Genomic DNA, 57671 nt, shown 5'->3' with positions numbered 1-57671 from the left:
AATCAAATGTATCAATAACTTGCTGTTGGACTTCGTGTTCTTTTGGTGAATATTTACTACCTCCAAAACTATAGTTGGAAATTCCCGCCAACAACAGAACCATTATCCCTAAGATGATAAACATTTTCTTTTTTTTCAAAGCAATTCGCCCTCCTTTTTTTAAACAATATAAACTACTTCAACTACTCAATATGCTTCAATAAGTACCACCTCTATACAAATATTAGAGGTCTGACTTTCCGTCCGCTACAATAATCTCAACGTCATGTAACTATTCAAGTACCATCGGCCCCCTAACCCGGCAAGCCTGGTTGCATTTTATCACCAATAACATGAGTTTTTAATCCTGCCTTGGGTCAAGGTCCCTCATTTAGCAAGCCATTTGCTCGCCAGGATTGCCAAACGTATTAGCAACAACTGGATATGCAAGTATGGACATCCCATCTTAATGCTCGAAACGTTCGTCGAACAAGACCGTTTCCAAGGTATTTGTTATCGAGCTGCGAATTGGTTACGTGTCGGTCAGACCCAAGGGCTAAGTCGTCACGATAGGAATCGCACGTTACAAGTACCGGTACCCCCTTGTTACCAATAATTATACACTAATTCTATCGGCGTTTTAGGTCTAATTATGGACATGTTGTGACATAAGTTATGGCTAAATATTATAAATTTTTACATTAAAAAGTTAGTATGACAAAAATAAAAGGCAACATTTCCGCTTTTATTTCTCCTACCATTTAATTGCTGACTTAACCATCCCCGCATATTTTCGGCTAACAAGAGCTTCCTTCTTTACACCATGCATTTTGGCCAGATATGATTTATCACCCCAGGGAATCATTTTCTCTAATTTATCTGGGTTTATAATAAAACTTTTATGAGTTCTGATAAAACCTAGGCTTTTCAGTTTATCTTCAAACTCGTTTAATGTTCCGGACACGATGTATTCATTATTTACTGTTTGAATTTTTATCTTTTTTGCAAGTGGAACCTTTTCAATAAAAATAATACTGTCTATCTCAACGGCAATTATTGAGTCCTTAGTATTGATATTTATTCTTCCCGAATATCTTGTTTTGCGAGATAATATTTTCCTAAGTCGCCTTATAGTAAGGCTTACTCTTTCCGGCTCAACTGGTTTTAGCAGGTAATCCATGGAACCGGCTTCGAAAGCATCCAGTGCATATTCATGATGAGCTGTTACTAAGACAATAATAACTCTACCGTCAAATTTCCTCACTAAGTCCATCCCTGAAATTCCCGGCATAGATATATCCAGAAAGGCTACTTCAGGTTGCAGTTTTGATATCATTTTCGTGGCTTCCCAACCATCTGAAACCTCTCCGATTATTTCTATGTCACTTTCCCGGCTTAACAGATTCTTTAAATATCTCATCTCTACCGGATTGTCTTCGGCAATAATTACTCTCATGAATGTCCCTCCGAAAAATAAGGGGACAGTGATTGTGAAAGTTACTGTCCCCTTACTAATAATTACCAATTTATTTCAGCAGTTCTTCAGGAACTTCCGGCTGATATAAGGTGCATAAACTGGTGGGATGAATTCCGATAAATGCTGTCAAACTAGCCAGGCAAACAATCATGCTAAGAATATATCTTTTCATAATAACCCTCCTTTCCCTGGATATTTTTATAACAACTTGTCCAATTTTCCAATAAATCTTTGTCCGGACCAGGTCAGTGTGAATGTGTGAAATATAACCGCCATACTGCAGGCCCACATTATATCTTGAGAAAACCTCCAGTAACTAAAAAAAATGAAATATACAACAACTATAATACAGGAGATAATTTTTAAACATCTTCTACGCTTCTCACTTTTGATGGGTTTTTCTTTTACATCTACCGGCGCCAGTTTATAGAAAACCATAAATGCAAGTCCCAGGCCAAACCACAGCACTGCTTGTACCGGCAGGGGGGATAAAGAAAGATACGTGGCAGTTACAGCAATAGTTAAATAAATGACCAGAGTATTAATCAGGCATTTATAATATGCTGAGCAGTGTGGGCCTCCCGAGGGCAGCCTTAGAAGTGCGGAACAGAGAAAAGCGGCTGCAAACTGGTTAAAAACCCCCAGGAATAAGGGTACTACAATATAAATTATTAATTTGAAAAACCCACCGATTAATACTTCCAAACCATATGAGATTATAGACACCCTACTTTTATCCAGATTCAGCTCACTGCCCAAATACCGGGCCAAGCATACCGACCAAGTATGAATCATAATTAATCCTCCCGCTTAGGAAGAATAACGGAAAAACCTTTTGCTTCCCGGTCGTAAAATACCCTGCCGTCGTATTCATTAACTGTTTTCTTAACCAGCACCAGACCGTAACCTCTCCCGGTACCTTTCGTAGAAAACCCCTCTTTAAATATATCCTGTTCAATTTCTTCGTTAATTGGCGGACCGGTATTTTGTATTAAGAAATGATAGCCGGTATTCGTTTCACTTATTTCAAAGCTTATTATTTTTCGGTACTCTGTGCCACACTCCATTACCGCATCTATGGCATTGTCTAAAAGATTTCCAAATACTGTTGTTACAGCGGTAGGGATGATATTGAGATACATTAAATTACTCTCAACTTTTAACTTAAAGGTAATGTTTTTAGCACTTGTGAGGTTTTTCTTATTTTGCAGGAGTATCCTAATGTATGGGTTTTGGATATTCAAAATTTGGCTGTTGAATTTACAATCAACGCCGATATCCTTAATGTAACCAACGGCCTCATTGTGTTCACCGGTAACAATCAATCCATAAATGGTCTGTAGATGATTAATAAAGTCATGTCGTTCACTACGCATTATCTTTAATGCTTCTTCCGTTGATTTTAGACATTCATTCTGTGTACTTACTTTCTCATGTATAATTTCCACTTTGTAGATCCATTTAGCTATGAAAAGACATATCCCGAAGTTTAATACAGCCATTATTGATATTAACACATCAGATGCGGTCATTTGATTTTCATAGAAGTTTATTACCCTAGCCGCCAATAAGGCTAAACAAGTTTCAATTAATAATAAGACTGCAAGTTGTTCCATGGTTTTTTTGGCTGTCATTTGCATAATCACAACTCCAAATTCCCTCTACAACGGACTATATGTATCTTTCTTTTATATATAATTAGAGTTATTAAAGACCAAACTAATAAATGCGGCCAACCAATTAAGGTTCTCATCAAAGGGTCTTGCCAGATTTGTTTGGGGGTAAGGTTTAACTCAATCTGGAATAGATATAAAATTGAATTCTCCAAGGCTATTAATGTACCAGAACTTATCAACGTCGCTATCAGGGCATGTTTTGCTTTTAACCTTAAAATAATCATAAAGAACAGAAAAATAATTGCTATACCAATAGCAGTATGCATTCCAAATGGGAAAGGCAACATCCTTATAATGTATGAGGACAAAACAAAAAAAACGGTTGCCAATATAACTCTTATTACGTTAATTTTTTGCCCCAAAGCTATCAATCCGAAAGAAAAAATGAGGTAGGCTTCCGGCAATGAGTAAAATATTATGCTAATTAACGGCATTTTATCCATATATGTACCTCTTTTCTTTAATGTATTATCTCTTTAACATCAATATCCTCCTTCAAATCCCCATCATGCCCTTTTTTGAACCTAAAATGCACTTTTTATTTACTATCAATAGAATTGCATTAAACATAAAAAAATAAATGTTTACAATTAGCTAATTAGGAATATTTATGAAAGTCGGTATTATGACCGACAACAACTATATATGTAGTAGAATTCCCAATATGTTATATTTATGAACTAAACAGAAAAGTATGGTTTTTTAGCTGTCTCTAAATAATTCAATGTTTTTCCAATGTCGTTTTTCTTTTTATTTTACTACCTTTTGTCGATATTTCATTAAATTACAAAAACTACCACTCTAAGTAGTAGTTTAGTATTTGTAAGTTATTTTCGCTATATATATAATATTTTCCTGCATACTAAATAAATATTTATAAGTTTTGACAAGTTAGATATAAGACCCCATTATTTCCATTAGCACGTGTTATCTTCCTGCTGGTTAATTGATAAGGTTTCTTTCAAACCTATCGACTCGACTAACACAGGCGAAAAAAATCATAAACCGCCACAATGAAGCGGTTTATGACCTATCCTTGCTGTGAAGTTAGGATAGGCTTAATAACTGACAAATTTTTCTGTATCCAACATATTCTAAATGTACTTCTGATAGTTATAAATATTATTCCCAACTTCCGCATTATAAAATTTAAGACTGCCAGATAATGGTGCATAAGCAATGTTAATTACAACCATAAAAATAAGTGATCCATAAAATGGGAGGATATTCCCCTTTTGTGTCGAATCCTTACTACTAGTAAAAAACTATTAGTGAGGGATCGTTATGGACTTACAACCTATTTTAGAACAACTGGCCAAATTACCGCCTGAAGCGTTGATGAAGATAATGCCCGAATTAAAAGTAGAAGTTCCGAAGGCAAATCCCTCAGGTGCAGTACTCATCGGTGTTTTTTTAGCTAGAAGCCTTGGCATCGGTAAAATAATTGACGATTTTATTGATGAAGAATATGTTACTTATGAACATTTACGTGAAGAAAGATCCAATGGTTCTAATTGTCGGGTAAGCACTGGTCTAGCATGTGAAATAATGATAGGCGATATGCTTGGCAGAAATAAAGACCTTACCCGTTTATATAAATTTGAAGAAGCTTGTGAAAATTGGCAAGTTGAAACAATACTCGGTATACCGGCCAAAAAATTTAATGATGACAAAATGGGCAGAGCCCTTGATACTTTAAACTCAAATGCAAAATATATGGCTAATGTATTGCAAGATGTTGTTTTATCGGCATCCAAGAGATTTGATATTCCACTTAACACTTTTTACAACGATACATCTTCCGTTCCGGTCTATGGTGATATGGAAAATAACGATAAGGTTCAATATGGATACGGGGGCATGCCGGGTTTAAAACAATTAATCCTCAATCTTACTATATCCGCTGGTGCATCTTTGCCGGTAACATCCACAATTGACCCCGGTAATGTTCAAGGTGGCAATACTTTTGAGCGTTCATTTGAGAAGGTCAAGGAAATTACCGACGGCCAAGAATTTGAGATGATTATTGATCGTGGTATTCTGACCCAAGATAACATGCATTTGATGCTCACCAATAGCAACAAAAAGGCGTTATTTATTGGCCCACTTAAGGACGAACTATCGAAAAATTGGGTTTTAGAGCAATTAGATAACACTGAGAAAGATGATTTTGTTTCTATTGAATATCGCTCAAAAAAAGAAATAGAAAGAAATCTAACCAAACACTACGTGGCATTTGAGACAGAATATACATTTAAAGTAGAAATCGATCCTCTCTCAAAAGATAAAAAGGATAAAAAGCGTCGTAAAAAAGGTGAGCGAAAATTTGTAATCCATACTATTAGGGCAATTATTTATTGTGATTTGAATAAAAAACCTAAGGAAGAAGAACGTCGTCAAAAACGTATAACCAGCACTGAAGATGCCTTAGTAGAACTCAATAGCAAGCTCAACAAACGCAACTTAATTACCAAGGAAGCCTGTGAAAAGGCGGTAGATAATATTTTCAAAGGGCAACCTGAAATGCGTAGGCTGTTCAATGTAGAAATTGGGCTAAATCAGCACGATGCTCTTGTTATGTCCTGGTCAAAAGATGAAGCAATAATTCCTGAACTAGAGAAAACTGACGGTATTTTTGTGCTTTTAACCAACCACGATAAAGAGAAAGTTGATGCTAACGAACTTCTCACCCGCTACCGGAGTAGGAACGATATTGAAATCAGTTTTAGATTTTTGAAGGGTTCCCTTGATTTACAACAGGTTTTCCTTCGTAATCCGGAAAGGGTTGATGCCTATTGCTTTTTAAAAGTATTGGCTATGCTCGTGATTAATTTAGCCGCCTGGTTATTGGCTAGAAATTACAAAAAAATGTCTACCCAAAAATTACAGAAAGAACTTGGTGACCTAACTATATCAGAGCAAAGGTTGCAACCTATTGGTGTACGTCATTGGAATGGGACGAATATTCCTAATAGCATTGATGTATTGGTTAATCTGTTTAATTTACCCCATCCACTTGAGTTAATAGAGATCATTAATTCGTCAATAAATTTTTCGTATTATATTGAGAAATGGTTTAATGATAATTTAAAAAAATAACGTTTGGTAGCAATTTCTAATTTAAAAATCTCTAAATGCGAAATCTGGGATACATAGCGAAAATAAAGAACTATATGTTAAACTACTACCTTACTGGTAGCACTTTTACAATTTACGGGTTAATCAACAAAAAACAGCAAAGTTTAAATTATAATGATACTGAAAACATCAGGAAAGTAGTTATTGTCTAATAATTTAGACTGCGGAAAACCGTAGAATAAAAGTACAGTTATCAGTACAGGATATCGTAGCTATTCAACTACCTATCCTTTTAGGGTTCAAAACTATCCTTTTGGGAAATTATGCAGGAATGGAGGAGGCGAACCAGTATTTTATGTCAATAAATGAATTAATCATAACATTGATACTCATTTCTATTCCTCAAAGCCTTGTTGTTAGAGAAGAAAAATGTTTTAGTCTATGGACTGGAGTATATTATATGTTCATTAGTTAAAATTCTTAGCTTGCTCCTTGGCTCTTGGATATTAGGCATCTTTCCCGAAGCGATAGCTTTCTTGCTAACATAGCAAGACGTATTGGCGATGCTATTCCGTTAGTATGATATAACATTTATATTTAGTTTCATGGCTAAATATTTTTCATTATGGACGATGAGTAATGGCATTTGGTTGCAATTAGCCGGGATATTTTCAGTGATTGCGATGTACCAGTTTGCTCCTAATAACACAATTATTGGATTCAATGGGAGCTCCACCCGCTTTTATATATTACGTGTGAGCTCCATCTTTTTTCCGATTATTTGGTACATAGTTGTTCAAATATTAGAAAATGAATTATCTTTAATTCAAGCATCAGCCTATGGCTTGTTGTGGCAATCAATAACTGTGACACCGGTTGGTAATAAGTTATTTCACTGTTTAGATTGTATAGTTGAGGGAGGGGACAATGGTTATTAATTTAATTTTTTTAAGGGATGTAATTATTTTATTGTCTTATACAGTAGTTATTTTTTATTTAACACCGCGCGTAGTTCTAATAACCACTGGCTTAATATTATTTATTAGAACAATATACTATCTTTCAAAAAATTATGTTAACGAAAAAAGCTTTAGAAGAGTATGTGATTCATTGCCTAACAAGCTAAAAAACTCAAATGAGAAAATAGATATTATCAAAAAATATATTCTCCATACAAAAGCATTCAAAGGAATATTTGTAGGAATTATTTCTATAATATTAGGATATTTTAATGTTCCTCTTTTCAAAAATGAGTTAGAACAGTTTTTACTAGGCAATTATTTCCCTCTGCCAACGCTGATAATAACGGTAGCATTAATTAATAATCTTAATTATAAAAATGATTTAATAATAATAAAAAGAAAGTTAAGTGGGGATTCAACAATATGGCTAGAATTAACATTAATATTATTAGCTGTGGTGATTCTAATAGCTTTAACTAGTAGAACGATTCCTAATTAACATGTCAATGCTCGAAAAAATTTGGAAAGAGAAAAAACATTCTCTCCAAATTCTTACCGGAGCCTGTCCTTAGTAAAATAATTCCACAGAATATGACCGTAGGGATCCGAAGACCAATACAATGTTGGTAAAAGACGGCAGGTATATGGACTCGTATATACTTAAAAACAACCATGGAAATACGATGATAAATTGTAAAACAGCTTAATACAATCCGGAGCCGTATACAGCTGTGGATTAGTATATATTTTCTCGAATTTACAAAGTATTCGGCGATTGGGTAGGAAGGCAAAGCGTTACTGATAGTGCTGAAGAAATTTACCTTTCCAGCGAAGATACTTGAAATGGGAGCAGATAAATTAATGTCTGTTGAAGGCAAGATAAAATATGGACTGTAAGTAAAAAACGAGCAGAAACATTCATGAAAATGGTACGTTTAAGTATGGGGGGAGAACTTTGACAAAAACACTTGCTATAACAATAGCGATTATTTTAGTTTCCGCTGATCTGTACTTTGCAATTACTCCAATTCCTAAAAGAGAAAAGATTTTAATTCTTATTATTCTTGGTGGGGTTTCTGCATTATTTTTTTTGTATAAGTGTATATTTTAGCTTTTACAAATACTTGAACTTTGCTCGTAAGAATTTGGAAAGAGAAAAAACATTCTCTCCAAATTCTTACCGAGGTCTGTCCCTAGTAAAATAATTCCAATTACGGGGGGGGTAAATGCTTGAGGGAAAAGCTCATGAGCAGTTCTTATGGGGAGGGGCTGGAAACGGGTCAGAACTGATACCGCGCCAGTCCTTTACCCGACAAGTCTTTTTTAAATGTACCAAGAGCCTCTTACGACTTCAAAAAGAATTCCAATCCATTTCTTATGATTTAATGATCAGTCATACAACAATTGTATTCACTCGGTACATTATGCTTTCATGGCAACAGCGGTGTAGTACTGACGATCGAATTTTTGGGGGGCTTTTCTATAAGCTCTGCGACAAAATTAAGGATCTGGATTGGGTTATTGCTCTCCAGCAATTATTAAAGTTGACAAATGATGTTATAAAAATACCAATAGGAAAGTCACAAACTTAATAAAAAGTCAACTTCAACAATGGATCACCGGCTTACCTAGTAGAACGATTCCTAATTAGCATATATAAATGTTCTTTAAACAATGGGGTTTGTGAGAGATTAAATTATTACATAATACTTAGGAATCGTTCTACTAGTGGTTCGCTTGCTGTGACTGGAGGCACCTCAGCTGTGGTACAATTTGAAAGCATGAGTGGCTCCGGATGGTCATTTGCTGTACAATTGTATAACGTGAATACTGGCAACTATACTGCCGTTCATATTGTGACTTCGAGCAACCCGTCTACTACTCTTACGGATTTGATTGATGGAAACTTTAGAATATACGTTGTTAATACTCAGTCTGGAACATCTTGGTCCGGCACTATCTACATGTTGTATACATATCATGGTTAAATTGGTGTGATATAACACAAGAAGCGGCCTGCTCACCTACAGTGGACGGGCCGTTTCCGTCACTCAAAAAACATTCGAGAGCATTGATCACATACATTAAACATACATTATATCGAGACAGTCCTTGTGGTCACCAATTAATCTAGATATTGTTGGACGCGTTATTTTAGGGATATTCAATTAAGTGGAACAATAACGTCAAGTTGTGGTATATTTTGAGATCTTTCTAAGCCAAGCAAAACAGGTTCAACAATAATGGACTTTACATCATCTGACGGGGTAATACATTGCATTGTTACGTCGTCCCAAACTTCTTCATTTCCAAATTTTTTGGAAGGTTGTAGCGCGCCAATGTACTCTCCGGCAAGATCCTGGCGGCTTGGTGTTAAAACGATCAGAACCATGCCGTTTAAAGGCATATAAAACGGAAGTCTGCTATTCATCTGTAGTGGCTGGCGTACTTGCATTGAGATAGTTGTGTATACCGGTCCTTTAGATACCTTGTTGACAGTGATTGTGATTCCCTCATAGGTACTGCTTGCATCCTTTGGAAACACTGTTTCAATGGCATTATCTATCGCTACACTAGAAACTGGAACATATAGTGTCCAATTTCCTTTTATTGTACCCACCTGACGAATAGGAATCGTCAGCATGCCGCTTCGCGACACCTGATCAGATGACAGGTACCAACCAACATCACCACGATACATATTTGGTGATACCAAAGAATCCCCCCCCTCGGCACTATCAATAGGAAGCGGTTTACCGTTCAATAGAATCTTTGTCACAGTAAGGTTAATTTGTGTAACATCAATCGGTTCGTACCCTTCCGGTACCTGAATAGCATAGATTAATTTCACCTGCTTGCCATCATAATAGGCTTTTGGCGCAGACACGGTAATTCCCTGGTCAGTTGCCGACGGATTTGCATCCGACGCATACTGGTTGAGTTTCGAAATATAAGTAAACGAGTATAACTCACCAATGATTGGTATTTTTTGCAATGCCTTGGCCATTACAGGTGAAACGAATCCTGAAACGCCAATCGCCACGATTACTAATATTGCGGCACTGACTGCGTAGACGGGCAGCCAACGTTTCCAGTCAGCCTTTCCGTGTGCGCGACTATGGCCTCGTTTTACTTGTGCCCATGTCATTTTGGATACGTTAATGCGTGCAGCATCTTCCATTAATGCCTTGTGAAATATGTCAGACATACTGAACGCCTCCTTTGGTGTTAACCATATCTTTTACTTCCTCATTAATCTCCTGAGCGAGAACACGTCGTGCACGATTCAGGCGATATTTGAGCTTGCCCAGTTTCCATCCGGCGGCCTCGGCAGCCTCGGCCTCCGTGCAACCAATGAAATGTACGAGGACGACGGCGGTTCTCTCACCATATGATAGATGTCTCATAGCCCCGTCGATGAGCATGCGGCGTTCAGCCTGCAGGATATCGTTACTTGGGCTAGAAAGGTGAATTTCGTCAATGTTTATAACAGCCTTCCGCTTGCGCACTTTGTCCAATGCTGTGTTTACTAAAATTCGGTAGAACCAACTACGGAATGCACGCACATCTTGTAGGTGTTGTCGGTGTACATAGAGTTTAAGAAACGCATCTTGAGCGACCTCCTCAGCATCTTGTTGGTGCCTTAGAATCAGCCAGCAGATTCGAACAGCTTGATCCCAGCTAAGCCGGAATAATTCCTCGTACGCTCGCTCATCTTTAAGGTATACACGTTCAATAATTTCCTCCGGTATATCCACCTGATTCACTCCTTTCTATAAGTATAGACGTTAGAAATGAAGAAATCGTAGGATTGAATTTATTTTTTTTCAGAGAAAAGCATTAGAATCGGTTTATACGGAATTTCTAAGTCAGAATGTGCCGGTCTGGAATGAGAATTGATCTAATGAACTGGCTGCAAGCCTTCTGCCGATGATGATTATGGAAAGACTTTTGAATATCCAATAAGCAGCAGCGTTGTTTCCTTGGAAAGCCGGGTACGGTGCCAGGACGGATTATTTTCATTTAATCTTTAGTTTGACGCAAGAATTTTCCAAATGCAGGCGTAGCAAGGGAGCTGAGGTACTCTTAAGAAAATGCATTCGCTACTACAGCCAATTCTCGGCCTTTTGTAAAATGTTTTTAACATACTTTACGTCTACAATAGATTCACATCCAAGCGCTTTCAATATTTGTTCTTGCTGATCGGAGCAGCGCGTTGTCAAAAGGGTATTTGTAAAGCCGCGACGCAAAGCGCAGGCATTCCGCCCATGCATCCGGCGTCCTTGTTACCATGGACACGACGGCTTCGTGGATAATCTGCAATCTTGCCGATTCTTCCAAATCAGGACGCCTCCTTTCCCATCATTGTTCTGCTGCACCTGTTAAGGCTCTAAATCATAAACTTCCCCGTCCTCATCCGCAGGAAAATTAGTCGCCGGCGCTTCCGCTTGTTTTTCCTGGCTTTGCTTGAAAAAGTTTGGAAAGAGAAAAAACGTTTTTTCTAAATTCTTACCGGTGTCTGTCCCTGGTAAAATAATTCCAATTACTCACTCTCATTCATGAGAGCAAGACACTTATTAAATACTGACAGTTGATTAGGCAAAGAGGTAGAACCAGCATGATACAAAATGTTATGGCTAGATTTCTTTCTTAGATCTTTTGCTGGGGTCTGCTCCGAAAGAATTCATCCTACACTTCTTTCCTGAATAAATCAGCAAGCCTGCTAACAGTTTTTCCTGCCTCTTATCACATACTATTTACTCTGGCCGTGGGTTGAATCAGTGCTGGGTTCGTCGGCAATCAAAACTCCAGGAGACAAAGACAGCGCTTGCGCAATCATTACTCTTTACTTCATCCCTCCACTCAGTTGAAAAGAGTACCTTTTCATTATTTTTTCCAGGTTGGGCAGGGCCACCCTCCCAAACAAACTGATTGAGTTGTCTCCGGCTTCCTTTTTAGAGCAATCTTCATGGGCAAGAATTGTCTCAATAAGCTGACAACCTATTTTTAGCACCGGATTCAATGAGGTCATGGGATCCTGAAAGATCAAAGAAATTTCCTTGCCTCTGATTTTGCGCAGTTCTTGGGATGGCAATTTTAATACATCCCGACCATTTACATAGACTTCCCCGCTGACTATCTTTATCGGAGCTTCAATCAAACCCAACAGGGATAATGAAGTGACGCTTTTTTCGCAAACCATTTCCTAAGAGATTAACGGCAAGTAACGGCAACATTATCACTATACCGGGAAACAACATTAAATCTTAGCCTAGCATCGGGGCTTCACGGTTAAATTTCCAATCAGTCCCCTCGGCAAAGTGGACTAGCGTTAAAATTTATTTTACAGATTTAGAAATACACAGAGGATATTAAAACATTGTGAAGTATTATAGAATTACTAAATTAATACAGCACCGCAAGGGAGTGTTGTATCCTTTATATTTAAAAGAAACGGAGGGTTCTTATGTTTACAGTCGAGAAGATAAAAAGCTTCGGTACCTCAGGCGGGGGTGAATTTTCCGACCCTACTGATATTATGAATAATTATATACTCAGGGAAATTAAGATCACGGATGATGATAATAATGTTCATGGAATAGAGTGTACATGGAAAGATATCCAAGGTAAGCAGCATAGTGAACCAAGGCGTGGAGGGCAATGGGGAGGCTTAAATGAAGAGATAGTAATATTAGATCCTGATGAATACATTTGTAAAATCGAAGGCACGATTGGTACAGGGTGGCGGCCACTTCTTAATAGAATAAGATTTACAACAAATAAAGGAAATTTATTCCCGAAAAAAAAGAAATATTATGGAGGGGCCACGGATGGCAATAATTTTACAATTGATGGGCTAAGACTAGCTGGCTTTTATGGAAGATGTGGTTATGGAATTGATAATATAGGTTTCTACTCTCGGGTTGACAAAAGTGAATATTTGTATTTTACTGATTTTGTAAAAAGTCATGAATATGGTGGAGATGGAGGTAATCCGTTTACAGATAACCCCCCCACTGATGTTCCTACACACCTTAAAGAAATAGAATTTAAATATGGAAATGATTTAAATGATATCAGATGTAAATGCAGAAATCAAAATGGTAAGATGTATGTTGGTGAAGAACATTCCGGTCGGTGGGGCGATAATTACTATATATTTCTCCTGGATAATGATGAGGTAGTTACAACTGTCAAAGGATCATTATCTAAAGATAAAAAGGGTGTACGCAGCCTCCAATTACAAACAAATAAAAATAGGGTCAGCGATATAATTGGTAGTAATGACGGAATTGACCCTTTTGAAATAAAGGCTAACACAGTCGGTTTCTTTGGCCGTGCTGGGTGTTCGATAGACAAAATAGGCGTTCTCTCGGGTGTACCCGTGAAGCTTGAGTATTACAGGATGTCGGTTTGGATCGCGCCTACGACCATTCCCGGACCAATTCCTATCAAAGGAGACCATACCTGGGTAACAGGGTCTGACAAGAGTTGCTGGCGCGGTTTAGGTGGCAATGATCCTAATTATTATTGTAATCCAAATCGTTGGACATACAATCCAAATACAAATGACTATGATTATCTACCGCCGCCGGGTTGTAAAGGCAAACTTCTTGAAAAAGGTAAAGGGGATATGTCTAAAGCAGCACTTATGGCTGGTCGAGAGCATAACTTAGTTCTTATTATTAACGGTAAACCAACCAATACTGGTATAACTATGTTTCATGCCGGTATCACCTACGGATTAATTGGAGTATGTCACCAAATAGCCAACCGTGTCTTACTGCCTTCAGGAATAACAGTGGATGGTGCAGCTGGTTATAATTTAAGTTGGTGGTTTTTTGATGTTTATGGGACGTATTGGAGATATGCCAATTATTATGCATTCATCGGAGTTTTATATAAAATGGTTAAAGACAAGTACCCTAACGAAAATTTATTCCTAATAATTGCACAAATTATTTTGATAGCAGATAATGTTACGAAAGATCCGAGAGGGGAATTCATCCAGCGCTGTAAGGATAGCGGAATAACACCACCAATTTTTGCGGAAAATAAATTGTTAAGTCAGTTATTTCAACTTAATGATAAATATTCTCCGCCAACTTCCGCCAGAGATTCAGTAATTATGCATCATAGTTTTCATTTAGAAGAAGTAGAAATAATGTTGAATTATCGCAATTCCAAAATGTTAAAACCCGTAAGTGAATCTGTTATTCGTGATATTAGAGATGTTATAGATCAGCTTTTACGACCAACTGATGAGGAAATGGCATTTTCAGCTGCTCTTTCTCATGCAGCTAACACCAATGATTTGCAAAGTATTGGCGATTTAGTTTCAAGTAACGAATATATCTCGAACGGAGTAAAAGCATTATCACAAATAAACTCTTTTGCTCTTGCACTTCAGGATAAGATAGAAAAAATTTTAAGTCCGAAAGATTATGAAGCTTTGTTTGGCTATCCTTCCGGGGAAAGATATTATCTTATAAACCCATTTTTCTTTGAAAAAAATTATAATACACACATTAGAAATTAAATTATGCAGTAAGCCCAACCACACAGGAGGGGCTTACTGCATTACCTGAAAATTCTGAATAGCAGCCTTATCGGCAGTGTATTGTTTAGCTGCAAATGTCAATATCCTGTTAAAAGTAATCCAAGAAATGGCTAGGGTTGTCTATCTCAATAATTAGCCTCAACGTTCAAAATTAAATAGGCTAAGGTACTCGTCATATCCCTCCTTTAGCAGATTTTCCTTCGGAATAAACCGCAAGGCGGCGGAATTGATGCAATAACGTAAACCGGTTGGAGTTGGTCCGTCCTGGAAAACATGGCCTAGATGTGAGTCTACCGCCTGGCTGCGAACCTCCGTGCGCTTCATGCCATGACTTAGGTCTATTTCCTCCTTAATATTTTTAGCGTTAAGCGGTTTGGCAAAGCTTGGCCAGCCGCAACCGGAATTAAATTTGTCAATGGAACTGAAAAGCGGCTCGCCTGATACAATATCCACATAAATGCCTTCGCGTTGATTATCCCAATATTCATTTCTAAATGGAGGCTCCGTGGCATTATTTTGGGTGACTTCATACTGTAGCTTAGTGAGCCTCTGCTTAAGCGGCTCTTTATCCTTACTCCTTTTATCCTCCCAGTATTTCTCAATAAACGCATCACGGCCCGAACTCCGGCGATACTGGTTGTAGTGAAGAGGGTTCTTCTGATGGTAATCCTGGTGGTATTCCTCAGCCGGGAAAAAGGTTGCCGCCGGAAGTATAAGCGTTACTACAGGTTTGTCGAACCGATTACTTTCAATAAGAGCCTTTTTAGATGATTCTGCTTGTTGTTTTTGCTCTTCGTTATGATAAAAAATCGCCGTTTGATATGGAGACCCACGGTCAAAAAACTGACCGCCTGGATCAGTTGGATCAATTTGTCTCCAGAATACCTCAAGCAGTTTCTCATAGCTCACGACAACCGGATTGAAACGAACCTGCACCGCCTCGTAGTGACCGGTAGTATGGGTACAAACCTCTTCATAGGTGGGATTTTCCTTACAACCACCGGTATAACCGGATATCACATCAGCAACACCTGCTGTCTCTTGAAACGCTCGCACCATGCACCAGAAGCACCCTCCTGCAAAGGTAGCGAATTCATCACGTCCAAGATCGATACTGTCTTTCATTCCATCACTCTCCAGAATTTGTCATTAGATTAATAAAGATTAAGAAGAACATTGGAGGATCTAAAAACAATTACCGTGCCACATAATCACCCCTTCAATAATTTAATATAATTTTTCTACCTGTTCCCGTATAAATGACAGGCAACCATGTGTTCATTTTCAATTAGCCGCAAGGTAGGTTTCTCCTGCCGGCATACTTGCCAGGCCAACCTGCACCGGGGATGAAAACGACAACCGGCGGGCGGGTTAAGAGGATTTGGAGGTTCGCCCATTAGAGTTTTCCGCCTGTCTTTCCTTTGCCGGGGGTCCGGCACAGGAACAGAAGCCAGAAGATCTGTCGTATAGGGATGAACGGCTTCTGCTAACAAATCCTCACAACGGATTATCTCTATAATACTGCCCAAATACATTATAGCTATCCGATCACTAATTTGACTGATCACTGCCAAATCATGAGAGATAAACAAATAAGTCAAATTATATTCTTTTTTTAAGTTTTCTAATAAATTTAATATTTGAGCCTGAATAGAAACATCCAGACTGGAAACAGGTTCATCAAGCACCAATAACCGTGGCGTAATAGCCAGGGCCCTGGCCAGGCTGACTCTCTGGCGTTGTCCGCCGCTTAGTTGATGTGGGTACTTGTTGATATACCCACGATCAATACCTACCATTTCCATTAACTCTTCTACTCTTTGTTTACGATCTTTGGGGGTCCTGATTTGGAAATTATTCAGAGGTTCTTCAATACTTGCCCCAACAGTTTGCAACTGATTCAGAGATGAACTGGAATCTTGGAAAACAATCTGCATATTTTTTCTTATATGCCGCAGCTTTTTCCCTGAAAGATTTGTAATATCCTCACCTGCAAATATTATTTTCCCCCCGGTCGGTTCCTCCAGTCTCAAAATCAACCGGGCCAGGGTACTTTTCCCACACCCGCTCTCCCCGGCTAAAGCCAGAGTTTCCCCCTGCCGCAGGGAAAACGATATATCCTCTACAGCATACACAATTTCCTTTGCCGCGGAAAAATGTCCGAAACTTGTATTGTATTTCTTTTTCAAATTAGCAACTTTCAAAAGAATCATGCTACAGAACCTTCCTTGAAAGGTTTTTTCAGCTTATGACAAGCCGCTTTGTGTCCCGGATTAATTGTCGTTAAGCCGGGTTTATGACCCAGACAAACATTATCAACATACGAGCAGCGCGGTGCAAAGGCACATTGTTCCGGCAGATTAAGCAAATTTGGCGGTTGTCCCTGAATCGGCACCGGCAAATCATGATAATAACCAAATTTAGGCATTGAATTCAGCAAAGCTTGTGTATAGGGATGCAGCGGGGTTTCAAATATATTCAGTACAGGCCCGTATTCTACAATTGAACCGGCATACATTACCGCCACTTCATCAGCCAGTTCCGCTACAACCCCCAAATTATGGGTTACAAGAATCAAAGCCGTATTAAATTCTTTCTGTATTTTTTTAAGCTCCCATAAGATTTGCGCCTGTACCGTTACATCTAAAGCGGTGGTGGGTTCATCGGCAATCAAAACTTCAGGAAACAAAGACAGTGCTTGTGCAATCATAACTCTCTGCCTCATTCCCCCGCTCAGTTGAAAAGAGAATCTTTTCATGATTTTTTCCGGGTCAGGCAGCCCAACCTTTTTAAGCATACTTACTGATCTGTCTCTGGCTTCCTTTTTAGAACAGTTCTCATGGGCAAGAATTGTTTCAGTAAGCTGACAACCTATTTTTAGCACCGGGTTCAATGAAGTCATGGGATCCTGAAAAATTAAAGAAATCTCTTTGCCCCTGATTTTACGCAGTTCTTGCGAAGAAAGTTTTAATATGTCCCGATCATTTAAATAGACTTCCCCGCTGATAATCTTTCCCGGAACTTCAATCAAACCCAACAGAGATAATAAAGTGATGCTTTTTCCGCAACCGCTTTCCCCAACAATACAGAGTGTTTTACCTGCCTGAACCTGAAAACTGACCCCGTTAACAGCCTTTACCACTCCTGAGCCGGTATAAAAATATGTTTTCAAATCATTAACTTGAAAAACAGCATTGTTTAACATAAATTTACTCCCCAATACAGTATAATAAACTAAAAAATAAACTGCATAAAATGCTGGACTAAAATAATTAAGCAGATTTCTACCTTTCAGTCGAACTTCTGGGATCAAAAGCGTCTCGCAGACCATCTCCCAAGAGATTGAAAGCCAGTACCAACACCATTATTGCTATCCCGGGAAAAAGCATTAAATTCGGTGCCACCTGCATATAATTCTTTCCGTCATTAAGCATAGCCCCCCACTCAGGCGTGGGCGGTTGAGCCCCTAAACCCAGAAAAGACAGACTGGAAATGGCTAAAATCAGCTTCCCCATATCCAAAGTGGCCATTACTATCACAGGAGATAATACATTGGGTATAATGTGACGGACTAAAATATTTATATTTGATGTACCGGCTGCTCTGGCACCCAAAACATATTCTTTTTCTTTTATCGACAAAACCATACCTCTGACAACCCGTGCATAACCTACCCACCATACCGCAGATAAAGCAATCATCACATTGATAAGGTTTGGCCCCAACATACCGGCAATAACCAGAGTCAAAATAAGGCCGGGAAAAGCCAGCAGCACATCAATAATACGCATGATAAAATTATCTATTCTTCCCCCGTAGTATCCTGAAAGCGTTCCTATAGGAATACCGATTAGCATAATTGTTATTAAAACCAGCAGTGACGTGCTGACTGACACTCTGGTTCCAAATATTAAGCGGGAAAGTACGCAGCGGCCCAAATGATCGGTACCTAAAGGATAATCGGCAGTAACAGGCAATAATATTTGTTCGAGTTTAACTTCATCCGGATCATGTGGCGTTATAAAAGGCGCAAATACCCCTGTAAAAAAAACGAGCATGATTATGCCTAACCCAATTAAAGCAAGCCTATCTTTAAGAAGCCTTGCCAGAGTCGCTCCCAACAAACCTTTACCGCTCATACCGGTCTCCCTTTCCCAAACGAATCCGTGGATCCAGAAAAACATAAGATATATCTACTATTAGGTTAACCAAAACAAACACTAAGGCCATCAACAGCACATAGGCCTGAATCACCGGATAGTCACGATTAAAAATAGAGTCTACACATAATCTTCCGACTCCCGGCCAGGCGAAAATTGTTTCCACAATGGCCGTGCCTCCCAACAGATGCCCAAAACTCATGCCAAAAACAGTTACCACAGGTAAGAGGGCATTTCTCATGGCATGCCGTGAAATGATCAGCTTCTCTTGCAGCCCCTTGGCTCGAGCCACCTTAATAAAATCCTGCCCCAGAACATCCAACATACTGCTCCTCAACAGACGGGTATAAGTGGCCGCCAGACCAAACCCAAGAGTTGCAGACGGCAGCACCAGATGACTCCACCCACCCCGCCCCATTACAGGAAAAAGGTGCAGTTTAACCGCCAGAATATAGATCAACAACAAACCCAGCCAAAACGCAGGCATAGATGCACCGAATAAGGCTACCAAGCGACTAAAATGATCTATCCAGGCGTTTTTATATAAAGCAGCACAGATCCCGCTAGGTACCGCCAATAAAAGCATGAAAAACAAAGCGGCCAGAGTTAACTCAAGAGTTGCCGGAAAACGGCTTAACACTTCCAGCGCCACAGGTTGACCCGTACGAAAGGAATTGCCCAAATCAAGCTGCAGCACTTTAACCAACCAATGAAAATACTGCATATAAACACTATTATTCAGGCCAAATTCTTCTCTCATTGCCTCAACCGCTTCGAGTGTCGGTTCCACTCCGCTGCTCCGCAAAAGGATTTCTGCAGGATCTCCCGGTGCAAGATTAATCAAAGCAAAAGTTATAATAGAGACACCAAACATTACCGGTATAAGGTAAAATAAACGTTTTAATAAATATAGTATCATTTCAAACCTCTAGCAAGAACCACAGCAAATTTTCAACCTCTACTTTCCCATTTATTTCAGATATTCCTCTACATTGGTCGATTAAGAGGATCGTATAATATAAGAATTGGAAAGATTTTTGGTGTAACCATAAAACTAATGCTCTCTCCGTTTTTATCTTCATATGCAACAAAATAATCTCCAAATTGAGGTACATATTCAATATATTGATATTGAATATCTCTATCACTATACTTGATACATACGTAAAGTGTTGTAGATAATCTCGCTACCGCTTTTTGTATAACAGAAAACTGTAATAGAATGATTACTATGATGATAAACAAAAAGATAATTTTTTTATTAATTAATTTCCACATTATAACCTACCTTTAAATCTATGGGATTTCAAAAAATTCCACACAAGAATAATTAGTAATAGCCATGAACGGTACATAAATTTCTCCAATAATCATTAAATGTAACGATACTTATCCAAGGGCTTGGCTCAGATATACCAGCTACTTTAACATCTTCCTCATAATAATAACGTAACACTTCCAAACTAATTTTTTCTTCTACTTGTGGGCCGACTAAGGTATTTTCTTTTATATATTACCGATGAAAATAGACACTGAACTACTCATGTGACTGTTTGTTTTCAAAGTGTCAAAGACTCAAATATTTTATAACAAATTAGTTGACAGATTGAGTTGGATAAATTAAAATGATAATGAAAATCATTCTATTTCTTGAAAACTTATTGACAATATTACCATTGTACCTGACCATCCCAACAATTTTTTTTGCCATACATATGATAATGAATATCATTATCATATGTAATCTTTCATTATTTACGTTGTCAGGATATCCAAAATCTAAGTGATAAGGCTTGCTGTAATTAAAATTGTTGTGGGCAGTCGAGATATTATGTGTTGTAGTTATATTTGCTAATACAGGAGGTGAAGAGAAACCAACTTGCTAAACCAATTTAAATCGTAAATTTATTATTTAAAAGGAGGTTTTATTGTGGAAGGTAAAGTAGCTATTTCGGCATTTGGAAACGATGCTGAAGCCATGTATTCTCCTCATTTCGGTGCCGCAAGTCATTTCGTAATTTATAATCTTTCTACAGGAGAGACTGAGGTGGTCGAAAATGTTGCTCACAATCTTTCTGCCGGTCGTGGGGAAATGGCGGCCAGACTGCTTCTGGAACATGGCATCAAGGCGGTAGTAACCCAGCTCATTGGCCCAAGACCCTTTAGAACTTTTCAGGAAAATGGCGTAAACATTTACCCTGGGTTGCGACTAATGGTAGAAGACATTACAAGGGCAGTCCAAGAAGAGCGCTTAAGTCCGCCTTTGAGTGGTCCAACCGAAGAGTCGCATTCCGGAGGAGAATGTAATTCTAAAAATTGCAGCAAATGCAGCGAGGCTGCATCCACATCCGCTCAGATAACTGAAAATATCAAAGAAGAAGTAAAAGAATCCGAACAAGGATAGCGGATCTTTGGTTAATTAGTGCGGAGTAGTACCGATCTGTTTTTAATTTATCATGTCAATTATATGACCGGAAAGTAATCTTCTTTTTGTTGCTTTCCGGTCAGGTCTGTTTAAGCAGAATTTGTAAGCAACCAACCTCGCTTCTGAAGAAACTCCGTAAATTAGCTTTTACTGCACCATAATATTCTCTAACCACGCGTTGGCAGCTAGTTTTATGTGTACCGATAACCTTAATTGCCGACCACAGCCAGGTACGTTAAGAATACACCTTCCGGTATTGGGTATTTCGTATTTGTACACCCCATCAGGCAATAGCTAGTCTAAACCAGTTTACCAAGTTACAAGACAATATCTTAATCCACATAAATGCATTATTACTGAACATTTCAAGCTGATATTTAGGCTCTATTTTTCCACCTTAATTCCGGCCAAGTTAAGCCAAGGATCTTCAGCGGTAATCTGATAATTTTTCACCCAGTCACGAGTAGCTACTACTTTCTCCTCATGAATAGTGTATACAGCCGGGACTTGTTCCACAATCATTTTCTGCAGCTTATTATACAAATCTTTCTTGAGGTTTTCATCCTGTTCCGCTTCAGCCTGTGCTACCAGTTGGTCATATTCTTGATTATTATAGTGACTCGACAAATCTTTAGAAGTGTGCAATCTCAAATGATGCGGGTAATCGCCCCAAGTATAGTAACCGCTACGCAATAATATATCAAAATTACCGGCCTTTTCTGCTGCAGTAATGGCACCTGATTCCATGATTTGTATTTTCAAATCAATCCCTGCCTCTTTCAATTGCCCCTGAACTGCCTCTGCTTCTATTTTTTGCCTGGGACTCCAGGGAGCCAGCAGCATACTAACCTGCAAGGGTTTCCCGTTTTTCTCAACAACCCCGTCTCCGTTACCGTCTTTCCAGCCTGCTTCAGCCAATAACTTCTTGGCTTTTTCAAGATCGGGAACTATTTTCAGATCAGAATTACTGTACTGCATTACCGGAGAGAGAGGTCTGCCTTTAGCTGCTACGCCAATACCGCCGAGCAATTCCTGAACGATTTTTTCACTGTTCACAGATAGTGCAACAGCACGGCGAACATTAACATCTTCAAAAGGACCTTTGATGGTATTGAACTGCATAAAATCAGTAAAAGTTGACAGCCTTTTGTGAATTTTCACTCCCGGCTCAGCGGATAAGCGTTTTGCATCTATTTCATTTAATTTAAGAGCCATATCAACCTGCCCTGACTGCAGTGCCATTAACCGTGTGGCGACATCAGGTATAACTTTGAACACCACCCTGTCCAATGTACCAGGTGTACCCCAATAATTTGCGTTGCGCACCATAACAATTTCCTGATCCTTTACGTGCTTATCCAACTTATATGGACCGCTTCCTACCGGACCTTTAAAAGTTCCTTTATCATCCAAACTACTGGGACTCATAACAGGCCAGGCCACATGTGTCAAATATGACGGTAACGGAGTAGGTTTTGTGCAAATAAATTTAACGGTATAATCATCAATGACTTCAATACTTTTTAGCGGAAGCAACTTGCGCTTCATAACGTCCGCCCGCTGGCTGTAGGAATATACTACAGCCTGAGCATTAAACGGAGACCCATCGCTGAACTTCACATTTTTTCGCAGGTGAAATATCCATTCCGAACCACCTGCAGCAGGCTCCCAAGATACAGCCAAACCAGGCTGTTCTTTTAAATCAGTGCTCAGACGCACTAAAGTCTCATAAATTTGAGACCAGACAAACCTGGCATCACCGTCGGGAAACTTTTCCAAATCCCAATTCATTACATCACTGGAGACAGCCACCACCAATTCCTGATTCGCAGAACCGGTTTTACTGACTTTTTGACTTTCAGTCTGCCCACAGCCGGCTAAAACAAATAGCATAGTAATACAACTTAGTATGACACACATAACTTTTTTTCCTAACACTTACCTCACTCCTTCTTAAGCAACTTATTACCGGCAATCATCTTCTAAAAAAATAAAGTTAGCCACATTTCTTTGTCGCCGAGCATAATGAAAGTGAACTGCTCTGATTTCACCTCTCCTTTCGTAACGGTAGCCTTTATATTAGTTAAGCACAGAAATTAAAAACCACGAAAGAAACCCTTTTTACAGGTCATACCTTCGTGGTAAAAAATATACTTATTAAGCTTTGACAAATCATATTTTCCTTCAAATACCTTGCTCACGACTTCTTGTCGTTGTTAAAAAATATATTCTCCATAATTTGCGAAATTCCTTCCTTGTCTTCAACAGTATTTCATTTAATTTCTCACTCATCCTTAACTTCAATCACCGGTTTTTCAAGAACGAGGAACTGTTTCAAAACGCTGTTACAGTAATCAAACAATATCGGTATATCATCAGTAATAGTTTCCTATAACGTCGTAATACTCATATCTCCATATTTATATGCCATTATATTCCTCATACCTTTAATATTTCTCCATGGTACTCCACTATAGGTTTCTTTGAAATCTTCGGACAAGTGGGCTGATAGCTCACCAATTTGCAGGATGCACATGGCTACCGCATTTCTGTAAATAGAATTAACTTTGAAGGCTTCAGATGAATTGCCAAAGTATGAATGTGTTTCATATATCTCGTTACAATATTTGATAATATGCTCCAGTATATCAATATTTCTTTCATTACTGTCCATAGAGTACAATTTCCTCCTCACTAATCCGTTTCAATAATTTTTCATTAAGGCTTTCGGTTATCAGCACATCGACATGAGTATTAAGCTTTTCTTCAAGATCTAAGTTAAAGCCGGAAAGCTGAAAAAGTCCCTTTATAAGCCCCTTGTCAATATGCAGATCAATATCACTGTCCGACCTTGCATCTCCCCTTGCATAGGACCCAAAAAGAGAAACCCGCTTAACCCCATACTGTTGAGCTATATCTATGACAATATTTGTATTTCTTCAATTGTATAAATATGTTCTGCCATATCTAAATGCCCCTTTCAAATAACAATTACCCTATTGTAATATTTTTACAGTAGGGTAATTTCGACTACAATTCGACAATTACAACTATATTTTAGAGCTATAAATGGTTAACCCGCATGTAAGCCTAGTTATCTCATAATCACTAAATATTGGATACTTTTTATATTACCATACTAATAAATTTTTAGCTATACTTTTTACAAATTGATAACGGCAACTTTATTCTTCTGAAATTCACTATACTACCTCATTTGTTCGCAATGGCGGAGATTGTTATTTCTCGCTTTGAAAGCGGCTTCCTATTCGTGAGGTCAGCATATTTCTTCGCATGGCATTTTGGAGCAATAAAATTATTATTCCCAAAAATTATTAACATCTACTGGCAATAATAATTTTTGAATCCAGTGTATCCCCAATCTTTGACAGAGGGTAACCTGTAAAATCCGGACTATCGACAATATTAATTATTGAAAAATATTTTTCCAATAGTTCTATATATTCATCGTAAAAAAGATCGCCATTAAATGTATACACCTTATTCCCTTTTTGCACACCTTCAAAAGTCGTCAGATTCCACTCTATATCCAATAAAATGTTTTTCGATCCCTCACCCTTACTATAAAAACAGTGCTTATTGATAAACAGCCCATTCTTTTTCAAGCTCTCATATATTCTGGGTACAATTCGAGGGTTTTTCCCGCCAGGATTAGAGGAAAAAAAGATCACATCATATTCTTCGCCGATATCATCAGCAAAAAAATTTCCCGAAATTACTTTCACTCTCTCTGCTTCATATTTCTCAATATATTTTCTTGTATCATCAATAACACCGGGAAAATCATATACGTGCGCCACAAGATCAGGATTTATTTTAGTAAATGCTATGGCATATAATCCGTGACCTCCGCCAAGATCAAGCAGTCTCTTAGCTTTCTTAAATTCCGGCAACTCTGCAATAATACTGACTGTTCTCTGCAATTCACCGCATAATGCTTCATCCGCCAGTGAATGTATAAGATTGTTCGCAAAGAACTTTTCCTCACTCAGAGTAATCGGACCTTCCTTTAATATTTTAGGTAAGTTTTCCCACAATCTAAGACCTGACTGCAAATTCTTTAACACATTATGCTGCGCTAAAGGCGAATCAGTACGCAAAAATAGATTGCTTATTTCAGTATTTTCATAAAGTCCCGATCTCTCAAAAACTAAGCCCATTATTTTCAGAGCTTCACAAACATTACTAATAATATTCAAATCAGTCTTCAACTCATGGGAAATATCTCTTATTGTTTGCGGAACAACTAACCGGTCAAATATACCGATTTCTACTGCCGTCAGGAGAATACAGTACTTTTTGAAGCCCTCAGCACAATTATTTAACATATCATATACTGGTTTAATATCAGCATAATCTCCTATATCAAGTGGAATTTTTGTCACTATCATTCGCTCCTTTAAAATAATATTTTATCAGTATAATAACAACACTAATCAAACTAGCCACACCTCAAGAGACAGGCAGCTCCTGTTTGATTAGGTTAATACAGGAGTTTCGTCTTTCTTGCCCAAAAACATTTCCGCATAATCAGCATATCTGCCGGCATAAAAGGAGGAGGTAAACCACATTCCTTTATCGCCAAGTATAATAGACAGTGGCTTCGCCTGTTCAAAATCCATATCTCCGTTTTCATTAAAGAAACGGTCATCTACCTCTAAATGAACAACTTTGCCAATTACCAGAGAATAATTCTTCCTGCTAATCTCCTCTACCAGGGTACACTCCATCCAGGCCAGACAACCCTCAATCCCGGGAGGTTTTATTATCTGAGAAGATCGCGCTGCAAGATTAGCAACCTCAAACTCATCAACCTCCGGGGGGTAATTCTTTGAGCAGAGAATTACTTGCTCTACCATTTCCTCATGTGGGATATTAATAACAAATTCTTTTGTCTGCCGGATATTATTCAGCGTATCGCGCTTAATCCATGAAGCCATAACAATTTCGTCGAAAGGGCGCAATATCGGTGTGATGTTAGACCATGGAGCAATATTTCTGATACCTTCCTGTGACACGGTAGAAATAAGAGCTACCGGCAGCGGTAAAACCTGTTCCCTTTGGCGCGGCTTTAAAATCATATTAATCCCCCTCTTTGTTGATTTGTATTTGCTCTTTATTTATCTAACAATCATAGCTGTTTCCAGGCTCGGCTTAAAGAAAGGATCAATTTCTAAATCAACCACCTTCTTATTGCTAGAGAACAGACATACATCGTGGTAGAGTGGACTGAGCGGCACATCCTGTGCTGCTAGCTGCTGCAATTCACGATAATACTGTTGCCTTTTGGCAATATCCAGCTCAGCACCGGCTGCCTCCACCAGCCTGTCGGCTGCCAAATTGCTGTAACCGATACCTCGCTGCAGGTTCATCTGCCCCTTGGAGTAGAGCCATTGACTGAAAAAGAAGTCCGGGTCACCTGTCATCAAGGTATAGGGCGATAAAGTAAGATCATATTGGCCTTTCTTAACTGCTTCTTTCCATGCAGCATTCTCCATCATTTTTAATTCTGTATCAAAACCGAGAGTTTTCAGATTGGCCTGAATTATTTCCGCAATTGACTTATAAGGCCAGCGATTTGCCAAAGATGAATTAACGATAAATACTAATTTTTGTGATCTACCAACGGTTATCTGCTTGGACATTTCCTTAGCCTTGTTTTCATCTGTAGTCCACAACCCCTTAACCACCCATGTTTTGGCCAGCGGGCTAAACATTGTATCCGCAGATTCTCCGTATCCGTTAAGCAGCTTTTCAACCAGTTGCGGACGATCTAAAGACAGGCTTACTGCCTGGCGCAACTTCCGGTCGTCAAAGGGTTGTTTTTTATTGTTGAAAAGCAGGTAATGAGTGGTTGTTACCGGTCTGGACCGCAAAGACAAATTGGTGTCTTTTTCTATTGCCGGTGCTTGCTCCGGCAATAGACCGCCTACATCTACCACTGACTGGATTTCCCCGTTCTGCAAAGCAGCCAGACGTGTGGCCGGATCTGGAATAACTTTAAAAGTTACTTTTGTCAATTTAGCTTTACCGCCCCAGTAATCATCGTTACGGATCAGTACCAGTGACTCTCCCTTTTTATACTCACTAAACTTAAAAGGCCCGCTCCCGTAAGGATTGGTGATTTTTCCGCTCTCATCAAAACTTTTCGGGCTAAAAATCGGGCAACCATGATAAGCTGCCTTGGCCGGAAATGCAGGTTCAGGTTTCTTGAAAGTAAACTTAACTTCTTTGTCACTGACGGCCTCCACTTTTTCCAGACTTAGAAATGTGCCATACTCATCTAATTTGACGGACCTTTGCAAACGATTTACGCTCTTTATCACTGCTTCAGAATTTAGCGGTGTACCGTCATGAAACCTGATCCCTTGTCGCAGGGAAACTATCCATACTTTGCCCGTATCATCAGGGACAAACTTTTCCGCCAATTGCGGCTTAGGCTCCAGGTTTTCATCCAAATAAGTAAGGCTTTCCCATACACCGGTGCTGCCATGCAGAAAACTGCCGCTGTCCGGCCCGTTATAAAAATCACGGCCAACGCCTATTACTATTTCCCGTGCTTTCGTTTCTGCCTGCTCCTTTCCGTTACATCCCGCCAGCAGAACAATTATTAAAACTAGCGGGAGTTTACGAATTAGCATGTCGTTATGAACAAATGAACAGAAATTATCATCTAAAAAACTAGTGGAGGCCTTGATTTTAAAGGACTTTTTTGCAATTAAAAAGTGGTATTGATGAAGAAAAAGTGTATTACCCTACCGCATAACTCATATTTAACATTTTAGACATGTTTTTTGGTTATGAAATGCTTAATTTCAAAGACTTTATTGATGTATGCAGGAATTTTATGCATAAGTGTCGAAGTTATGTATTACCCTACCATAATAAAGGGAGGTTTCCATGGCTTCGATCATTAAAAAGAAGAAAAAAAATCAATTTTATTACTATCTGGTAGAGTCTGCCCGAGTTAACGGTAAGCCAAGAATTGTCCGGCAAAAATATCTTGGACGTGCCGAGGATATTGCCAAGGCTGTTGAAGGCAAATCTGATTTGGAAAATCCCAAGTACAGTATTGTTTTAGAGTTTGGCACCGTGTGTGCTTTGTATGATATTGCCAAGCAGCTCGGTGTTATTGAAATAATTGATAAGTATGCTCCCAAACGCGAACAAGGGTTAAGTGTCGGAGAATATATGCTGCTGGCTGCTATAAACAGGGTCGTTAAACCTGTTAGCAAGTTCCAAATTGGTGAATGGTATGATAAAACAATGCTTTATAGAATGCTGCCTGCTCCAAAACAATCATTAACAAGTCAAAGATTCTGGGATAATATGAGTTTATTATCTGACTCAGCTATTGAGAGTTTTGAAAATGAATTTACGCAACTTATCGTTGATAAATATAATCTTTCTACCGATTTGCTTATTTACGATGCAACCAACTTTTTTACATATATTGATACGTTATCAGCCGATAAGTTACCACAACGGGGCCACAGCAAGGAAAAGAGGTCTGATTTGAAGATTGTCGGTTTAGCAATGATGGTTACTCCCGATTTCAATGTCCCTCTTTTTTATGATGTTTATCCGGGCAATGACAACGACTCTGTTGAGTTTAAGGCAGTTATTGAGAAACTTAAGAACCGCTATATTAATATTTGCGGTAAACCGGGAAATGCAACCCTTGTTTTTGATAAGGGAAACAATTCTCTAAATAATATGGATCTTGTTATGAGCGGTGAATTTGCTTTTAATGTTGTAGGTTCTCTTAGGCTTTCTCAAAATAAATCCTTGCTTGATATTCCAATTCAAGAATACGAGTCGGTTAACAGTGATAATTTTAGAAATGTTAAGGCATACCGGACTACGCTTTCCGTTTATAACCGGGAAATGACAGTTTTAGTGGTTTGCAATCCTGAGTTATTTGCCGGACAGATGCAGAGCATTGCAATTAATATTGAAAAATGTACTCTTAAGTTACGAGTACTGCAGAAATCATTACTTGATCGTGTTGCCGGTGTAACTACAAAAGGGCGTAAGCCCACGGTTACATCTGTACAAAAAAATGTTGCCACTATTCTTCACGGCGAGTTTATGAGTGATATTTTCGATGTTCAGATATATGAACAAGATGGTCTTGCTCATCTTGATTTTTCTATTAATATCAAACAATTTAACTATGTTAAAGAACATTTTCTTGGCAAGACAGTCTTATTTACGGATAATCATGATTGGCCAAATGATAAGATAATCTCCACATACAGATCACAATATCATATAGAAGACGATTTTAGGCAAATGAAAGACACTACATTTTTAGGTTTTCGTCCAATACATCATTGGACTGATCAAAAAATTAAAGTTCATGCTTTCTATTGCGTGCTGGCCTTAAGACTTTGTTGTTTGTTAAACCGCGTTCTGCATGAAAATGGCCTTAAAATGAGTATAAACAAAATGCTGTCAAGATTATCTGATATTAAACAGGTTATTACCGTTTATCCAAAGAAGGGTAATTCAAAAAAGGACAGGGAGTGTTTTTCATTAACGAAAATATCTGCTGAAGAAAAGAGATTATTAGAGGTTTTAGATATAGGGAAGTATGCACTTGGTGGGTAATACACTTTTATCCCTCCGATGCCTTGTGATTGCTGGCATAGAAGGGATCTGTTTCTAATAATTCGTAAACTCCCGCTAGCGCCAAGATAGGTAAGCAATTTCTAAAATATCGCACTTTAAGATCACTCCTTACAAAAACTTTTAAATACATAAAACACCATCCACAACAGCGATTCGGGGAACTAATCTTGCTTCACTCCTTTCAAGCGGCTTTCTGCTTATTTGATCAAAAAACAAAAAACCACGAAATGTACCCTTTTTACAGGCATACCTTCGTGGTAAGAAATATCCCTATTAAACTCTAATAAATCATCATACATTTCCCTCGAATGCGCGGCAAACGACTTCTCGTCGTTGTTATAAACATATTCTCTATAATTTATAGAATTCCTTCCCTGTTTAACAATAATTTTTAAATTATTATCTTACATTAAGTAATAGATTTGGCTCCATATTATTTATTATTTGATTCAATACTCTAAATTTTGCTTTATCATAAACTCTAAAAGTAGTTAAAGCTTTATTGGGATTATTATATACTTTCCAATATCTACAAAATAGATAATCTTTTCCCTTGCACTCAATAAAACTGACTACATCTTCTACCGGCATACCAAGGAAAATACCAACTTCATGGGCACATGATCTTTCAAAACGATTTTTTAATGTTTCCAAATATTGATTTAATATTTTTTCCTTTCCATAACCAAATTGTTGAAGGAAATCTATGTTATTTTTTTGAAACAACACTTTAGTTAAATTATTGTAATCATAGAACAATACTAAAGTACTATTTTCTGTTCTACGAATTTCATAGCATTCCAAACTCGTACTATCCATAAAGTCCTGTTTATATTTTTCCCATAACTCATGAAGATCACGAATACCTTTGGTGAAATTAAGAAGAGAAGCCGGCTTTTGTTTAGATATCGTTGGAGCGATATGATAAGCTATTGTAGCAAACAAGTATTTTTTGTCATCCCATGTTTTTCTTTTTTTTAAAAATTTACTAACAAGTAAATTATTCATTAGTTTATTTTTTTCCTCCCTAAGAAAAATAATTTTAGAAACATTTGTTCCCTGGTACCTCTCCCGGGCAGCAATTATTCTTAAGTTAAGATTTTAAGCCAACTTACAATTATTGATAATGATTATCGTTATCATAATACATTATATGCATTTATGTCAAGACATAGTATTTCATACACGTAAAAATTTAATTCAAAAAACACTATCATGATTTATAGTTTCAAAATAATTATTTTTTCAATTTTACTCCCCTTCTAGCTTCATATGTTTTTGATTGATATAGTAACTTTTTAAAAACACTAATTATTTAGGCTTAAAACACTTGAATCATACATCAAATTCGATGTATGATTATTTAAGTCAAACATTGATAAAATACTAAAAGAAAAATCTAAAAGTGATCCGGAGTTTGAAAAGGACTTTAGGGAGATGGAAACAGAATTAGAGGTAATAGCCCAAATAGTTAAGGCTAGAAAACAAAGAGGCCTTTCCCAACAAGAGGTAGCGGATAGAGCAGGAGTAACCCAACAAGTAGTATCGAGATTAGAAAACAGAAGTCACTCTCCAAATTTAAAAAACCTAGTAAAAATAACAAATGCTTTGGAATTAAAAATTCAGGTAGTAGACAACATAGGCAGCCAGTTAACCGAGCATAATGGTATGAGCGCTAAGTAGCCGGTACCATAGTGGGGTGATCATAACAATAAATCAGCATTTTGTACCTGAATAGTTACTATATTTTATCACCTATCGAAGAGTAAGAATTTCTTACTGACAGTTTTGACCTAAGAGTAAAGTAAAACCGGGGTTTTTATACCCGGTTTTACTTTTAGTATCATAAGATCTCTATTGAGATCTATTTATTCTACTTTTCCTTCCTAAAACACATGAACCAGTCAAGACAATATTTACCTTCTTCCTGTGATTCCATTCTTTCCTTAGCTGACCCACATGAACCAGGCGGCGGAATAATAACATCGTCTCCGGGCACCCAGTTAGCTGGAGTTGCCACGCCGTCACTGTCAGATTTTTGCATGGCAATAATCATTCGCTTAATTTCCTCCATATTTCTGCCGGTTGTCAGAGGATAGTATAAAATTGCCCTTACTTTTGAATTAGGATCAATTATAAAAACAGCTCTTACAGCCTGTGTTGTTGAGGCATTTGGTTGCACCATACCGAACTTCTTGGCAACATCCATTTTCAAATCTTCAATAAGAGGGAAAAGAACCTCAACATTTTTCATGCCTTTATACTCTATCTTATCTTTGATTGTCCTAAGCCAAGCTATATGCGCGTAAATACTGTCAATTGAGAGACCGATAAGCTCAGTATTTAGTTTTTTTAATTCTTCTTGCATCGTTGCAAAGGTCATAAATTCAGTTGTACATACAGGAGTAAAATCGGCAGGGTGACTAAAAAAAATAACCCATTTACCCTTGTAATCAGCAGGGAAGTTAATATCCCCCATTGTAGTTTTTGCCGTAAACACAGGTGCATCGTCACCAATTAAGGGCATTCTAAAGCTCTCGGACATACTATCCATTTTTATACCTCCTATAATTAATTTTATCAATTTATTATTTAAAATATTATATCAGGCATTGTTTTTATTTGCAATCATTTCAATATAAAAATGTTTATTAGTTTTATTTTTGCATTCCGGTTACTCTGTCAGCCAGATATCCCAATATATTTTGTAGAATATATAATACAGATAACAGACGATTTCCAACACTTATAAACGGACCAAAAATCAAGTATAAATAAAACCAATATAAAATCAGATTAACAGTAATGACTACATTATTAAAAACATTATCTACTATAGAAAACTATGCCTCTGGGGAGCCGACCCTGCTGTTATATAAAAAGAATACCTCCCCTGGAAATAGCTTTCAAGTCTTATCCGGAAACAGCAACTTGAGAAGAGACAAATTCACCATAGTATCCTCTTTTTTCCATAAGCTCCGCGTGACTGCCGATTTCAATTACTTTACCATTTTTTAAAACCACTAACTTGTCAGCGTCACGAAAGGTGGAAAGCCTGTGGGCTACGATAAGGGTGGTTCGTCCCCGGCGCAAATTTTTGATTGATTCCTGTAATAATCTTTCGTTTTCCGTGTCCAGGCTTGAAAGTGCTTCGTCCAAAATCAATATAGGAGAATTCTTCAGCATTGCTCTGGCAATAGCGATTCTCTGCTTCTGGCCCCCGGACATCTTTACTCCCCTCTCCCCGGCAATTGTATCGTAACCCTCCGGCAAACCGGCTATAAAATCATGTATGTAAGCAGCCTTGGCAGCCGCCTTGACTTCTTCCCTGGAAGCCCCCTGCTTGCCCAACTTTATATTTTCCAGAATAGAGGTGTTGAAAAGATAAATATCTTGAGGCACCATAGTAATCAAACTGCGCAGGTAATCCAAAGGCAATTCCTTTATTGCCATACTTCCAAATGCAATCTGCCCCCTGTTCACATCCCAGAACCTTTGCAGCAAATTGATACATGTAGTCTTGCCTACCCCTGAATGGCCCACCAGAGCTACCGTTTCCCCTTCTCCCACAGAAAAACTTATATCATTAAGCACGTTAGGCAGGTCTTCCCTGTAGCGAAACGACACATTGTTGAAACATATTTGAGGCTTTATGGTGCCTTCGGGCAAACTAACTGCTCCGTCCTGCACTGTTTCTTTGGCCTCAAGCACCGTATATACCCTCTCCGCTGCCGCCAGTATAATCCCGAAATTTCTGGCCATGGACGATATCTCCAGGACAGGGGTGAGCATATTGGCAGACAGTATTACGGTCACAGGGAGCCAGCTAAAATCCATCTGACCGCTGACAATCAGATAAGCGGAAACCCCCAAAACACAAATAATTGTAAGGGAGGAAAAAATATTTAGCAACGCCCCCTCAAAACCCAGTCTCCTGCCGTAGAAGTACAGACTTTGCCCCAACCGATCCGAGTAGAGCCTTAATCTGTCTAAAAAACCCCGCTCATAGTTGAAAGAGATAATCTCCCGCAGCCCCTGCACTCCGTCCACTGCCTCGCAATTAATATCGGCCAGCTTTTCTCTGGTGTCCTTACCCTGCCGGTCAGCTTTCCGGCTGAACCAAAAAGGTACGCTGAACAATAGAATAATCCAGGGAGTGACTACTAGAGGAAGCAACCAATTGATGCACCCCAGTAAGCCTAAGGTGATCAGGGAAACCAACAGCGCCACCAGAAAAGTCCCCGCAGTGTGGGCGAAAAACCACTCCAATACTTCAATATCAGCCATGAGTGTGGACGCCAGCTCGCCGGAACGCCGGTTCAACAGATAGGCCGGGGACACCCGCTCCACCGACTGATATATCTTAATCCTGAACTCCACCAAAATCCGAAAAGCAACCTCATGGGCAAACCACATATCTGAAAAATACATTACCACTCGCAGGCTAATGAGTAAAACCAGCGCGGGCAAAAGTGACAAAATCTGCTCCTTCCCCCCTCCCATGGCAGTTAGCCCCACCAGATAGGCAGCTAGGGTAGCGCCGGCTATGGCAAATAAATGATGCAGGGTGCCGCTGCTTATGGCTATAGCCATCCCTTTCCAATAAGGACGGAGATATAGAAGCAGCCTTGCAAAACCTGTGAGATTTAGTTTTGCCAGTATAGTATTCAATGTCATCCCCCGTCTCAGCCTTGCTGCAACCTAACCAGTTGCGCATAAATTCCCCCGAAACCAAGCAGTTCACTGTGGGTACCGGTCTCTTTCACCCTATGGTCATCCAATACAATGATGCGGTCAGCTCCCTTAATAGTGGACAACCTGTGAGCAATAATAATTGTAGTTCTGTTACGAACCAGTTTGTCTAAAGCTTCCTGAATCATTTTTTCACTTGCCCCGTCTACATTAGAAGTTGCCTCATCCAGGATCAAGAGTGGGGCATTTTTTAATACAGCCCTGGCAATTGACAATCTTTGCTTCTGCCCCCCGGACAAACGAACCCCTCGCTCCCCTATATGTGTTCGGTAACCATCTTTTAGATTCATTATGAAATCATGGGCATTTGCCAGCTTAGCCGCTTGCTCCAATTCCTCCCTGGTTGCGCCTGGTTTAGCTATTTTTAAGTTATCCTCAACAGTACCGTAAAAAAGATAGGTATCCTGAAAAACCACGGCTATCTGACTGCGCAAAAAAGACAATGGGTAATCCTTGATATCCCGACCATTAAGCAGTATACTGCCTTCCTGCTGCTCAAAAAATCGCAATAGCAGGTTCACCATGGTAGACTTGCCGGAACCGGATTTACCCACTATGGCAACTGTTTCACCTGGATTAACCCGCAGTGACACATTTTTCACCGCCGGCCTTTTCCCTGCTGCATATGAAAAGGTGACATTTTTGAAGTCTATCTCCGGGTAAGGGCAAACATTATTATCCCCGTTAAAATCCTCTTGATCCTGAATGCTTATATTGGTATCAAAAATAGCAAATATACCCCTGACCGCAGCAATACCCAGAAAACTCCTGTGCCAGTACATGACTAATTCATTTAAAGGTCTGAAACACTCAACTGACAGAAAAAGTATGATGAATAGATCAGCCAGAGGCAGCTCGCCATTACTCACCCTCAGTGCCCCAACACCGGCAGCCAGCGTTGAACCGGCGGCGGCGGCCCATTTGACCACAGCTGAATCCAGCAAAGAAATACCAAGGCCCTGCATGGAATGACGATAGTGTCCCCAGGCCTCCTCGCTCAGTTCCTGGCCCTTTTTCTTCCCTGCATTAAACATCTTCAAGGCAGCCATACCCTGCATGGCATCAATATATTGGGAATTCAGCCGGGCGTGCGACTGCCAGTATTCCAATATGATTTTCCCGACATATTTGCTCATCAACTGGGGAAATAACACCGTTATGATAATGCCGGTTAACGCGATAATTCCTACCACTCGATCCAGACTGAAAATATATAACGATATAAGACCGGAACCGAAAAAAGCCACCAAAAGTTGGGGGATATAGCCAGTCAGCAACGGTTCCAGAGACTCCACCCCGTCTGTGAGCAACGCCTGAATGCTGCCGCTGCGGCAGTTTTCCTGATAACCTGGTCCCAGGTTCATAACGTGCTGGAACAACCGCTCCCTGAGTCTGCTTTTCACCCAAAAGGCTATCCTTTTGGCATAAATCTCGTCCAACCAGTGAAGCAACGCCCGCAAAAGCACCAACAAACCGATACATAAAAGAACAAATCCCAGGTCCTCCAGGCTTTTTTTATAAAACACGCCTTTTAGACCGGCGGCTATGGCAAACGCCTGCCCCACATAGGTAGCGGTAATAAGCACCCCCATGGCAATTTTGCAGGCAATGTGAAGATAGGAGCCCTTGAGCAGAGAAAAAATTCTCAAATAGAAATTCATTATTCGTTCATCTCCACTTTTTATCTGACGATATGACAGATCACTTTTCCAGCCTTACTTTTCGGCCACAAGCATGAACATAGGTGTTGACCTGTACAGCACCCTGTCGTGCGCATCCCATACTTTGCCGCTGATATCCTCGTCAATAATAAGTTTGCAAAAGCCTGCTTCCAGCAATGCTGACTCGTCCCAATCGGGGCGCCGGCGGCTGCTGAGATAGAGTTGACGGGCTATTTTATCACTTTCCTCCATGTTGCTCTGATCATGGCTATCCGGTATACCCATTTGCCTGGCTCTTTCCTTATCCTCCCGGTAAAGTCTGTCCATTTCCGGATCAAACAGTCTCAAATGCCAATTGGCATCAAATACCATAAGCTTCCCACCAGGCTTTAACACCCGGTGCCACTCACGATAAGCTTGAACCGGATCCCTCAAGGTCCAGGTCAGATTCCTGCATACAATTAAATCAAAAGTACCCTCGGGAAAATCCAGTACATGAGAATCCATTTTATAAAATTGCACATGAAAACCAACCTTTTGGACATTGTATCCTGCTTCTACCAGCATATTTTCGGTACAGTCGATGGCGGTTACAGTATGGCCCATACCGGACAGTAGCATGGCAAAAAAGCCTGGTCCGGTACCGATATCCAAGACTTTTAGAGACTCACCCGCTGATCGATGTTCATCAATCAAAGCTGCCCAGGCGTCTTTTTTAAAGCTATTCATTTCCTTCCAAATGTTGTTGCTGTAACGAGAAGCAGCCCCCTGCCAGTAGTTTTCAATACGCTGCTGAATCTGCATCAATCATCTTCCTTTCAAAAATATTTTAGTCCTTGATAAGTAATAGTAAATAACTGTCACGTCATAACTGCTTCAAACTCTTGAAAAAATGCTGGAACTGCGAGCAGATGTAACCCACAGTTCCGATAAGAATTAAGGAGGTAGCTCAAAACGGCTAAGCGAAAAATAAATACCACAAGGTCAATGCCGCAAATTAACGGCAAATACCTTCGTGGTATATTTTTTGACAGCTTTAAATTTTGGAATAAAGATAGATCAGAATTTTATACGGCTTCATGCCGCCAATTTAATTTTGATGTTATTCATCTTACAGCAGGAAAGAACAATTTGTCAATATTATCAACAGCCTTATTTTAATAACACCCACAAATTTATGATGAATTGAATACTCTGGTGGGAAGATTTACGGTATAAATCCATACACTGCAATGTAAAATTTTTTTTAACTTAAAGGAATAATCAAAAAAACATCGAATATTAACACTATTATAATAAAGTGCCATGAAGGTATTTTATTCAAAGACAAGGGTATAAAAAGTTAAAATCAATTATAGACCATGAAGGTAATTTTCTTGTAGAAGCAAGATAATATCTTTCATGGTTTTTTATTTTATAGTTTCAGGGGGTGATTATAGTTTATATAAAGCAAAAGATAAATGGAAATTGATTTAAAATCCCATACACGAGGTGATAAAATGAAAAAATTAATATATTTAGCGTTATTACTAATAATAGTATATTCTGTATCCCTCACCGGTTGCGGCAACAGTACAGAAAAAACTACTGGTGTAAAAACAAAAGCTAAGGAACTCACTTTTTCCTGGAATAAAGATATCGGGGATTTGAACCCGCATAATTATTCAGCTCAGATGTTTGCTCAGGGTCTGGTCTACGAACCGCTGGTAACCTACGCTGAAGGCGGTAAAATTGAGCCTTGTCTGGCGGAAAAGTGGGATACATCTCCCGACGGCAGGGAAATAACTTTTACCCTGCGTAAAGGTGTAAATTTCTCCGATGGCACTGAGTTTAACGCTGCGGCGGCAAAACAAAACTTTGATGCAGTACTGGCTAATGCCCAAAGGCATGAATGGTTGGAATTAATTAATCAAATCGAAAAAACTGAGGTATCCGGTGACTATACCTTAAAAGTTTATTTTAAAAATGCCTATTACCCGGCGCTGCAGGAATTTGCTCTGATTAGGCCGATAAGATTCCTAGCTCCCACGGGCTTTCCTGAGAATGGACAAACCAGCGAAGCCATTAAAAAACCCATTGGTACAGGCCCGTGGGTGTTGAGTGAGTACAAAAAAGATGAATATGCTGTATTCACAAGGAATGAAAATTATTGGGGGACCAAACCCAAGCTAGAAAAAGTTATTGTTAAAATTATTCCTGATGGTGAAACCAGAGTAATTGCCTTTGAGAAGGGCGAACTGGATTTAATCTTTGGCAGCGGTGTTATAAGTCTGGATTCCTTTAAACAGCTCAAAGAATCCGGCAAATATGAGACTAAAAACTCCGGTCCTCTTTCAACGAGAGTTATAGCTATGAATTCCAACAAAGGAGCCACCAAGGATTTGCCGGTTCGCCAGGCTATTCAGCATGGCATTAATAAACAGGCTGTAATCAACGGAATATTTTACGGCACGGAAGAAAAAGCTGATACACTTTTTTCATCAAATCTGCCTTATTGCGATTTAAAATTAAAACCCTATGATTATAATCTTGAAAAGGCTGCCTCACTATTGGATAATGCCGGTTGGAAACAGGCAGACGGAAAAGAATTCAGAGAAAAAAACGGGCAAGCATTGGAACTGGAATTATGTTTTGACAGCACTGATAATATCCAAAAGTCTGCTGCAGAGGCTATGCAAGGTGATCTGAAAAAGCTCGGCATCAATCTAAAACTAATTGCCGAAGAAAGTCAAGCCTATAACCAAAGGCAAAAAGACGGCAACTTTAACCTTATTTTCAGCGAGACCTGGGGCGTTCCCTACGATCCACATTCATTGTGTTCTTCCATGAGAAAACCTTCCCATGCCGATTATCAGGCTCAGTCAGGTCTCTCCATGAAGCCTGAAATCGATAAAAAAATAGAAGAGGTTCTATTAAGCACTGATGAAAAGACGAGACAGGAGCTTTATACTTATATTCTGAAAACGTTACATGAGCAGGCTGTTTATCTTCCCATTTCTTACAGGACCAATATGGCTGTTTACCATAAGAATCTTAGCGGTTTTAAATTCTTATCAACTCAGTATGATGTACCATTAACTGATATTGACATCAAGTAAATTTATTGATTAGTCATATAATGGGGTTGGAATTATTTTCTTTCCCCATTATACTGACACTCAGGGAGAAAATCAGGTGAAAAAGTATATTTTCAGACGATTACTCAACATAATACCGGTGCTGCTGGGTATATCTGTAATAACCTTCGGCTTAATTCATATGGTACCCTGTGATCCGGCAGAAGTCTACCTGAGGCTGTCACAAATTCCTCCCACAGATGAAGCTGTTGCTCTGGTAAGATCCGAATTAGGACTGGACAGACCATTATATATTCAGTATTTTGACTGGCTGTGGAAAGTGTTTCATCTTGATTTCGGCAAATCCTTCGTGACAAGACAACCTGTTTTGCCGTCCGTATTATATTACATTCCAGCTACAATACAACTAACCGCTTGTTCTTTACTCCTCATGTTCTTAATAAGTATACCCCTCGGCATTTGGGCTGCTTTATACAAGGACAGCTTGCTTGACCAGTTTAGCAGGATATTGGCATTTATAGGCGCATCTATGCCAAGCTTCTGGCTGGGATTCCTGCTGCTGTATGTTTTTTCTTTAAAGCTTGATTTGCTGCCGGTTACAGGAAGAGGAACTTTCTTGCATCTTATTTTACCATCCTTAACTCTGGCACTGGGATATGCGGCTACATATACCAGGCTCTTGAGGACAAGTATGTTGGAGAACTTAAATAAAGATTTTGTATTGTACGCCAGAGTCAGAGGAATTAAAGAGAAGCTCATTATCGGTAAGCATGTTTTTAAAAATGCACTGCTGCCAATGATAACTGCTTTCGGAATGAGTCTGGGGCATTTACTGGCAGGCTCTGTCATAGTGGAAAATATTTTTGCCTGGCCGGGTGTTGGCAGGTACTGTGTTTTTTCCATATTCAGCAGGGATTACCCGGTTATTCAGTGCTATGTTTGTTTAATGGCTGTAATATTTGTTGTCTGCAATCTCCTGGTTGATATTGCCTACGTATATTTAGATCCGCGCATCAAAATAGGAAGGTAACTATAAAAAATGTTCATGCAAATCCACCTGCAAAAGCTGTTTCAGCATAAGCCGGCTATCCTAAGTATAATAATAATTGTCTTTTTGTTTTTTACGGGCATATTGGCGCCGCTTATAGCGCCCCACGATCCCAATCTGGTAAATTTAGAACAAAAATTAGAAGCGCCCAGCAGAGAGTTTCCCATGGGTACCGACCACCTGGGCAGGTGTTTGCTTTCCAGGCTAATCTATGCTACCGGAATATCTTTAAATACTGCGTTTATTGTCATGGCTCTGACTATTGCCGTGAGTCTGGTGATTGGCACTTATTCCGGTTATGTGGGTGGAAAGGTGGATAATCTGTTGATGCGCCTGTGTGATGTTCTGCTGGCCTTTCCCAATCTCATACTGGCACTGGCCATTGTCGGTATGTTGGGACCCAGTCTGGTTAACGTCATGCTTGCTATGATAGCAGTTCATTGGGTATGGTATGCCAGGATGATCAGAGGGATGGTATTAAGTCTTAAAGAAAGCAACTTTGTCTTAGCGGCCAAAGTGTGCGGTACAGGTGGACCCCAAATCATCATGAGACATATTTTACCCAACATTATATCTCAAATAATTGTCCTGGCCAGCTTGGATATGGGCTGGATAATTCTCAGTATTTCAGGCTTATCCTTTTTAGGCCTGGGAATACAACCTCCCACACCTGAATGGGGAGCTATGTTAAATGACGGCAGACAATTTTTGAGGAGCAATCCTTCCCTGATGGTTTACCCGGGGATGGTGATATTGATTGTAGTATTGGCCTTTAATTTATTAGGCGACGCTTTGAGAGACGTCCTTGACCCCAAGGATTTTAAACAGGGGGGTATATTATGACTTTACAGCCTGTTTTATCTGTAGAAAATTTACATGCACATATACCTACTGCTGCAGGGACGATCAGAGCAGTAAACGGTATCAGTTTCCGGATCTGGCCCGGTAAAGTGCTGGGCTTGATGGGAGAAAGCGGTTGTGGAAAAAGCATTACTTGTTTATCTGTTTTAGGCCTTTTAAACGGTGCGGGGAAAATTATCAAGGGAAAAATAAGACTTAAGGATAGGGATATTTTGAGTTTGCCAACTGAGGAATTAAGAAAATTACGGGGAAACGAAATCAGCATGATTATGCAAAATCCAATGAGCAGCTTCGATCCCATAGTATCTATTGGTCAGCAGTTTATTGAAACAATCAGAAACCATAAAAAAGTAACAAAGAGGGAAGCCATAACTACGGCGCTTGAATGTTTACGGCAGGTAGAACTGCCTTGCCCCGAAGACTTATTCAACCGTTATCCTTTTCAAATGAGCGGCGGAATGCTCCAGAGAGTAATGATTGCCATAGCCATTGCTTCAAATCCAGCAGTCTTAATTGCCGACGAACCTACCACTGCTCTGGACGTCACAGTGCAGCAGCGGATACTGGGTCAATTGGTGAAAGTTCAGGAGAAGTATAATACGGGAATATTGTTGGTTTCTCATGATTTGAAAGTGATTGCCCAAATGGCAGATGAAGTAGCAGTTATGTACTGTGGATATATTGTTGAAAAAGGACCTGCTATGAAAATATTTGATCATCCTCTGCACCCTTACACCCGTGCACTGCTGGCTTCAAGGCCGGGTTTGCAAAAAGCCAGGCTAAAACCCATTAAGGGTCAACCGCCGGCCTTAATAGATTTAAAAGACATATGCCCTTTTTTCGAAAGATGCGATGAAGCAAATAAAGCTTGTTTGGAATATAAGGTATATTTAACACGGTATGCCCCGGATCATTTTGTAAGCTGCCTTAAATATGCTTCAAATCAAGAGGTAGTGCTATATGAGCTTGCTTGAGATAAATAATATTACCAAAACCTTCAGTCTCGGCAACAAGTTCTTGAAAACCAATCAAAGCATTGCCGCGGTAAAGGATATTTCCTTAAGCCTGGAAGAAGGTTGTTGTCTTGGTATCGTGGGTGAAAGCGGTTGTGGTAAAACTACACTGGGTAAAATAATACTCGGTTTGGAAAAGCCTGAACGGGGCGAAGTTTTCTTTCTGGGCAAAGACATCTACCAAACAACCGGCCGGGAACTTAAGGAACTGCGCCGCAACTTGCAGGTGGTTTTTCAAGACAGCTTGAGTGCAGTTAATCCCAGGCTGCCAATTGGCAAAATAATCAGTGAGCCTATCAGAAACTACCGGAAACTGACCCCTTCGGAAGAAAAAAAACAGGTACTAGAGCTTTTGGAAATTGTAGGCTTAAGTCCTGCTGATATAGACAAATATCCTCACCAGTTCAGCGGTGGCCAAATACAGAGGGTAACTATAGCCAGAGCAATCGCATTAAAACCAAAATTAATTGTGCTGGATGAAGCGGTAGCCAGTTTGGATATGTCGGTTCAAGCACAGATTTTAAACCTTTTACTGGATTTAAAAGAAGAATTCAAGCTTTCCTATATATTTATTTCGCATGATATATTAGCAGTAAATTATATATCTGACAGACTGGCAGTGATGTATATGGGCAAAGTTGTCGAGTTAATCGAAGATATAAGATTAATAGATGAATTGCGGCACCCTTATAGTATCAAATTATTGTCCTCTGTGTTATCAGATCACCCACGTCACAGAAAGAAATTGAGTTCAAGTTTTGATGAGCCGGCTATTAGCGAAAACGGCAGCTATGGCTGCAGCTATTTTACCAGGTGTGAGAAAGCCAGCGTCCTTTGCCGTGAACAAACACCATTACTAAGTTCCTTAAAAGAAAAACATAAAGTAGCCTGCCCATACTGCACTCGTTAAAAAAGTTATATGCAAACGAAACAATGTGCGGATGCAAAATCTTATACAAGTTATATATAGTGGTTAATTTTTAAAATTATGATTTTTGAAACACTCTCCCGGCATAGAAATGCTCCTAAATACATTTAAATGGCAAATATTATCTGGGAAAGACAGGATATATTATTTGAATATCAAACTATTATAGCAAAAATATAGTAGGCAATTATTTTCGCCTACATTCCTAACCGGTACCGATATCCCATATTATTTCTGCCGGTCTCCTCGAAAATTAATGAATTCTCCAGGCTGGGAGCGGCGGACAGTAATTCTCTGGTATAATCATTTTGAGGTTGAGAAGTAATCCTGGATGAGAGACCCTCCTCAATAATTCTCCCGGATCTCATGACGGCTATCCTGTCACTAACTTTACGGGCCAGAGCAATATCATGGGTAATAAACAATAAAGCTAAGCCTCTCTCTTCCTGCAGGTGAAGCAGCAGCTTTAAAATCTTTGCCTGGACACTGGCATCCAAGGCAGAGGTCGGTTCATCGGCCACTATCAGCTTGGGCTGTAAAATCATGGCCCGGGCTATGGCCACCCGCTGGGCCTCACCGCCGCTTAAATGATGCGGGTATTTGCCCAGAAAGGTATCGTCTGAGGACAATTGCACCTCCTCCAAAACCCGGCGTACTTTCTCTATTCGTTCTTCACAGCTGCCGATATTTTGAATATCCAAAGGTTCTCTGACAGCTTCCAGTACGGTTGCCCGGTGACTGATTGATTCAGAGGGATTTTGGAAGATCATCTGCAATTGTTTAAAAAGTGATCTGTCTCTTTTTTTGCCGATATTTATTTCATCAAAAACAATATTTCCTCGCTTTGGTTGCAAAATGCCCATTATTGTCGCGGCCAGAGTAGTTTTACCCGAACCGCTCTGCCCTACCAGGGCCAGTGTTTCCCCTTCAAAAACCGTTAAATTTACTCCGTCTACCACCTTAACCGGACCAAAATGACAGTCTAAATTACTTATTTGCAGTAAAGGTACAATCCCGCCCCGGTGACAGGCAATCTGCCTGTCATTATAATAATTTAGATCAGGCTCCGCAGAAGCGCAAATTTCTCTGGCTTGCGTACAGCGGTTAGCAAACCGGCAGCCGCTGCCGCAGTGTTCCAGCTTGCCTTTAATCCCCTGCATATCTTTTGTGGTAGTCATATTGGGATAAGAACGCAACAAGCCTCTGGTATAGGGATGACCGGGTTGTTCCAGCAATGCACCGGTTGCTCCCGCTTCGATAATTTTGCCGTCATATAAAACTGCCGTGTGATCAGCCAATGCGGCGGCAGCAGATAAATCATGGGTAACCAAAAGCATAGCGCAATGCTCAGATGTCCTTTTCAGCAGTTCAAGAATTTCCCGGCGGGTTAAACCGTCCATGGCCGCAGTGGGTTCATCAAGGATTATTAACTCGGGACTGTTGGCTAAAGCCATGGCTATAACCGCCCGCTGTTTTTCTCCCCCGCTTAATTGAGGAGGATAGGCGTTAACCCGGTCAAGCGGCAAACCCGCCTCAGCTAAAAGCAGCCTGGCTTTGGCCCGGGCCTCCTTTTTTTTCAGCCTCGCATGAACAAGCAGCGGTTCTGCAACCTGCTCTAAAACAGTTATGACCGGGTTTAAAGCTTCACCGGCATTCTGGAAGACCATACTGATGCTGTTCCATCTTATTTGCCGCATATCTTCCTCCGGCAAGTTAACCAGTTCTATACCGTTCCAGCTAATGTTTCCTTCAATAACACCGTCATGCAGCCTTAAAATTGTCCGGCCCAGTGTTGTTTTACCGGCACCTGATTCCCCAATGAGGGCTAAAATTTGCCCGGGCGGAATTTCTAAATTAATCCCATCCAAAATATATCTTTCACCAAACCTTACCTTCAGGTTACTAATGCTTAACATGCTTTTCACCCTCCTCTTGTTTGCGCAGCCGTGGATCCAAGATTTTTTCCAAAGCAAAACCCATAAAAGTTAAGGACATTATTGTCAGTGAAAGAGCAAATCCGGGAGGCAAGAGCCACCACTGCCAGACATTCAGATAAGTAAATTTTAAGGCATGCTGGATCATTATACCCCAGCTAAGCATAGCCGGATCGGAAATACCTAAAAAAGAAAGCCCCGCTTCCATAAAAACAGCCCGGCGAGCGTCCTGGATCATAACAGCAATCAAAACCGGTCCAAAATCCGGGACAATATGACGGGACAATAAATGCAGCCATCCGGCCCCGAAAGTGCGGGCTGCTTTTACGTGCATTCTATCTTTTAAGACCAGCGTCTGGGCTCTGATTATCCTGGCTCCGCCGGGCCAAATTAACAAAGATAATAATAATATTAACAAAAAAAGGTTTGGTTTTAAATATGCTGCCGCCAGAATTACAATAATAACCGGAGGTATTACAATCAGCGCATCTACCAAACGCATCACAATACGATCATAATAACCGCCGAACAAGGCAGCCGTACCACCAATAAGCAGACTGAAAACAGCGGACAGCAAGGCCACCCCGCAGCCAACCGTCAGTGAGGTACGCGTGCCATAAAGAAGATGAGTCCAAATATCCTGCCCCACATCATTGGTTCCCAGCCAATACTGCGCTGACGGTGGTTTAAAAATAGAACCGGTGTAAGTACCAGGCCGGTAACCGGTCAGCAGAGGAGCCAGAACAGCCAGCAGCACCAGCACAATAAATATTATAATTCCTATCCGGCCAAAATTGTCCCGTTTTACTTCCCGCCAGTAGTTAATGTGCATAATTTATCCTCGGATCCAACTTTTTATATAATAAATCCATAAAGAAATTGATTAATAATACAATAACTGTAACAGTTAGTAAAATTCCCTGCAGCAACGGGTAATCACGGGTTAACAAAGAACTGTAAAGCAGTGTGCCTACTCCCGGATAAGAAAAAATAATTTCGATAAACAAAGTTCCCGTTATTAAGTGAGCTAACTGCAGGCTAGCTGCCGTTACCACCGGGAGAAGCGAATTCCGCCCGGCATGGCGGTATTTAATAACACCTGACGGGCAGCCCTTGGCCCTGGCTGTCAGTATAAAAGCCTCACCTAAAGTAGTAATTACCGTATTGCGCGTAAAAAGATAAGTAGATGTCAACCGGACCAACAGCAGAGCTGCCAGCGGCAATGCCAGGTGCCACAGAACATCCAGCACCAAAGCTAAGCCGGTTTCTCCGGCATAAGGTGTCAATGCCCCGGCCAAAGGGACTAAATTCAGCATTACGCCAAACAAAAGAAGCATTAGAATACCGATAAAAAAATCAGGAAAACCGCTGATAAACATCAGTCCCGCCAGCAGGGTTTTGTCCAAAACCCTGCCCCGCCGGTATCCCGACTCAATACCCAAAATAAGACCCAATAATGTCGAAAGCAGCAGAGCCGGGCCTGCCAGTAAAAACGTCCAGGGAAGAGAACCAAGGATAACCTTTGTTACCGGAGTGTTATAATAATAAGAATACCCTAAATCACCCCGTAAAAGCGAAGCAATATAAGCAGTGAACTGCTCATTCCAGGACTGATCCAATGAAAACCGCCTGGTTAACTCCGCCTTTAACTCCGGGGTCATAGCCGTCAAAGCTTCATCCCCGTAAATGGCCTGCAGCGGATCACCCGGCATTAACCTGGGCAAAGCAAAGTTAGCACTGATAATAATGAGAAAGGCTATCAAATAATTAATTGCAAAACTTGATTTATGCATAGCCTGGCGCTCCTCCCCGGTTCTTTTTCTTATTTCACAAAAGACATTTTGTTAGCAGGAATTGGAACGCCGATACCAATACCTTGTTTAGTATAAAAAAGTTTCACCTGATTATCATAAACCCAATAGCTGCTAGGATAATAAAGAGGTAAAGAAGGCATTTCCTGAGCATAAATTTCCTGAATTCTATTGATTAGTTTTCTACGCTCCTGCTGGTTTATTTTCTCCAATTGCTGCTGCAAAAGACTGTTGAGTTCTTCACTTTTCAGATACCTGGCACTATTAAAGCTTTTATCTGTAATCATTGTGTTTAATACTTTAGGTTCCCCGCCCATTCCGCCGTGACTGATTAAAGCCAGATCAAATTTCCATTCTCCCACCATGCTGTCGAGTGTCTTGGGATCCAGGCTGCGCAAATTTACCTTTATGCCCGCCTTTTCCAACTGCTCCTTAATCATTTCGCCCTGGCGCACTCCCGGAGTATTAGCTGAACCTGCCCCACTGATTAAAAGCTCCAGTTCCAGCGGTTTTCCGTCCTTCGCAAAATACATTCCTTTTTTAACATATCCCAGTTTGGCAAGTATTTCCCCCGTTTTGACCGGGTTATAAGAGTATTGTTCCACTTGAGGATTATACCAGCTGTTATCCGGCGGCACCAAGCCCGGATTGCCTACCAGACCATAACCCCGCAGGGTAGTATCCAACAGTTCCTGGCGGTTTACGGCATAAGCCAGCGCCTGCCGGAATTCTTTATTGGACAGGGGCTCTTTCCGGTGGTTTATTTGTATTTTGACTACCGAATCGTGAGAACCTTTTAAAATATTAAATCCTTCTTTTTCCATTTGACTGGCCAGTTCCGGCGGAACTTGCGCCGCGTCAGCCTGTTTCTGTTTTAAAGCATTCCCCACCATTTCATTGCTAATTTTAATGAACTTTAACTGCTTCACCCGGGGTTTTCCCAGGTAATAATTATCATAGGCCTCATATAGGTATGTACCTTGCTCTTTATTGTAATCCAACAGCTTATAAGGACCGGTCCCGATTAATGCCTCCTCCTTCTGGAACTGCATTGGATTTTGCACATTTTTCCAAATATGCCCGGGCAAAATGGGCATGCTGCCAACCACGGTATCCAAGAACGGAGCATAGGGTTTGTTTAAATACATCTTTACAGTATAATCGTCCAAAGCCTCGATTTTCTTAATCATGCCGACATCGGCCCATTGATAAGGGTGGGCTTTAACATAATTATACGTAAACAGCACATCTCCGGAAGTAAATTTTTCCCCGTCATGCCAGGTAACATTTTTTTGCAGGTTAAACAAATAAGCATTTTCCTGCGTCAGGTATTGCCATTTTTCGGCCAGACCAGGCAGATACTCCCGATCGTTTTTCCACACCAGTGTGTCAAAGAGAAAACTCATTCTTACGTAGCCAGGTCCCCGGTTATAGTGAGTATAAGGAGAAGGAAAACCCCAGTCACCCGTTGAATCGGCGATAGTATAAACAGCAACTTCACCTGACCCGCCGGCATTTTTCTCGACAGCCCGGTTTGTGCCACAACCTGACAGCACAACCACTGTTAGGCCCAGCATAAGTAATAGTGTAATTAACTGCCTGAGCCATTTTTGTTTTGCATCCACAAAACATTTCCCCCTTCAAAAATAATCTTGTAAGTATTCAGCTTCATAGATTCTTGTTCCGTGCTTCGCACAGGACGGCCCTAAGACGGACTGTGGACCGAACTGATAACCCCTTGATGCGCATAATGCTTTTATTGCCTTATTGCAGCATTAGTTTTTGTGCAGCTTTCATTTTGTCTTAGAATAACCATAGCACATCCTACACCCTGCTGAATAGTTACATAATCTTTAAAAAGCACATAAAAAAGGCCATGAAAAAATACCGCTAAAGCGACATAACCTTCATGGTCTAATTATTAATATTCAATTGACACTAAGGACACTAAGAAATTCTATAATAGAAGCAGCTTCATGCTGCTTCTATTATAGAATTTTACAACAATTCTTAATAAAAGACAACCCGTATCTTCAACTGCCAATTTTTTATTTATCCATGCCGATCCAGGCTCTATACAGGCTTGGTTGGAAGAAATGATCGAGTTTTAAGTCGTGAACCTGTTTTGCGGCAGCAAAACACACATCATTAAACTCAGTAAGTCAAGGGTACGGAATCTGAGTAATCATGGACCGCAAAAAAGCATTAGCAATCAATGCGAACTAGGATGAGAAATACCCATAGTTTATTTAACCAACAAAAAATTATTATTGGCTAAAGGATTATTTATAAAAATGTAGAATACTATTTATATGATAACATAATACCATGAAGGTATTTTATGTAAGATAATTGCAATTTAGTTTAAAATCTTAATTTACAAAGATTAAAGATCAATTAATGACCATGAAGGTCATTGTCTTGTTGGGATAAGACAATGTCTTTCATGGTTTTTTATTTGCATTTAGCTCTTTAAAGAACAGTTTCAACTAATAACTGGACTGATAAGATAAGATTATTTGCTCAAAAGGAGTAAATATACATTATTACAAAAAGGGAAAGGATGATTTACATGCCTAAAATTGTCGTATGCGGAAAAGGCGGTAGTGGAAAAAGTGTTTTGACAACTCTTCTGGCGAAAGTCTCTGCGGACAAAGGGTATCAGGTGCTGATAGTTGATGCTGATGAATCAAATCTAGGGCTTTCACGAATGCTTGGCATACCCATGCCGGAAAAATCCTTATTGGATTATCTTGGCGGCAAAAAGGAGGTTGGCGGCAAATTAAGAGCAGCTTTGTCCCAGCAGCAGAAAGAAGTGGAGTTTTCATTGTTGAGCAGTACAGAATCAATAGATCCTGATTGCATCAGTTCTGACGGCAAAAACATATCGATGGTGGTTGTAGGAAAAGTGCACCATGTCAAAGAAGGTTGCGCTTGCCCGATGGGTGTTGTAGCTCGCGAGTTTTTTTCTAAGATACCGGGAGAAAAACAGCTGGTACTGGTAGATACCGAAGCCGGTATTGAGCACCTGGGTCGCGGCATTGATGCAGCGGCAGACATGGTTCTGCTTAGTATAGAACCTTCTTTCGAATCCGTATTGCTGGCCGAGAAAGTATTTGCTATGACAAGTGAGGCAAATATTCCTTGCCAGGCAGTTATCAGTAAAGCTAACCCAAATGTTGTGCCGTCCATGCAGGTAGAGTTGAAAAAAAGGGGCATTATGCCGATTGGAGTTATCCCATTTGATCAAGCTGTGGCGGAAGCTTGTTTAAACGGCACTCCGGTGGAAGGTGATACAGCGATAGAAGCTGTTAAGGACATTCAGGCATATTTGGAGAGGGAAATATGGTAAACTATATTTTAAAACCAATCGGCAGAATAATCAGCGATTATAAGGAAAAAAGCCAGGCGCCTTTTCAGGGTCGTTTTAAAGAGAATATCTCTTATCTGGAAATAAATCAGGAATACATGGCCGGTTTAAAAGATATTGAAACAGTATCTCACATCATCGTATTGTATTGGGGGCACTTAAGTGACCGCGAAACACTGCTGGCTAAAACCCCTTTTGGTGAAGAACCGCGGGGTGTATTTTCTTGTCGTTCCCCAAACCGTCCTAATCCGGTAGCTGTTTGTGTGGCACAATTATTGGAAGTAAAGGACAATATATTGAAAGTTAAGGGCGTTGATGCGTTGGATCAAAGTCCTCTTTTGGACATAAAACCTTACAGCAATAAGGTAGATATGGTTCCAGACGCGTGTATAGGATGGCTGGAATCAGTACAGTCAGCCAAACAATAACAGATTAGGTATACTATTTAAATCGGAAAGGAGTATGAGTCAATGAGAAAAACAACAGCAGTATGTGTATTGCTGTGCATGCTTTTTGTTCTCCCGGGCCTTGTTTTAGCCCAGGGGACAACAGCGGATATAGAAAATTTAGTTGGTAAAGGAAAGGTAACCTCCCTGCATTTATTAGGCGTCAAAGCGACAAATATTGCAATGCAGCAGTTATCCTTTACTAAAGGCGATGCTAATGTACTGGCCATGACTGATGCCGGTTATTCGATTATTAGCGGTCAAACTACCGAAAAATGTATTGACGGTGTAATAGCCGCTTCAGGATGTACCACAGGCGGGAGCAATTTATTGATGATTCACCGCAGTAAAGAACTGCCTCTTTGGTTTGCTTTTTTCAAGGAAGACACCAGAGATTTTATCTACCTGCAAGTAAACAGCGCAGTTGTTAATAAATCCGTAGATGAACTTAATAAACTTGCCGACAACCAGATATTTAATATTATTGCCAAAGAAAATATAAAGTTAGATGACTTATATAATAATCCTGATAAATGGAATGAAAAAATAAATAACAAAGTATTCGGTGGAAATGAATCAAGCTTAATAGGCATCGCCAGTATTTGGGCACACCCCAAATGCACCTTTGATTTTTTGCAGGCCGCCCAATTTCATAATCATATCTGCCCGGGTGTGAACAGCGGGTATTTAATAAGTAAATATTTGGATAAGAATTTACCTTTACAACAAGGACAATCATATAAAATTTTTGCTGTCCCATCCTGGTGCAAAGATGACGCTCTACAGGTAATATATGATGCAACGGTCGGGAAAAAGGGTATGTTTGCAAGCGATCTGACTGAAGAACAGAAGAAAATGCTTCCTGACAATGCCAAAGGAGTTGCCGGAATATACATTCGCTGGGACGCAAAAACAAATACCGGAAGCGGGTTGGTTCTGGCTTTTGACTTTGATAAAGCCAGTGAATTGGCAGGGGTGCAAAACGCTGCGGGTCCTTTTGTGAAACTAAAAACCGCGTTAACCATGATGGATTATGTAAATCAGCCGGAAATCATGGTTTCAACATTGAAACAATTTAACGTTGCCAGTGCAGAGGAACTTACAGCACTCCAAGCAGCGGGAGTAAATCCTTTGATTAAGCTTGGCATAATGGAGGAAGTTAAATAGTAACAGTGCTGACAGATTAAAATATTTAATTCTGCAGAATTAACGAGCATCCATCTAAATTGTCAAAAACCAGCCAGTTTATAAAGCCGGAACCTGTTATAACATCGGCTCCGGCTTTATAAAAATACATCTATTAAGTTTTGACAAGCACACATTTTTCCTTCAAACTTATCGCTATATTTACTATCTATATTTATAAAACACCTTACCTGTTTATCAACAGTATTTTTTAAGCTGTTTACACACATTACTCAGTTTTTTATTAAATCTTGAGATAAAGAAATCCATAAAAAAGAAGCATTCCTACAACAATTGCCGCCGCCTTAGCTATTTTTTTAACCGGGAAATAGCGGTCAGAATCAACGGTACTGTAATACCAGGATAACCATTCGCCACCGGAAGTTTTGCACCCTTTGGGTTGAACCTGCGAAATAAAATTATAAAGATCATTGCTTCCCTCCCTTAGCCAAAACCCTTGGGAAGATAAAGCCATACGGCGAAAAAGATCCTCCATAGGCTTACCCATCACTTGCCATATAGGACCGTAAAAAACAGCCATGCGTCCGCCAATAGTAATTTCGCCCCGTCTTTGCATAACCTCCAGACTGTCAAGCAATTCTTCTACCGGAGCCATCCCGTTTACTTCAAAGATAACCCGGTTAAAACCAGGCATAAGCACCAGCTTACGCATTTCAGTCAAGGGAAACCCCTTTTCCCAATCCCAAGATACAACCTTCACGCGTGAGCCATAATCGGGGAGTTGGCATTCACCACACTCAGTTTGGATAACCAGAATGGTTTCATTGGATAATACCTCTCGAATCAAAACATCAATTAATGTAGTTTTACCGGAGTCAAGAAAACCCTGAACTATATCAACAACCCTCATAAACCGCGCCTCCAAAGAGATGTTTCAAGCGTTCCTCTTGTAAACCTTGACCAATAACAACTGCCCGTCCGATAGACTGCGGGGACCCGGTAGAAATGTTCCAATCGCCGCTGACATATTCGAAATGCAACCATCCATTCAATCCCGGCACAAATCCTTTAGCACGTATAACCGTTCCGAAGCTCGTCTCCTTTTCCAGCCTTGACAATAATTTTTCTAAGGCAGCTTCTTTGAAAACCTTTGGGCTTTCCCAGGACCAACTCTGGAAAGCTTCTTTTGTTGTGTGGGCTACACCGGAGTGTCCACTTCTGTGCTGGGTACCAAATTTTATACGAAACGTGGGTTTTGCCGAGACTGGTGAATTTACAAGATTTAAATATTTTTCTAAAGAGGTGCCCTTGGAGAGAATTTGTGTTCCGGTTAATTGGTTCCAGGGAGTAGTCACACATAAGGCCTCCGAATTTAAAATACGAAGCTCCTGTATCAGTGTCTGGACCTCTTGCCAGGCTACCTTTTGTGTTTTGCTTAAAATCAGGGTTTTGGCACGACGCACTTGGTCTTTAAAAAATTCACCGAAGTTCTTAAGAAAGCTCAGGGACTTTTGGGCATCAACTACCGTGATGATCTGGTCTATTGCTAATTTATCTTGAAATATGGATTGTTCCAAAACACTAATGATTTCTGAAAGTTTACCTACTCCGGTGGGCTCAATTAAAATTCTTTGGGGTTTTACTTTGTCCAGTGCATCAATCAATGCGTTAGTAAAATCACCCTTCAAGGAACAACATATACAACCTGAATATATTTCTCTCATCTCCACTTTATATTGAGAAAGTAAAGAACCATCTATGCCTACCCGTCCAAATTCATTTTCCAATAAAAAAATTCTTTCGCCTTGAAAACATTCCTCCAACAGTTTTTGAATCAAAGTTGTTTTACCTGCTCCCAAAAAACCTGAAATAATAGTAACAGGAATTTTCTTACCCATTAAGCTCACCCTCCTTACAATAAGTCTAAATAATTACATATTTTTACTGTAGCTATGGATAAATATACGGATCAGCAGGTTGCGTAATCCGTTGTATTTTAGTCAGCTTTAGATATGGACCGTTATCATCTATTTTTGTCAGCTTACCTCGTACCCTAACCCATGTATTATCAGGATATGGAGCTTTACTCTCAACTGCAAACCCAATAACGGAAGCATCTGCTGCACAACATGCCATTAAATAACGAGCCGCCAGAAACTGATTGGGCCCCAGTAGATCTATGTGCATGATAAACCCGTCGACCTCAATTTCTTTGCCAATATATTTGTCCTTGTTATTATACAGGTCACCTATGAATATATAGTAGTTGTTATCATTAAGTTGAAAAACTCCGTTAGTACTGGCTACCGGGCCGGTCTGGGTCGCTCGATTTTTACTGCTGCTATCGTCTAATTGTTGAACACTTTGCAGGTCGTTCTCGTTTGGCGATGTACTCGTTCTATTAATACTATTATCCTGTGCTTGATCTTGAGATCCCTGTTGATATGAAATCATACCCTTCTGGTTAGCCATGGAACTGTCCAAAACCTTTGGGGAAAAAGCTAAGGGGGTCAAAACAGCCAGCAGCAATAAAAAGGGAACACCTTTTAGGGACCAAAAACCATTCTCTTTTGATTTAAATGCACGGAGTAAATCATTTAAAGTAAACAAAGATAAAATCATTAAAAATACCAGCGCAAACTTTGTTAAGGGAATAAAGCGGGGGTTTATATAATATGTGATCTGCTCTGTTTTTAAAAGTTTTAATAAAGTATAGTTTAAGATTAACAGGGCCAGTAAACGAACAAGAGACTTCATCTGGCTATCACCCCCATTTTGTTTATCATAACCCCAAGGGTAAGCGCCAGTATTGTTACAGAGAAAACCAACCTTACCACAAATCTCACTTTAAAGGCTGATAACATCATCATAAGATTTTTCAGATCAACCATTGGACCAAAAACCATGAAAGCTACCAAAGATCCAGGTGTAAAAATATTTACAAAGGTATTGGCGACAAATGCGTCTGCGCCGGAGCAAATTGACAGGAAAAAAGCCAGTCCCATCATTACACCGACAGAGCCGACAGGGTGTGAACCTGCTGCGGTCAGCCACAATCTCGGTAAAAATACTTGAGCGGACGACGCTAAAAAAGCTCCGATGATCAGGTATTGCATAATACTGAAGAATTCTTGCTGCGCATGCTCAAAAGCACCCACTAATCGATTTCCAAGAGGTCTATTAATTTTATATGAATAACCATACTCACAACCACAGCCACAGGAATGATAATAATTGCTTTGTTTTAAAGGGTTTTTCCCTCTCCAGGTACGAAGAATTATAAAACCAACAGTGATTGCTATAATATATGCTCCTCCGAGCCGCCAGTACATAAAATCCGGCCGGTTAAAAAAAGCAAAGTGGGTTGCTGCTCCAACCACAGGGTTTATAACAGGCACCGTCAAAAGAAAAACCGTAGCCAAAGGTGCAGGAACGCCTTTTTCCATAAGCCGGCGAACTATAGGCACAAGACCACATTCACAAAACGGAAACAGAATACCCAATAATCCGGAAACAAGTATGCCTAATAACCAGGTCCGGGGTAATAATCTGCGGACTAAATCCGGGGAAACAAATGTTTCAAGAAGCATAGAACCTATAACACCTAATATTACAAAAGGCAGAGCTTCCACGATGATGCTAAAAAAAATCAAATGCAAATTGCTAAAAGTCTCTTTCTGAATTGCATTAAATATCAGTCGAGTTTGTGGACCCAACAATATTATCAGGTATACAAAAACAAAAACAAAGAAAAAGCATTTTAGGCTTCGCTTTATTGTCGCCGTTTGATACATCATAAAACTCCTTATAAAAAAAACCGGTTATTATTAAATTATGTAATCGAGACTTTAGCATTTTATTGTTTATCATAATAGCTGCTATTACCTAAACTTAAATAGCCTAAATTTTTGTAAAAACGTACCTATATAAAACATCGCTGCAAACAACACTATGGTTGCTCCTGTTGCTGTTGATAAGTAGTATGATGATATCAGTCCTGCTATTCCTGAAATAATGCTTATCAGTATGGCAATTATATGGTACTGTCGCATATTTTCTGCTATATTACGTGCTGCAGCAGCCGGTAAAATCAATAGTGAATTGATAATTAAAACACCAACCCATTGAATCGAAATAGTTATAATAACCGCAGTTGCAATACAAAATAGAATTTCTATCAAGCGGATCGGAATACCTCTGCTGAGCGCCAGGGAGTGGTTTATGCTGACCATTAAGAACTTGTTGAACATGATAAACCAAAGAAGAATGACTCCACCAAGCGTAAGCGCCAACAATAATACCTCTCTGGGGGTAATACTCAATAAATCGCCAATTAGAAAGCGTGAAAACTTGTTAAAACCACCTCCGCGAGAGAGAATAACAATTCCCAAAGATACCATGGTAGCAGAAACCACCCCTATAATTGTATCAGTGGAAACAGAAGAAACAGATTTTAATATTGAAACAACAATAGCCAGAAATATAGAAAAAAACGTCATAATCCACAACGGATCCTGGTAACCCAGAATTACACCTATAGCGATGCCAGTCAAAGCAGAATGTCCTATTGTATCAGAAAAAAAAGCCATCCTATTGCTTACAACCATTGTTCCTATAATAGCAAACATGGGACCAACCAATAATACTGCCAACAAAGCGTTCTTCATAAAGATATGATGTGCCCAGGCAAAGGGCAAAACATAATCAACCATATTATACCATATTGCCATCATACAAGATCCCCATATCTGGAAAAAATTTTTGGTTTTAGGCGGTTTTGGTTGATACTATTAATAAGAACCGGTCCACAATAACGCAATAAGTTTTCATTGGCAAAGACCTCATCCGGTTTACCACAGAACTGAACTGTCCGGTCAAGGAAAACGATACGATCTGCATATTGTGACATTAATGACCAATCATGCGATACTAATATAATAGACAAGTCATAATTTTGACGTAAATTAGAAACCAGTTCATAAAATAATTCTCTGCCCCGTACATCAATACCGGAAATCGGCTCATCGAGCAATAAAAGATCAGGATTAGGATTGAGAGCCATGGCAAGGAGAACCCTTTGCAGTTCTCCTCCCGATAACTCACCAAGGCGCCTGTCCAATAAGTGTTCCGCGTTAACACCAGTCAAGCTTGCAGCCACATCTTCCCGAAACCGGCGAGAATAGCCGAGGAAAACCGGCCAAGCTGACATACTTGCTGCAAACAAATCCAGTACACTGATTGGCGCACTGGCATCAAAATCAATCTTTTGGGGTACATAGCCTACAACGGGATTCCTGCGGCAATTATCAGCATCAAGGAATAATAATTCACCGGTATAACGAATTTCACCAAGAATGGCCTTTAATAACGTAGTTTTGCCGGCCCCATTGGGGCCAATCAATGCCGTTAATTCACCACAATGAATATGGATATCTATATCATGTATGATTTTTTTTCCGCCTACAGTTACTCCAAAGTTTTTTAACTTGGTGCAACACAAACCACAACTTTTTCTATTTAATTGCTCTATAATGCCGGTAGAAGTCATTTAATTCAACGCCTTTTGTAAGATTTCCATGTTGGATTCCATTATTTTTATATACCCATTCGGTTCCATGGGACCGGTTACCGCTGGATCTAAAGTATACATT

Annotated in this window: 54 protein-coding genes and 1 pseudogene (2 of these 55 only partly in view); 18 read left to right on the top strand and 37 right to left on the bottom strand. The window is 39.8% G+C overall.

From position 1 onward, the window contains the following. Positions 1-139, bottom strand: the 5' portion of a protein-coding gene (locus DTOX_RS01960; protein WP_015756055.1) for a hypothetical protein. The gene continues 320 nt to the left of window position 1, outside the view; 139 of the gene's 459 nt are visible here — the first part of the coding sequence; its start codon is at positions 137-139; the stop codon falls past the left edge of the window. A 204-nt stretch (positions 140-343) separates the two neighbouring features. Here DTOX_RS01960 and DTOX_RS25190 point away from each other — a divergent pair, with 204 nt between their 5' ends. Then, positions 344-595 (top strand): Druantia anti-phage system protein DruA, encoded by a 252-nt coding sequence (locus DTOX_RS25190; RefSeq protein ID WP_083773342.1) that lies wholly within the window; start codon positions 344-346, stop codon positions 593-595. A gap of 138 nt (positions 596-733) precedes the next feature. On the opposite strand, the gene DTOX_RS01955 is transcribed toward DTOX_RS25190, so the two are convergent. From DTOX_RS01955 to DTOX_RS01940, 5 genes are all read right to left on the bottom strand, one after another. After that, the gene (locus DTOX_RS01955; protein WP_015756054.1) at positions 734-1435 is read right to left on the bottom strand and encodes a LytR/AlgR family response regulator transcription factor; all 702 of its coding nucleotides are present in this window, start codon (positions 1433-1435) and stop codon (positions 734-736) included. A 70-nt stretch (positions 1436-1505) separates the two neighbouring features. Then, entirely contained in the window at positions 1506-1628 is a 123-nt protein-coding gene (locus tag DTOX_RS21905) for a cyclic lactone autoinducer peptide (RefSeq protein ID WP_015756053.1), read from the bottom strand. A 26-nt stretch (positions 1629-1654) separates the two neighbouring features. Beyond that, on the bottom strand, positions 1655-2251 hold the full coding sequence (locus tag DTOX_RS01950; RefSeq protein WP_015756052.1) for an accessory gene regulator ArgB-like protein: 597 nt from the start codon (positions 2249-2251) through the stop codon (positions 1655-1657). A gap of 2 nt (positions 2252-2253) precedes the next feature. Next, complete coding sequence (locus tag DTOX_RS21180) at positions 2254-3096, bottom strand: sensor histidine kinase (protein WP_015756051.1); 843 nt, start codon at positions 3094-3096, stop codon at positions 2254-2256. Positions 3097-3098: 2 nt separating this feature from the next. After that, a complete protein-coding gene (locus tag DTOX_RS01940; protein ID WP_015756050.1) occupies positions 3099-3575 on the bottom strand; it encodes a hypothetical protein in 477 nt (158 codons plus the stop codon). An 841-nt stretch (positions 3576-4416) separates the two neighbouring features. Here DTOX_RS01940 and DTOX_RS01935 point away from each other — a divergent pair. The 5 genes and pseudogenes from DTOX_RS01935 (at position 4417) to DTOX_RS01920 (ending at position 8764) form a co-directional block, all read left to right on the top strand. Then, complete coding sequence (locus DTOX_RS01935) at positions 4417-6231, top strand: IS1634 family transposase (protein WP_015756049.1); 1815 nt, start codon at positions 4417-4419, stop codon at positions 6229-6231. A 389-nt stretch (positions 6232-6620) separates the two neighbouring features. After that, positions 6621-7148, top strand: a pseudogene (locus DTOX_RS25535) (accessory gene regulator B family protein). Then, on the top strand, positions 7138-7671 hold the full coding sequence (locus tag DTOX_RS01925; RefSeq protein WP_015756048.1) for a hypothetical protein: 534 nt from the start codon (positions 7138-7140) through the stop codon (positions 7669-7671). Before DTOX_RS25535 ends, DTOX_RS01925 begins: the two are co-directional and overlap by 11 nt. Before the next feature lie 456 nt (positions 7672-8127). Further along, the gene (locus DTOX_RS22745; protein WP_157862820.1) at positions 8128-8283 is read left to right on the top strand and encodes a hypothetical protein; all 156 of its coding nucleotides are present in this window, start codon (positions 8128-8130) and stop codon (positions 8281-8283) included. 115 nt (positions 8284-8398) lie between these two features. Beyond that, positions 8399-8764, top strand: coding sequence for a hypothetical protein (locus DTOX_RS01920; protein WP_042315265.1), 366 nt, complete (start codon positions 8399-8401; stop codon positions 8762-8764). 572 nt (positions 8765-9336) lie between these two features. Here DTOX_RS01920 and DTOX_RS01915 read toward each other — a convergent pair. The 4 genes from DTOX_RS01915 to DTOX_RS23715 all read right to left on the bottom strand — a co-directional run bounded on the left by DTOX_RS01915 (position 9337) and on the right by DTOX_RS23715 (position 12267). After that, positions 9337-10380, bottom strand: coding sequence for a DUF4179 domain-containing protein (locus tag DTOX_RS01915; protein ID WP_015756047.1), 1044 nt, complete (start codon positions 10378-10380; stop codon positions 9337-9339). Further along, positions 10373-10930, bottom strand: coding sequence for an RNA polymerase sigma factor (locus DTOX_RS01910; RefSeq protein WP_015756046.1), 558 nt, complete (start codon positions 10928-10930; stop codon positions 10373-10375). The genes DTOX_RS01915 and DTOX_RS01910 overlap by 8 nt, the downstream gene beginning before the upstream one ends. A gap of 409 nt (positions 10931-11339) precedes the next feature. Beyond that, complete coding sequence (locus tag DTOX_RS22740; RefSeq protein WP_157862819.1) at positions 11340-11513, bottom strand: hypothetical protein; 174 nt, start codon at positions 11511-11513, stop codon at positions 11340-11342. Positions 11514-12018: 505 nt separating this feature from the next. Next, on the bottom strand, positions 12019-12267 hold the full coding sequence (locus tag DTOX_RS23715) for an ABC transporter ATP-binding protein (RefSeq protein WP_174260357.1): 249 nt from the start codon (positions 12265-12267) through the stop codon (positions 12019-12021). A 372-nt stretch (positions 12268-12639) separates the two neighbouring features. Here DTOX_RS23715 and DTOX_RS21175 point away from each other — a divergent pair, with 372 nt between their 5' ends. Continuing rightward, the gene (locus DTOX_RS21175; RefSeq protein WP_015756044.1) at positions 12640-14712 is read left to right on the top strand and encodes a jacalin-like lectin; all 2073 of its coding nucleotides are present in this window, start codon (positions 12640-12642) and stop codon (positions 14710-14712) included. 159 nt (positions 14713-14871) lie between these two features. Here DTOX_RS21175 and msrB read toward each other — a convergent pair whose 3' ends face one another. The 5 genes from msrB to nikB (DTOX_RS01875) all read right to left on the bottom strand — a co-directional run bounded on the left by msrB (position 14872) and on the right by nikB (DTOX_RS01875) (position 19812). Beyond that, complete coding sequence (msrB, locus tag DTOX_RS01895; RefSeq protein WP_015756043.1) at positions 14872-15858, bottom strand: peptide-methionine (R)-S-oxide reductase MsrB; 987 nt, start codon at positions 15856-15858, stop codon at positions 14872-14874. Between the two features lie 116 nt (positions 15859-15974). Then, positions 15975-16946 (bottom strand): ABC transporter ATP-binding protein, encoded by a 972-nt coding sequence (locus DTOX_RS01890; protein WP_015756042.1) that lies wholly within the window; start codon positions 16944-16946, stop codon positions 15975-15977. After that, positions 16943-17938 carry an ABC transporter ATP-binding protein gene (locus DTOX_RS01885; RefSeq protein WP_015756041.1) on the bottom strand — a complete coding sequence of 332 codons (996 nt, stop codon included), beginning with the start codon at positions 17936-17938 and terminating at the stop codon, positions 16943-16945. Before DTOX_RS01885 ends, DTOX_RS01890 begins: the two co-directional genes overlap by 4 nt. Positions 17939-18017: 79 nt before the next feature. Next, positions 18018-18872, bottom strand: coding sequence for a nickel ABC transporter permease subunit NikC (nikC, locus tag DTOX_RS01880; RefSeq protein ID WP_015756040.1), 855 nt, complete (start codon positions 18870-18872; stop codon positions 18018-18020). Continuing rightward, entirely contained in the window at positions 18862-19812 is a 951-nt protein-coding gene (gene nikB / locus DTOX_RS01875) for a nickel ABC transporter permease (RefSeq protein WP_015756039.1), read from the bottom strand. Before nikB (DTOX_RS01875) ends, nikC (DTOX_RS01880) begins: the two co-directional genes overlap by 11 nt. Positions 19813-20823: 1011 nt before the next feature. On the opposite strand from nikB (DTOX_RS01875), the gene DTOX_RS01865 reads away from it, so the two are divergent. Then, the gene (locus DTOX_RS01865; protein ID WP_015756037.1) at positions 20824-21297 is read left to right on the top strand and encodes a NifB/NifX family molybdenum-iron cluster-binding protein; all 474 of its coding nucleotides are present in this window, start codon (positions 20824-20826) and stop codon (positions 21295-21297) included. A gap of 405 nt (positions 21298-21702) precedes the next feature. Here DTOX_RS01865 and DTOX_RS01860 read toward each other — a convergent pair whose 3' ends face one another. From DTOX_RS01860 to DTOX_RS01840, 6 genes are all read right to left on the bottom strand, one after another. Continuing rightward, positions 21703-23256, bottom strand: a complete 1554-nt coding sequence (locus tag DTOX_RS01860) for an ABC transporter substrate-binding protein (RefSeq protein WP_015756036.1) — start codon at positions 23254-23256, stop codon at positions 21703-21705. A 451-nt stretch (positions 23257-23707) separates the two neighbouring features. Continuing rightward, positions 23708-23992 (bottom strand): HepT-like ribonuclease domain-containing protein, encoded by a 285-nt coding sequence (locus DTOX_RS01855; RefSeq protein ID WP_242652508.1) that lies wholly within the window; start codon positions 23990-23992, stop codon positions 23708-23710. Then, positions 23982-24233, bottom strand: coding sequence for a nucleotidyltransferase family protein (locus DTOX_RS21895; RefSeq protein ID WP_242652592.1), 252 nt, complete (start codon positions 24231-24233; stop codon positions 23982-23984). Before DTOX_RS21895 ends, DTOX_RS01855 begins: the two co-directional genes overlap by 11 nt. A gap of 420 nt (positions 24234-24653) precedes the next feature. After that, the gene (locus DTOX_RS01850) at positions 24654-25730 is read right to left on the bottom strand and encodes a methyltransferase (protein ID WP_157862817.1); all 1077 of its coding nucleotides are present in this window, start codon (positions 25728-25730) and stop codon (positions 24654-24656) included. A gap of 87 nt (positions 25731-25817) precedes the next feature. Then, positions 25818-26420: a flavin reductase family protein gene (locus DTOX_RS01845; protein WP_015756034.1), complete on the bottom strand. Its 603-nt coding sequence runs from the start codon at positions 26418-26420 to the stop codon at positions 25818-25820. Between the two features lie 39 nt (positions 26421-26459). Beyond that, on the bottom strand, positions 26460-27980 hold the full coding sequence (locus DTOX_RS01840) for an ABC transporter substrate-binding protein (protein ID WP_015756033.1): 1521 nt from the start codon (positions 27978-27980) through the stop codon (positions 26460-26462). A gap of 259 nt (positions 27981-28239) precedes the next feature. Here DTOX_RS01840 and DTOX_RS01835 point away from each other — a divergent pair, with 259 nt between their 5' ends. Next, on the top strand, positions 28240-29952 hold the full coding sequence (locus DTOX_RS01835; RefSeq protein WP_015756032.1) for an IS1634 family transposase: 1713 nt from the start codon (positions 28240-28242) through the stop codon (positions 29950-29952). 420 nt (positions 29953-30372) lie between these two features. On the opposite strand, the gene DTOX_RS01830 is transcribed toward DTOX_RS01835, so the two are convergent. Beyond that, positions 30373-30981 (bottom strand): DUF3793 family protein, encoded by a 609-nt coding sequence (locus DTOX_RS01830; protein WP_015756030.1) that lies wholly within the window; start codon positions 30979-30981, stop codon positions 30373-30375. 429 nt (positions 30982-31410) lie between these two features. On the opposite strand from DTOX_RS01830, the gene DTOX_RS01825 reads away from it, so the two are divergent. Continuing rightward, complete coding sequence (locus tag DTOX_RS01825; RefSeq protein ID WP_052292893.1) at positions 31411-31656, top strand: helix-turn-helix domain-containing protein; 246 nt, start codon at positions 31411-31413, stop codon at positions 31654-31656. Positions 31657-31846: 190 nt separating this feature from the next. Here the strand turns inward: DTOX_RS01825 and DTOX_RS01820 are convergent, their stop codons facing one another. From DTOX_RS01820 to DTOX_RS01805, 4 genes are all read right to left on the bottom strand, one after another. Beyond that, the gene (locus tag DTOX_RS01820; protein WP_015756029.1) at positions 31847-32527 is read right to left on the bottom strand and encodes a peroxiredoxin; all 681 of its coding nucleotides are present in this window, start codon (positions 32525-32527) and stop codon (positions 31847-31849) included. 359 nt (positions 32528-32886) lie between these two features. Then, on the bottom strand, positions 32887-34650 hold the full coding sequence (locus DTOX_RS01815) for an ABC transporter ATP-binding protein (protein WP_042315262.1): 1764 nt from the start codon (positions 34648-34650) through the stop codon (positions 32887-32889). Positions 34651-34658: 8 nt separating this feature from the next. Further along, positions 34659-36386 carry an ABC transporter ATP-binding protein gene (locus DTOX_RS01810; RefSeq protein WP_015756027.1) on the bottom strand — a complete coding sequence of 576 codons (1728 nt, stop codon included), beginning with the start codon at positions 36384-36386 and terminating at the stop codon, positions 34659-34661. Positions 36387-36440: 54 nt separating this feature from the next. Further along, on the bottom strand, positions 36441-37190 hold the full coding sequence (locus DTOX_RS01805; protein WP_015756026.1) for a class I SAM-dependent methyltransferase: 750 nt from the start codon (positions 37188-37190) through the stop codon (positions 36441-36443). A gap of 695 nt (positions 37191-37885) precedes the next feature. On the opposite strand from DTOX_RS01805, the gene nikA reads away from it, so the two are divergent. The 5 genes from nikA to DTOX_RS01780 all read left to right on the top strand — a co-directional run bounded on the left by nikA (position 37886) and on the right by DTOX_RS01780 (position 43295). After that, positions 37886-39484 carry a nickel ABC transporter substrate-binding protein gene (nikA, locus tag DTOX_RS01800; RefSeq protein ID WP_015756025.1) on the top strand — a complete coding sequence of 533 codons (1599 nt, stop codon included), beginning with the start codon at positions 37886-37888 and terminating at the stop codon, positions 39482-39484. Positions 39485-39560: 76 nt separating this feature from the next. Next, complete coding sequence (nikB, locus tag DTOX_RS01795; protein ID WP_015756024.1) at positions 39561-40493, top strand: nickel ABC transporter permease subunit NikB; 933 nt, start codon at positions 39561-39563, stop codon at positions 40491-40493. Positions 40494-40502: 9 nt separating this feature from the next. Continuing rightward, positions 40503-41354 carry a nickel ABC transporter permease subunit NikC gene (gene nikC / locus DTOX_RS01790; RefSeq protein ID WP_015756023.1) on the top strand — a complete coding sequence of 284 codons (852 nt, stop codon included), beginning with the start codon at positions 40503-40505 and terminating at the stop codon, positions 41352-41354. Next, complete coding sequence (locus DTOX_RS01785) at positions 41351-42346, top strand: ABC transporter ATP-binding protein (RefSeq protein WP_015756022.1); 996 nt, start codon at positions 41351-41353, stop codon at positions 42344-42346. Before nikC (DTOX_RS01790) ends, DTOX_RS01785 begins: the two co-directional genes overlap by 4 nt. Continuing rightward, positions 42333-43295: an oligopeptide/dipeptide ABC transporter ATP-binding protein gene (locus DTOX_RS01780; protein WP_015756021.1), complete on the top strand. Its 963-nt coding sequence runs from the start codon at positions 42333-42335 to the stop codon at positions 43293-43295. The genes DTOX_RS01785 and DTOX_RS01780 overlap by 14 nt, the downstream gene beginning before the upstream one ends. Before the next feature lie 215 nt (positions 43296-43510). On the opposite strand, the gene DTOX_RS01775 is transcribed toward DTOX_RS01780, so the two are convergent. Genes DTOX_RS01775 through DTOX_RS01760 form a run of 4 tightly spaced genes read right to left on the bottom strand, consistent with a single transcriptional unit; the run spans position 43511 to position 48683 of the window. Beyond that, on the bottom strand, positions 43511-45229 hold the full coding sequence (locus DTOX_RS01775; RefSeq protein WP_015756020.1) for a dipeptide ABC transporter ATP-binding protein: 1719 nt from the start codon (positions 45227-45229) through the stop codon (positions 43511-43513). After that, positions 45216-46079 carry an ABC transporter permease gene (locus DTOX_RS01770; protein ID WP_015756019.1) on the bottom strand — a complete coding sequence of 288 codons (864 nt, stop codon included), beginning with the start codon at positions 46077-46079 and terminating at the stop codon, positions 45216-45218. The genes DTOX_RS01775 and DTOX_RS01770 overlap by 14 nt, the downstream gene beginning before the upstream one ends. Beyond that, the gene (locus tag DTOX_RS01765; RefSeq protein ID WP_015756018.1) at positions 46069-47040 is read right to left on the bottom strand and encodes an ABC transporter permease; all 972 of its coding nucleotides are present in this window, start codon (positions 47038-47040) and stop codon (positions 46069-46071) included. The genes DTOX_RS01770 and DTOX_RS01765 overlap by 11 nt, the downstream gene beginning before the upstream one ends. Positions 47041-47069: 29 nt before the next feature. Continuing rightward, a complete protein-coding gene (locus DTOX_RS01760; protein WP_015756017.1) occupies positions 47070-48683 on the bottom strand; it encodes an ABC transporter substrate-binding protein in 1614 nt (537 codons plus the stop codon). A 947-nt stretch (positions 48684-49630) separates the two neighbouring features. Here DTOX_RS01760 and DTOX_RS01755 point away from each other — a divergent pair. From DTOX_RS01755 to DTOX_RS01745, 3 genes are read left to right on the top strand one after another with little or no spacing between them, the layout of a single operon-like run. Further along, complete coding sequence (locus DTOX_RS01755) at positions 49631-50410, top strand: ATP-binding protein (protein ID WP_015756016.1); 780 nt, start codon at positions 49631-49633, stop codon at positions 50408-50410. Continuing rightward, positions 50404-50856: a tRNA (N6-threonylcarbamoyladenosine(37)-N6)-methyltransferase TrmO gene (gene tsaA, locus DTOX_RS01750; RefSeq protein ID WP_015756015.1), complete on the top strand. Its 453-nt coding sequence runs from the start codon at positions 50404-50406 to the stop codon at positions 50854-50856. Before DTOX_RS01755 ends, tsaA begins: the two co-directional genes overlap by 7 nt. A 42-nt stretch (positions 50857-50898) precedes the next feature. Beyond that, positions 50899-52041 carry an FmdE family protein gene (locus DTOX_RS01745; protein ID WP_015756014.1) on the top strand — a complete coding sequence of 381 codons (1143 nt, stop codon included), beginning with the start codon at positions 50899-50901 and terminating at the stop codon, positions 52039-52041. A gap of 262 nt (positions 52042-52303) precedes the next feature. Here the strand turns inward: DTOX_RS01745 and DTOX_RS01740 are convergent, their stop codons facing one another. From DTOX_RS01740 to DTOX_RS01710, 7 genes are all read right to left on the bottom strand, one after another. Further along, positions 52304-52930: a hypothetical protein gene (locus tag DTOX_RS01740; protein ID WP_015756013.1), complete on the bottom strand. Its 627-nt coding sequence runs from the start codon at positions 52928-52930 to the stop codon at positions 52304-52306. After that, positions 52917-53918 (bottom strand): CobW family GTP-binding protein, encoded by a 1002-nt coding sequence (locus DTOX_RS01735; RefSeq protein WP_015756012.1) that lies wholly within the window; start codon positions 53916-53918, stop codon positions 52917-52919. The genes DTOX_RS01740 and DTOX_RS01735 overlap by 14 nt, the downstream gene beginning before the upstream one ends. 52 nt (positions 53919-53970) lie before the next feature. After that, positions 53971-54777, bottom strand: a complete 807-nt coding sequence (locus tag DTOX_RS01730) for a TIGR03943 family putative permease subunit (protein ID WP_015756011.1) — start codon at positions 54775-54777, stop codon at positions 53971-53973. Beyond that, positions 54774-55814: a permease gene (locus tag DTOX_RS01725; RefSeq protein ID WP_015756010.1), complete on the bottom strand. Its 1041-nt coding sequence runs from the start codon at positions 55812-55814 to the stop codon at positions 54774-54776. The genes DTOX_RS01730 and DTOX_RS01725 overlap by 4 nt, the downstream gene beginning before the upstream one ends. An 87-nt stretch (positions 55815-55901) precedes the next feature. Further along, positions 55902-56753, bottom strand: coding sequence for a metal ABC transporter permease (locus tag DTOX_RS01720; protein WP_015756009.1), 852 nt, complete (start codon positions 56751-56753; stop codon positions 55902-55904). Next, on the bottom strand, positions 56750-57568 hold the full coding sequence (locus DTOX_RS01715; RefSeq protein ID WP_015756008.1) for a metal ABC transporter ATP-binding protein: 819 nt from the start codon (positions 57566-57568) through the stop codon (positions 56750-56752). The genes DTOX_RS01720 and DTOX_RS01715 overlap by 4 nt, the downstream gene beginning before the upstream one ends. Further along, positions 57569-57671 carry the final stretch of a metal ABC transporter substrate-binding protein gene (locus tag DTOX_RS01710; RefSeq protein ID WP_015756007.1) on the bottom strand. Its footprint extends 806 nt past the window's final position, so the window shows 103 of its 909 coding nt (coding positions 807-909); the start codon falls outside the window, past its right edge; the stop codon is at positions 57569-57571.

Source organism: Desulfofarcimen acetoxidans DSM 771, assembly GCF_000024205.1.
Taxonomy (GTDB): Bacteria; Bacillota; Desulfotomaculia; order Desulfotomaculales; family Desulfofarciminaceae; genus Desulfofarcimen; species Desulfofarcimen acetoxidans.
This window is presented reverse-complemented; position numbering and strand designations above follow the sequence as displayed.

What these genes read in the sequence shown, in the direction of transcription:
- DTOX_RS01955 (WP_015756054.1), bottom strand. Translation starts at nt 1,435, where the DNA reads ATGAGAGTAATTATTGCCGAAGACAATCCGGTAGAGATGAGATATTTA.
- DTOX_RS21905 (WP_015756053.1), bottom strand. Translation starts at nt 1,628, where the DNA reads ATGAAAAGATATATTCTTAGCATGATTGTTTGCCTGGCTAGTTTGACA.
- DTOX_RS01950 (WP_015756052.1), bottom strand. Translation starts at nt 2,251, where the DNA reads ATGATTCATACTTGGTCGGTATGCTTGGCCCGGTATTTGGGCAGTGAG.
- DTOX_RS21180 (WP_015756051.1), bottom strand. Translation starts at nt 3,096, where the DNA reads ATGCAAATGACAGCCAAAAAAACCATGGAACAACTTGCAGTCTTATTA.
- DTOX_RS01940 (WP_015756050.1), bottom strand. Translation starts at nt 3,575, where the DNA reads ATGGATAAAATGCCGTTAATTAGCATAATATTTTACTCATTGCCGGAA.
- DTOX_RS01935 (WP_015756049.1), top strand. Translation starts at nt 4,417, where the DNA reads ATGGACTTACAACCTATTTTAGAACAACTGGCCAAATTACCGCCTGAA.
- DTOX_RS01925 (WP_015756048.1), top strand. Translation starts at nt 7,138, where the DNA reads ATGGTTATTAATTTAATTTTTTTAAGGGATGTAATTATTTTATTGTCT.
- DTOX_RS01920 (WP_042315265.1), top strand. Translation starts at nt 8,399, where the DNA reads ATGCTTGAGGGAAAAGCTCATGAGCAGTTCTTATGGGGAGGGGCTGGA.
- DTOX_RS01915 (WP_015756047.1), bottom strand. Translation starts at nt 10,380, where the DNA reads ATGTCTGACATATTTCACAAGGCATTAATGGAAGATGCTGCACGCATT.
- DTOX_RS21175 (WP_015756044.1), top strand. Translation starts at nt 12,640, where the DNA reads ATGTTTACAGTCGAGAAGATAAAAAGCTTCGGTACCTCAGGCGGGGGT.
- msrB (WP_015756043.1), bottom strand. Translation starts at nt 15,858, where the DNA reads ATGAAAGACAGTATCGATCTTGGACGTGATGAATTCGCTACCTTTGCA.
- DTOX_RS01890 (WP_015756042.1), bottom strand. Translation starts at nt 16,946, where the DNA reads ATGATTCTTTTGAAAGTTGCTAATTTGAAAAAGAAATACAATACAAGT.
- DTOX_RS01885 (WP_015756041.1), bottom strand. Translation starts at nt 17,938, where the DNA reads ATGTTAAACAATGCTGTTTTTCAAGTTAATGATTTGAAAACATATTTT.
- nikC (WP_015756040.1), bottom strand. Translation starts at nt 18,872, where the DNA reads ATGAGCGGTAAAGGTTTGTTGGGAGCGACTCTGGCAAGGCTTCTTAAA.
- nikB (WP_015756039.1), bottom strand. Translation starts at nt 19,812, where the DNA reads ATGATACTATATTTATTAAAACGTTTATTTTACCTTATACCGGTAATG.
- DTOX_RS01855 (WP_242652508.1), bottom strand. Translation starts at nt 23,992, where the DNA reads ATGGACAGTAATGAAAGAAATATTGATATACTGGAGCATATTATCAAA.
- DTOX_RS01850 (WP_157862817.1), bottom strand. Translation starts at nt 25,730, where the DNA reads ATGATAGTGACAAAAATTCCACTTGATATAGGAGATTATGCTGATATT.
- DTOX_RS01845 (WP_015756034.1), bottom strand. Translation starts at nt 26,420, where the DNA reads ATGATTTTAAAGCCGCGCCAAAGGGAACAGGTTTTACCGCTGCCGGTA.
- DTOX_RS01840 (WP_015756033.1), bottom strand. Translation starts at nt 27,980, where the DNA reads ATGCTAATTCGTAAACTCCCGCTAGTTTTAATAATTGTTCTGCTGGCG.
- DTOX_RS01835 (WP_015756032.1), top strand. Translation starts at nt 28,240, where the DNA reads ATGGCTTCGATCATTAAAAAGAAGAAAAAAAATCAATTTTATTACTAT.
- DTOX_RS01830 (WP_015756030.1), bottom strand. Translation starts at nt 30,981, where the DNA reads ATGAATAATTTACTTGTTAGTAAATTTTTAAAAAAAAGAAAAACATGG.
- DTOX_RS01825 (WP_052292893.1), top strand. Translation starts at nt 31,411, where the DNA reads ATGGAAACAGAATTAGAGGTAATAGCCCAAATAGTTAAGGCTAGAAAA.
- DTOX_RS01820 (WP_015756029.1), bottom strand. Translation starts at nt 32,527, where the DNA reads ATGGATAGTATGTCCGAGAGCTTTAGAATGCCCTTAATTGGTGACGAT.
- DTOX_RS01815 (WP_042315262.1), bottom strand. Translation starts at nt 34,650, where the DNA reads ATGACATTGAATACTATACTGGCAAAACTAAATCTCACAGGTTTTGCA.
- DTOX_RS01810 (WP_015756027.1), bottom strand. Translation starts at nt 36,386, where the DNA reads ATGAATTTCTATTTGAGAATTTTTTCTCTGCTCAAGGGCTCCTATCTT.
- DTOX_RS01805 (WP_015756026.1), bottom strand. Translation starts at nt 37,190, where the DNA reads ATGCAGATTCAGCAGCGTATTGAAAACTACTGGCAGGGGGCTGCTTCT.
- nikA (WP_015756025.1), top strand. Translation starts at nt 37,886, where the DNA reads ATGAAAAAATTAATATATTTAGCGTTATTACTAATAATAGTATATTCT.
- nikC (WP_015756023.1), top strand. Translation starts at nt 40,503, where the DNA reads ATGTTCATGCAAATCCACCTGCAAAAGCTGTTTCAGCATAAGCCGGCT.
- DTOX_RS01785 (WP_015756022.1), top strand. Translation starts at nt 41,351, where the DNA reads ATGACTTTACAGCCTGTTTTATCTGTAGAAAATTTACATGCACATATA.
- DTOX_RS01780 (WP_015756021.1), top strand. Translation starts at nt 42,333, where the DNA reads ATGAGCTTGCTTGAGATAAATAATATTACCAAAACCTTCAGTCTCGGC.
- DTOX_RS01775 (WP_015756020.1), bottom strand. Translation starts at nt 45,229, where the DNA reads ATGTTAAGCATTAGTAACCTGAAGGTAAGGTTTGGTGAAAGATATATT.
- DTOX_RS01770 (WP_015756019.1), bottom strand. Translation starts at nt 46,079, where the DNA reads ATGCACATTAACTACTGGCGGGAAGTAAAACGGGACAATTTTGGCCGG.
- DTOX_RS01765 (WP_015756018.1), bottom strand. Translation starts at nt 47,040, where the DNA reads ATGCATAAATCAAGTTTTGCAATTAATTATTTGATAGCCTTTCTCATT.
- DTOX_RS01755 (WP_015756016.1), top strand. Translation starts at nt 49,631, where the DNA reads ATGCCTAAAATTGTCGTATGCGGAAAAGGCGGTAGTGGAAAAAGTGTT.
- tsaA (WP_015756015.1), top strand. Translation starts at nt 50,404, where the DNA reads ATGGTAAACTATATTTTAAAACCAATCGGCAGAATAATCAGCGATTAT.
- DTOX_RS01745 (WP_015756014.1), top strand. Translation starts at nt 50,899, where the DNA reads ATGAGAAAAACAACAGCAGTATGTGTATTGCTGTGCATGCTTTTTGTT.
- DTOX_RS01740 (WP_015756013.1), bottom strand. Translation starts at nt 52,930, where the DNA reads ATGAGGGTTGTTGATATAGTTCAGGGTTTTCTTGACTCCGGTAAAACT.
- DTOX_RS01735 (WP_015756012.1), bottom strand. Translation starts at nt 53,918, where the DNA reads ATGGGTAAGAAAATTCCTGTTACTATTATTTCAGGTTTTTTGGGAGCA.
- DTOX_RS01730 (WP_015756011.1), bottom strand. Translation starts at nt 54,777, where the DNA reads ATGAAGTCTCTTGTTCGTTTACTGGCCCTGTTAATCTTAAACTATACT.
- DTOX_RS01725 (WP_015756010.1), bottom strand. Translation starts at nt 55,814, where the DNA reads ATGTATCAAACGGCGACAATAAAGCGAAGCCTAAAATGCTTTTTCTTT.
- DTOX_RS01720 (WP_015756009.1), bottom strand. Translation starts at nt 56,753, where the DNA reads ATGATGGCAATATGGTATAATATGGTTGATTATGTTTTGCCCTTTGCC.
- DTOX_RS01715 (WP_015756008.1), bottom strand. Translation starts at nt 57,568, where the DNA reads ATGACTTCTACCGGCATTATAGAGCAATTAAATAGAAAAAGTTGTGGT.